We start from the raw sequence: 42,304 nt of genomic DNA, 5'->3' as shown, positions 1-42,304 counted from the left end.
AACACAAACCAGCAATCGCCAATCCGCTTGAGTTTCTTTAGAACGAAAGACTTCGTCGCCAGCAGCGCCGCCGCCCTCGTTCAGTGAGTGGGCTTATAGAACCTTCCCCTTTTCTAAGTCAACTGCCCTTTTCGAAAAAAATCATTTTTCTTTCAAGTCATTGTTTTTTCAGGCGAAGTTTCTGTTGAGCCTGTCAGTGCGATCATTTCCCGGGTTCTGAGCCGCCTCCACCGAGCCGGAGAAGTAAACATTCGTCGACTTTTCGTGGAAAGAGCGCTCTTTCGTCTCTCGCGCCCCGACATGATCACAATCTGCTGGTCTTTACGGACACATGATTCACACAGGCAAACGCCGGTAGGCTGCCTTTCCAGTGCACGATTTGACTTCAGTGCCCAAAATATGCACATCTTTTGCCCCAGCCAGGATGGCCGAGACATGCTCCCAGAGACGTCAAATGTAAGGACGCGGACCCAACTGCCATGATGACGGAGAAAATGATGATCCGCTCGTTGGGCAACGAGCCTCCGCTTCTGGCCGACGGCAGGCGTGCGCCGGACAAGCGCGAAGTTTCCCTGCGCTGGCTCTCGGGCACGTTCCTCACCGGTATCACGTCGTCTGTTCTGATGGGCGTCGCGCTATTTGCCGCACTTGATGGCCGTCAGCAGCTGGCGATCCCTGCAGAGGCCTATGCGAGTGCTGCCGCAGAGGCCCATGTAGACACGACCGTGGTCCGCGGCGGCCGGCTGATCGCTCCTGCGATCGCCGCGAAACCTTCGGATCGGGCGATCATGGAAGTATCGACCGTCGTCCATGACGGCGAGAAGGAAGTCGTGCGCCGCCAGCCCTTCGCCCATGTGAAGATGACGCTGGCCGCCAACCATGTGACGACAGAGGACTACCCCGATTTCGATCCCCTGGCGATATTTTCCGCCGACGAACCGCAGCCCGCTCCGCAGAGCCGCACCGGCGCACTCTATGGCTCCGACGTTGAATCCGAAGTCAGCCTGAAGACCGTTCCCTTCCCGACCGCCAAGACCGGTATGAAAATGGCCTCTGGCCTGTCGCTCGAGGAGGTAGAGGAAAACGTCCGCTCCAACGGCTCCGTGCTGACCGACGGCAATACGCAGCTCGCGGCCCTCTACTACGTCGATCCACGTCGTTTCTCCAACGAGGAAACCGATGTCGATCTGACCGCGGGCCTGTCCGCCCGCGTGCTCGAGCAGAACATGACGGTCTCTGCGCCGGAATCAATCACGCCGCAGACCGAAGAATTCGCCGACGACGTCCTTCCGGTGCGCGCGGATACACCGATCGCCAAGGCGCTGACGGATTCAGGCTACCCACAGCAATATGCCGATGGCATTGCCAACTATATCTCGCAGCAACTCGGCGCCAGCGATCTCGAAAAGGGTGACGTGCTGCGCATCGGCATCATCCAGAAGGGCGAACAGGCAAAGATCATCCGGGCTAGCGTCTACCGCGGCACGCGCCATCTCGTCACCGTGGCTCTCGACGACAAGGGCAAGTATGTGCCCGGTAGCGAGCCGCCGATGCTGGATGCGATCGCCACGGCCTTCGATGACAATACCTTCGCTCCGCCGCCCGGACAGAACCTGCCGCGCGTCTATGACGGCATCTATCGTGCCGCCCTTTCCTATGGCATGACCAAGGACATGACCGCGCTGATCATCAAGCTGCTCGCAAGCAATGTCGATTTCCAGGCGCAGCTGAGACCGACCGATAAGCTGGAAGCCTTCTTCTCCGTCGCCGACAGCACCGGCCAGGCGACCGAGGATTCCGAACTGCTCTACGTCAACGCCCGTTTCGGCGATACGCAGACGCGCTTCTATCGTTTCCAGGATCCCGACGACGGTACGGTCGATTATTTCGACGAGAACGGCAAGAGCATCCGCCAGTTCCTGCTGCGCAATCCGGTTCCGAACGGCATTTTCAAATCGGGCTTCGGCATGCGCCGCCACCCGATCCTCGGTTTCGCCCGAATGCATACCGGCGTCGATTGGGCGGCACCGCGTGGCACAGCGATCATCGCCGCCGGCAACGGCACGGTCGAAAAAGCCGGCTGGGATTCCGGCGGCTACGGCAACCAGACGATCATCCGCCATGCCAACGGCTATGAATCCTCCTACAATCACCAGAGCGCCATCGCCAAAGGCGTCGTTCCCGGCGCGAAAATACGTCAGGGCCAGGTGATCGGCTGGGTCGGCACGACGGGTGAATCCACTGGCCCGCACCTGCATTACGAGCTGATCGTCAACGGCACCAAGGTAGATCCGCTGCGCATCCGCCTGCCGGGCGGCAAATCGCTGCAGGGCGAGCCGCTGGCGAAATTCGAAGACGAGCGAAAGCGTATCGATACGCTGCTGAACAACCAGACGCCGGATCAGGTGGCGAGCAAGTAATCTCAAGACGAAAATGGCGGCCAAAGCCGCCATTTTATTTCCCTGTAACCAATTTAAGCCGCTTGGCTTACCGTCTGCCGCGTTGTGAACTGCAACCGGTCCGAACCGTTCGTCACCTTGACAGTCGATCCGTCCGGCACCTGACCCGACAGGATCTGCTCGGCCAGCGGGTCCTGCACGAACTTCTGGATCACCCGCTTCAGCGGCCTTGCGCCGTAAATCGGGTCGTAACCCTTGTTCGCCAGCCAGTGCCGGGCTTCCTCGTCGAGATCGATGACGATCTTGCGTTCGGAGAGCAAGGCCACCAGCCGCTTCAACTGAATGTCGACGATCGCACCCATCTCTTCACGCTTCAAACGATGGAAGAGGATGATCTCATCGATGCGGTTCAGGAATTCCGGCCGGAAATGCCCACGCACGACGTCCATCACCTGCTCGCGAACCGTATCGCTATCGTCGCCGTCCCTGAGCTGGGTCAGATATTCGGCCCCGAGGTTCGAGGTCATGATGATCATCGTGTTGCGGAAGTCGACCGTCCGCCCCTGACCGTCCGTCAGCCGCCCATCGTCAAGCACCTGCAGCAGGATGTTGAAGACGTCGGGATGCGCCTTTTCGATCTCGTCGAACAGCACGACCTGATAGGGCCTACGACGCACGGCTTCCGTCAACGCCCCGCCTTCGTCATAGCCGACATAGCCGGGAGGTGCACCGATCAGCCGGGCGACGGAGTGTTTTTCCATATATTCCGACATGTCCATGCGCACCATCGCCGTTTCGTCATCAAAGAGGAAGCGGGCGAGCGCCTTGGTAAGCTCCGTCTTGCCGACGCCGGTCGGGCCGAGGAAGATGAACGAGCCGATCGGCCGGTTCGGATCTTGCAGGCCGGCGCGGGCGCGGCGGACGGCGCGCGACACGGCCTGAACCGCATCGCCCTGGCCGATCACCGATCTCGCCAGCTCGTCTTCCATCCGAAGCAGCTTGTCGCGTTCCCCCTCCAGCATCTTGTCGACCGGAATGCCGGTCCAGCGGGAAACGACATGGGCGATATTGTCGGGGCTGACCACCTCCTGCACCATCGCGCCGCGCTCGCCGTCCTGCTTCTCGGCTTCGACCAGCTGCTTTTCGAGATCGGGAATGACGCCGTAGGTGAGCTCGCCGGCGCGCTGGAATTCACCCTTGCGCTGGGCAATCGCCAGTTCGTTGCGGGCGTCGTCGAGCTGCTTCTTGAGATCGGCGGCAAGGCCGAGCTTCTGCTTTTCCGCCTGCCAGCGGGCCGTCAGCGCATCGGCCTCCTCTTCAAGCGCGGTGAGTTCAGTCTCCAGCCGCTTCAGCCGGTCGGCGGAAGCAACGTCGGTTTCCTTCTTCAGCGCCTCGCGCTCGATCTTCATCTGAATGATCCGGCGGTCGAGTTCATCGAGCTCTTCCGGCTTGGAATCCACCTGCATGCGCAGTCGCGCGGCGGCCTCATCCATCAGATCGATCGCCTTGTCGGGCAGGAAGCGATCCGTGATATAGCGGTTGGACAGCGTCGCGGCCGCAACCAGCGCCGCATCGGCGATGCGAACCTTGTGATGCTGCTCGTATTTTTCCTTGAGTCCGCGCAGGATCGAGATCGTATCTTCGACCGTCGGTTCGTCGACGACAACGGGCTGGAAGCGGCGGGCAAGCGCCGGATCCTTCTCGACATGTTTGCGATATTCGTCGAGCGTGGTTGCGCCGACGCAATGCAGTTCGCCACGGGCAAGGGCAGGCTTTAAAAGATTGGAGGCATCCATCGCTCCGTCCGCCTTGCCGGCGCCGACCAGCGTGTGCATCTCGTCAATGAACAGGATGATCTCGCCGTTTTCCGCCTGGACCTCATTGAGGACCGCTTTCAGCCGCTCTTCGAATTCGCCGCGGTATTTCGCGCCGGCAATCAGGGCGCCCATGTCGAGCGCCATCAGCTTCTTGTCCTTGAGCGATTCCGGCACGTCGCCATTGACAATGCGCAGCGCCAGACCTTCGACGATCGCCGTCTTGCCGACGCCCGGCTCGCCGATCAGCACCGGATTATTCTTGGTGCGGCGCGACAGGACCTGGATGGTGCGGCGGATCTCGTCGTCGCGGCCGATCACCGGATCGAGCTTGCCCTCGCGGGCTTCGCCAGTGAGGTCGCGGGCGAATTTCTTCAGTGAATCGAAGCCCTGCTCGGCACTGGCGGAATCCGCCGTCCGGCCCTTGCGGATATCGTTGATGACCTGGTTTAGGCCTTGGGCTGTCACGCCCGCATTCTTCAGCGTCGAATAGGTCGAAGCCGAGGATTCGATCGCCAGCGCCTGCAGCAGACGTTCGACCGTGACAAAACTATCGCCGGCTTTCTTGGCCACCTCCTCGGCGGTCGAAAGCACCTTGGCGAGCGGCTGCGCCAGATAGATGTTGCCGTTGCCGCCTGATATCTTCGGCAACTTGGCAAGAACCGCGTCATTGGCAAGGCGAGCAGCCTTGGCATCGCCGCCGGCACGCTCGATCAGCGAGGCCGCCATGCCCTGATCGTCATCGAGCAGAACTTTGAGCACATGTTCGGGTGAAAATTGCTGATGACCCTGCGCCAGCGCATAGGTCTGGGCCGACTGGATGAAACCGCGCACCCGCTCGGAATATTTCTCGATATTCATATTCTACCTCCATTGATCGCCCTGCCCTTACGAGGCGCAGACCGATGATTGAGATCGACCCCCTGAAAAGGCAGGCCGCGCTTGGCCCGTCTGGGATTTGGGCGAAGCAGTCGAGGAGAATATGGTACGCTGTTCCGGGAGTTTAAAGACCCCGTAAGACGAAAATCCCCGGCACGAAGGCCGGGGATTTCCAAGGAAATCCGAACAGATGGCAGAGCACCCGGCTCTCTCCGAAGGGAGCGGCCAGATCCTTATTCCGATGCGGCGTCCGCCAGAACCGGCGCCTCGGCGGAAGCCCCCTCGCCTTCGGAGGCTGCATCGCCGTCTGCGCCCCGACGCGGGCGACGGGGACGATTGCCGGGGCTGCGACGACGGGGCTGGCGTTCGCGTGACTGGCCGGCAGAGCCTTCCTCGTCCATGGCGACCTCGGCGGGAATGCCTTCGATCTCCGGCTGCGGGCCGGTTCCGTCGATGATTTCGGGCTGGGGTGCCGGGGCAGGCGCCGCAACGGGTGCCGGCGCTGGCTTTGGCTGTGCCTGCGGTTGATGCTGCCTGCTCTGCGGCGGCTGGACGACGACGACATCGTCGCCATCATTGTCGCTGGTATCGATGTCGTCGCTGTCGCGATCCGCCGCGTCGCGGTCATTGTAGTCGCTGCGATCGTCGCGCTGGAACCGCTCCTGCATCTGCGCCTGAGCGCTGGCGATGATCCGATTGTAATGTTCGGCGTGCTGAAGATAATTCTCGGCTATCACACGGTCGCCGGAGCTCTGGGCATCACGGGCAAGCTGCGCATATTTCTCGGCGATATGCTGTGCAGTACCGCGAATCTTCACATCGGGGCCGGAGCTGTCATAGGTCCGGGTCAGCGGGTTGCCGCCCTTGCGGTTGAAATTGTTGTTATTGTTATTTCCGCCGCCGCCGCCATTGTTATTGTTGTTACCACGCCCTCGACCGCGCTTGTTTTGCTGTCCTGGCCTCATAGATCGTTCACCTGAATTCTCTGTTTGTGATGGATACATGGCACCAACCGCCATGACCGGAAAACCGGGTCAGGACCTTTGTGCCGCGAGCATACTGCGCCTTTGCGCCAACCTGCCGCTTGGTTCTCAAGTCAGTTTGACTGATTCACGCGTTGGGTCGTGTTTAACCGTTGAAACTCTCGTTTAAAAGAGCGGACCCCCGAGGCAAACCAAGTACCGAACGAATCTCGTTCATTCCTATCTGCCCAACACGTGCCCGCAACCTATATTGCTTCCCTCGGAAATCCAAGCCTTTTCTTCGCAATAGCAATAATGTCCGCCCCGGTGCCGCAATTATCGCTTTTACGCGAGCGCGAAAACGAGCGCCCTGTCGTTCTGACCATAATCCTTCACAGATTTGAGGCACCTGAAACCTTTCGCTTCGAAGAGCGCCGTCACATCGTTTCGCTGATCGTAGCCGATTTCCAGTCCGAGAACCCCGTCGGGCCTCATGAACCTTGCCGCATCCTTGGCTATGGCTTTGTAAGCGTCAAGCCCATCCGGGCCGCCATCCAGCGCTGCAACCGGATCAAATTTCGTCACTTCGGGAGCGAGATCGTGAATGACACTGGAGGCAATATAGGGCGGATTTGAGACAATCGCGTGAAATGAGCCCTGGATGTTCTCGAACCATTTCGACTGCACGGCCTGAAAACGATCCTGCAACCCGTTTCTTTCTGCATTTGACTTCGCCGTCCTAAGTGCATCAGCCGATATGTCGCTGCCGATACCTGACGCCTCGGGACATTCGCTCAAGAGCGCGAGGCATATCGCTCCACTCCCGGTTCCGATATCAAGAATATGGAGATGGCGTTGCGGCTTTGCAAGATCCTTCAGATAAGGAAGCACCGTATCGACCAGGATTTCCGTATCCGGACGCGGCTCCAAAGTTTCCGCCGACAAGCCAAGCGGCAGGCCATAAAATTCCCGCGCGCCTAGAATACGATGCACCGGCTCATGGCCGAGCCGGCGTTCCATGGCCCTCGAAATTGTCTCCGCCTGATCGGAAGAAAGCCTCTCAGTCGACCGCGTCAAAAGCTCCGTCGACGACAGTTTCAAAAGGCCAGCGACAAGCAGCCGCGCATCAGTCACCGGATCGACAATGCCCGCCTTTGTGAAACGACGGCGCGCTTCGGCAAGCATATCGGCGACCGTAGCACTCATAGTTGTTCGCCGAGCTGCGCCAGCTGGCTTGCCTGATAATCGGCCATCAGCGCGTCGACGACCTCTTCGATCTCGCCTTCCATCATCCGGTCGAGCTTGTAAAGCGTCAGATTGATGCGATGGTCCGTGACGCGCCCCTGGGGGAAATTGTAGGTACGGATGCGTTCCGATCGATCGCCGGAGCCAACTTGGCTCTTGCGATCGGCCGAGCGCTCGCTATCGGCCCGCTGCCGCTCGGCATCGTAAAGCCTGGAGCGCAAGACCTGCATCGCCTTGGCGCGGTTCTGATGCTGTGATTTTTCCGAGCTGGTGACGACGATGCCGGTCGGCAGATGGGTGATGCGCACCGCCGAATCCGTCGTATTGACGTGTTGGCCGCCTGCGCCCGAAGAGCGCATCGTATCGATGCGGATGTCTTCCGGCCGGATGTCGATATCGATCTCCTCGGCTTCCGGCAGCACCGCCACCGTCGCGGCCGAAGTATGGATGCGCCCGCCTGCTTCGGTCTCCGGTACGCGCTGCACCCGGTGCACGCCGGATTCGAACTTCAACTTGGCGAAGACCCCTCGGCCTGTGATCGTCGCGATGATTTCCTTGTAGCCGCCGGCTTCACCCTCGCTTGCCGAGAGCACCTCTACCTTCCAGCCCTTTTCCGACGCGAAACGCTCGTACATCCGGAAAAGATCACCGGCAAAAAGGGCAGCTTCCGAGCCGCCGGTGCCCGCGCGGATTTCCAGGATCGCGCTTTTTTCGTCGGCTGCGTCCTTCGGCAGAAGCAGGATCTGCATTTCCTGCTCCAGCGCCTCGATCCGCGCTTTCACTTCGGGCAATTCGAGTTCGGCAAGATCGCGCATCTCGCGATCGACCGATTTATCCTCGAGCAGCGTTTCGAGATCGGCAAGCTCGGCGCCAGCCTTCTCATAGGCGCGGATCTTCGTCACGACCGGCTGCAGCTCGGAATATTCGGATGCGAGCTTCACATAGACATCGGCGGCCGGCCCGGCCGACATGCGCGCCTCGATCTCGCCGAAACGGCGTTCAAGCTCGCGCATTTTTTCAACGGGAAGCTTCGCCACCCTGCACTCCGATTCTTCTTGTATTTCTCTAAAGGGGAATATTGTGGCTCTCGGCGAAGCGGGCAAGCACCTCGCGCATCGGCACCGTGCTGCGATGATCGTCCAGCACTTCGTCCATCACCTTTGCCAGGGCCCCGACATCAAGCCCGAGCAGCATCGCCTTCACCGGGCCGATCGAGGCCGGCGACATCGAGATCGACCGAAAGCCGATGCCGAGAAGCGCCATTGCCGAAAGCGGCTTGCCGGCAAGTTCGCCGCAAAGCGTCACCGGCGTCTTGTTCCGATCCGCCCCGCGCACGACATCGCGCAGGATCCGCAAAAACGGCTTGCCGAGTGGGTCGAAGCGATCAGACACCCGCGCATTGCCACGATCGACCGCCATGGCAAACTGGAAAAGGTCGTTGGAACCGACCGACACGAAATCGACCGCCTCCATCAGCTCGTCGAGCTGCCAGAGCAGCGCGGGCACCTCCAGCATCGCTCCGAATTGCAGCTTGCGCGGCAACCCGTGCCCGAAGCGCGACAGATGCTGTACTTCCTTCTGCAGGAGTTCGCGCACCATCTTCAGCTCGGAAACCTCGGTCACCATCGGCACCATCAGCTTCAGCTCGGTGCCGGCCGATGCCTTCAGCATGGCGCGCAGCTGGGTGCGCAACAATCCCGGCCGGTCGAGCGACAGCCGGATGGCGCGCCAGCCGAGTGCGGGATTTTCCTCCTCGTGGCCTCGGAAATAAGGCACCACCTTGTCGCCGCCGATATCGAGCGTGCGGAAGGTGACGACGCGGCCCGCCGCCTGTTTGATCACATTGCGGTAGAACTGCTCCTGCTCTTCCGCCTTCGGCATGGTCGAGGCGATCATGAACTGCAGCTCGGTGCGGAAGAGACCGATGCCCTCCGCACCCGATTCCGAGAGCTGCGGCAAGTCGACCAACAGGCCGGCATTCATCATCAGCGAAATCCGCTGGCCATCCTTGGTGACCGGCTCGATGGCGCGCAGCGCCCGGAACTGCTCCTGCCGCCGCGCCCGAAAACGCACCTTTTCCTCGTAGGAGCGCCGGTGATCGGCCATCGGCCGGAGGTGCACATGCCCTTCGTCGGCGTCGATGATCACGGCATCGCCATTCTCGGCGAGCGCGACAACACCCGCTGCCTGGCCGATGACGGGAATGCCCATGGCGCGGGCGACGATCACCACATGGCTCGTCACCGCCCCTTCTTCCAGCACCAGTCCACGGACATTGGCGCGAGGGTAATCGAGCAGCTCGGCCGCCCCCATGGCGCGCGCCAGGATGACCGCATCATTGGGGAAACCTTCGGCGGTCGTGCGCCCGGTATAACCCGTCAACTGCCTGAGCAGCCGGTTCGCCAGATCTTCGAAATCATGCATGCGTTCGCGCAGATAAGGGTCGGTCAGCCGCATCATTCGCGCCTTGGTGTCGCTCTGCACCTTTTCGACCGCCGCTTCCGCCGTCAGGCCGTTGCGGATCGCTTCCTCGAGCTTGCGCACCCAGCCCTGGTCGTGCGCGAACATGCGATAGGTTTCGAGCACCTCGCGATGCTCGCCTTCCATCGACACGTCGCGGCGAGACAGCATGTCGTCGATCGAGATCCGCAGCGACCCCATGGCCTCCGCCAGCCGGCGGATTTCCTTCTCCGCATCCTCGTTCAGCAGGTTGGTGACGACGATACGCGGCTCGTGCAAGACGACATAGCCGAGGCCGATGCCGTCATTATAGGTGTCGCCGTCAATCGTCACCGAACGCGTCAGGTCGAGTTCAAGGCCCGGTTTGGTGATCTTCTTGAGCTCGCCGGTGGCGATCATCTCGGCAAGCACCATCGCCGTCGTTTCGAGTGCTTCCACTTCCTCGTCGCGATAGTTGCGGCTCGCCTTGTTCTGGACGACGAGAACACCGAGCGAGCGCCCGGTTCTCAGGATCGGCACACCGAGGAAGGAATGGTAGATTTCTTCGCCCGTCTCCGGCAGGTAGCGGAAAGCCGGATGCGACTGCGCGTCGGAAAGGTTCAGCGGCTGCGCCGAGGCCGCGATCGTGCCGACGAGGCCCTGCCCCATCTTCAGCTGCGCCAGGTGCACCGCCTCGCGGTTGAGGCCTTCGGTCGCGTAGAGTTCGAGCACGCCGTCGGCGCGCAGCACATAGACGGAGCAGACTTCCGCCACCATGTTGCTGGCAATCTGGCGGACGATCCGGTCGAGGCGATCCTGCGGCTCCAGCGGCTCTGCCATCAACTCGCGCAGCCGCCTGAGCAGCACGCGCGGACCGCCGGAAAGGTCTCTCATGGCGTCTCAAGCTCCCGAAACAACGCACTCAGTCCCGGCAGGCTGGCCCTCGTCTCCTCAACCTGAAGGGGCAGGCCGCCCACTGGGAATCAATTCTTATCCAGACCGTAGCAGGAATGCAAAGTCCTGACAGCGAGTTCTGCATAGGGACCGTCTATCAGGATGGAAATCTTGATCTCGGAGGTGGTGATCGCCTTAATGTTGATGCCTTTTTCGGCAAGAGCGCGAAACGCGGTGGCAGCGACGCCCGCATGGCTGCGCATGCCGATGCCGATGACCGAGACTTTCACCAGCCCCGATTCGTTCTGCACGACATCGTAGCCGATCTTCTCCTTGTGGTCGCCGAGCACCTTGATCGCCTTCTCGACGTCACCTGACGGCACGGTGAAGGTCATGTCGGTCTTCGATCCGTCCTCGGAAATATTCTGGACGATCATGTCGACATTGATATGAGATTCGGCAAGCGGCCCGAAGATCGCGGCGGAGACGCCCGGCCGGTCGGCAAGACGGCGAAGCGAGATCTGAGCCTCATCCTTGGCATAGGCGATGCCGGTGACTACTTCCTGTTCCACGATTTCATCCTCGTCACAAATCAGCGTTCCGGGCGGGTTCAACAGATCGCCCATGCCCGGAGCATCGGGATCTTCGAAAGACGAGCGCACGAAGGTACGCACCTTGTGCACCATGGCAAGCTCGACCGAACGCACCTGCAGCACCTTGGCGCCGAGCGAGGCCATCTCAAGCATTTCCTCGAAGGCGATCTTCTTTAGCCTGCGCGCCTGCGGCACGATACGCGGATCGGTCGTGTAGACCCCGTCGACATCGGTATAGATATCGCAGCGATCCGCTTTGACAGCCGCGGCAATGGCGACGGCTGACGTGTCCGACCCGCCGCGCCCGAGAGTGGCGAGGCGGTTGTCAGGCCCCAATCCCTGGAAGCCGGCGATGACGGCGACCTGTCCCTCGCCCATCCGCTTGATGATGTCGGAGCCGTCGATTTCCAGAATCCGGGCCGCGCCATGCGCATTATCGGTTCGGATCGGGATCTGCCACCCCTGCCAGGAGCGCGCATTGATATCCATCGCCTGCAATGCGATCGCAAGCAGCCCAGACGTTACCTGCTCGCCGGAAGCGACCACCGCGTCGTATTCGCGCGCATCGTAAAAGGGAGAATTGGCGCCGATCACCTTCGGCATGCCCTGCACCCAGCCGACCAGCTCATTGGTCTTGCCGGACATGGCCGAGACCACCACTGCGACCTCGTGGCCGGCATCGACTTCGCGTTTCACGTGGCGGGCAACGTTCTTGATGCGATCCAGGTCAGCGACGGACGTGCCGCCGAATTTCATTACGATGCGTGCCATATGCCTCTACCACGTCTGGCGCCGGGAAGCGGAAAATCGGACCCGGCATAACGAGACCCAGGGGTGACCGGTTAGCGAGAGAGCCAGATCCCAGATTCTGGAACCGCTCCAAAAGCCAGGCCCCCAGAGGCCTCAAGTTGCGGCGTCTCTTAGCGAGTTTGGCGGGGTGAGGCAAGCGCGCGCGATAAAAGCAATTGCCGTGCGGTCCCGCGCCTGTCTGCCTCCTGATCTCCGCCCCTTGACTTATGCCCCCGATCGTCCGACTTCACATTTCACGAACGAAGGAGAGGACGATGACGGAAGGCGCCAGGAGCACGATCGACCAGGGCGAAGTGGACCGCTTCTCGGCGATGGCGACGGAATGGTGGAGCCCGACCGGCAAGTTCAAGCCGCTGCACAAATTCAACCCCGTCCGCCTCGCCTACATAAGAGACAAGGCCTGCGAGAATTTCGGCCGTGATCCGAAAAGCGCCCGCCCGCTCGAAGGCCTGCGTGCGCTCGATATCGGCTGCGGCGGCGGTCTACTGTCCGAACCGGTCGCCCGCATGGGTGCCTCCGTCGTCGGCGCCGATCCTTCCGAGAAGAATATCGGCATCGCCTCGACCCACGCGAAGGCTTCCGGGGTTTCGGTCGACTATCGCGCCATCACCGCCGAGGAACTTGCCGACGCCGGCGAGACTTTCGATATCGTCTTGAACATGGAAGTGGTCGAACACGTCGCCGACGTCGAACTCTTCATGACGACCTGCGCAAAGATGGTCCGCCCCGGCGGCCTGATCTTCGTCGCCACCATCAACCGCACGATGAAGGCAGCAGCACTTGCCATCTTCGCCGCCGAAAACATCCTGCGCTGGCTGCCGCGTGGCACCCATCAATATGAGAAGCTCGTGCGCCCGGAAGAGCTGGAAAAGCCGCTCACGGCAAGCGGCCTTGAGATTACCGACCGCACCGGCGTCTTCTTCAATCCGCTGTCCAACCAGTGGAACCTGTCCAAAGATATGGATGTGAACTATATGTTGCTGGCGAAGCGGCCCGCATAGTTCCCGCAGGCAATACGCCGTTTACATGTCAGCGGCCGCTCCCGCCAACATTCAAGAAGACCAGGTGTCCTGACTTTGTTTCAATTTACGTCCTCAGGCAGCACCGGAATGGCGGCGATCTCGATGCCCTCCTCCACAAGTGCCTGTGCCTCGTCGACCGTCGCCTGACCGATGATGCCGCGAGCATCCGCCTCGCCATAGTGGATCTTGCGGGCTTCCTCGGGGAACTTCGCGCCGACATCTTCGGAATTGGCCTTGACAGCCGCGACCGCCTCTTTCAGCTTTTCCAAGGCCTCCCGGCGCATGGCGTCCATCGCCAGCGTCTGCCTCTCATCCTTCTTGCGCGCGGTCGACACCGAAGGCGCCATCAGGAGCTTGGAAACGGCGGCAGAATGGCAGACTGGGCAGGTCAGGAACCCGCTCGCGACCTGACGGTCGAAATCGGCGCTTTCTGAAAACCAGCCTTCGAATTCATGGGCATTGTCACAGGTAAGGGAATAACGGATCAAGCGGCGACGCCTCCTGCGACTGCCCCCGCGATCTTCTCGACAGAGAATTCCCGGCCATTCCTCAAGTTCGGGATCTTGTCATGGGCGGCCTTGACCGCGCCTGGATCGATCTCGGCGACGATGACCGCCTCGCCGGTTGCGCCGCCCGAGGCCAGCACCGTCCCCCAGGGATCAATGATCATCGAGTGGCCGAAGGTCTCCCGGCCGTCCTCGTGCCGCCCATCCTCGTGCCGGCCGGCCTGCGCCGCAGCAACGACGAAAACGCCATTCTCGATCGCCCGCGCTCTCAGCAGGATTTCCCAATGCGCCTCGCCGGTCTGCTTGGTGAACACGGCAGGAACCGTCATTACCTCGGCGCCGGCAACGGCCTGAGCGCGGAAAAGTGCGGGGAAGCGGACGTCGTAGCAGATAGCAAAACCCATTTCCGCAAAGGGCAGCGACAGAACGCGGGCTTCCGAGCCGGCGGTATAGAACGCGCTTTCGCGCCAGCTCTCACCATTGTCGAGATCGACGTCGAACATATGGATCTTGTCGTAGCGATTGAGAATCCGCCCGTCAGGACCGAAGAGGAAGCCGCGATTGGCGATCTTGCCATCGGTAAGCGCGATTGCGGTGGAGCCGACATGCATGTAGATGCCGAGTTCGCTGGCAAGCTCGGAGCCCGTTTTGACGATAATATCGCGCGTCTCGTCGGCAAGCACGGCGCGTGCCGCCGCGCGGTCACGCTGCAGCATGCCGGTCATTTCCGGCGTCTGCACATAGGTGGCGCCTCGGGCCGCAGCCTCGCGCACCAGCCGCGCCATCGCTGCAGCGTTCCTCACCGGATCGACCCCGGAGCACATCTGAACGGCGGCGGCCTTGAAGCTCATCGGTTCTTCCTCAAGCCGCCAGCATCGGATCGAGCTTGCCGGCCCGGTCAAGTGCGAAGAGGTCGTCGCAGCCACCGACATGTTCGGCGCCGATGAAGATCTGCGGGAACGTCGTGCGCCCGTTCGCCTTGCCGATCATCTCCTGGCGAAGATCCGGCGAATAGGTCGCGTCGTGCTCGACATAGTCGACACCCTTATGTTCGAGAAGGGACTTGGCGCGGCTGCAATAGCCGCAGAACTGCCGTGTATAGATCGTGACGGGTACCATGATATCTCCAGACGGATGCCGGGTATTTTCTGTCATATAGGCTCGGAGAGAGCCCTTGCAAAGGTCAAAACCGTTATCTCGGCCGCACCCGCCTTCCGCAGCGTCCGGCAGGCGGCGGCGACTGTCGCGCCTGTCGTGTAGACATCATCGACAAGCACAATACGCTTGCCGAAGACGTCGTTCTCGCAGCCTTTGGCAATCGCGAAAGCACCTCTGACATTGTCCTCGCGCGCCTTGGCGCCGAGGCCGACCTGCTGACTGGTGCGCTTGACGCGGATGAGCGTTGCGGCAAGCAGCGGTTTGCCCGATAGGCTCGCCACATGGCGGGCAAGTTCGGCAGCCTGGTTGAACTTACGGGCCAGCATACGGGTGCGGTGCAACGGCACCGGGATCAGCGCATCGCAGCTTTCTACCGCGCCGTCGGAGGCACGCAGCATCCAGCCGGCCATCATCGGCGCCAGATCGGTGCGATCGCGATATTTCAATCCGTGAACGAGATCTCGGACGGCGTGGTCATGTGTCGCCGCTGACCGCAACCGGTCGAAAGGCGGCGGATTGGCGATCGCCTCGGCGCTGAGGATGCCGGCGCCGAGATCATGCGAGAAGGGAATGCCGAGCACTTCGCAATAGGGCCGCTCGATAAAGCGGATGCCGGACCAACATTTCGCACACAGTCCGCGATGGCCGCCGGTCGAAATGCCGCAGACGGAACATGCGGGCGGATAGAGAAAATCGGCAAGCGCCGAAAACGGTCGCAGGAGATGCGCCCGGAGCAAATCTGTCGGCCATTCGGAATGGATCCGTTTCATAGGGTCGAGACTAGCCTGTTCTCTTCGAAAGGAAAATCGCCTTGCCGCTGCAGCGAGCCGGGACTATGGACATCCCCATGGAAACGATCTTCGACAGAGCCCTGATCGCCGCACATCGCCATCGCGCGCTTGTTAACAACGACCTGAAAGCCGCTTTCCTGCTCGACATCGCGGCGGAGGAAATGGCGGAGAGACTTGATGTCGTCGAGCGGCGCTTCGAAACCGCCGTTGAATTGCATGGCACGACCGGTGCACCCGCCCGCGCGGCAATGGCGACGGGCAAGATCGGCACGATGATCCGCGTCGAGAGCGAGAAGGCCTATGCGGGCCCGGGCGAAACTTTTGTCGAGGCGACGCTCGAGGAGGTGCCGCTTGCGCCGCAATCGGTCAATCTCATCCTCGCGCCGCTCAACCTTCATCTGACCAACGATACGCCCGGCGTTTTCGTCCAGATTCGTCGTGCCCTGAAGCCGGACGGCCTGTTCCTGGCGGCCATTCCCGGCGCCGGCACGCTGCAGGAACTGCGCGACGTATTCTTGGCAGCGGAGGTCGAGATGACGGGCGGCGCAAGCCCGCGCGTCATCCCTTTCGCCGATGTGCGCGATATCGGCAGTCTGATGCAGCGCGCCGGCTTCACCCTTCCGGTGATCGACGCTGAGAACTATACGGTCCGATATGACTCGCTCTTCCCGCTGATGCGCGATCTCAGGGCGATGGGCATGAACAATCCGCTTGCAGCCCGCAGTCGCATGCCGCTGACGCGCGCCTTCTTCCTGCGCGCCGCCGAGATCTACGCCGAGCGCTATTCCGATCCCGACGGACGCATTCGCGCGACATTCTCGATCATCTATGTCTCCGGATGGGCTCCGCACGAGAGCCAGCAGAAACCGCTCCAGCCGGGCTCGGCCAAAGCACGTCTTGCCGACGCTCTGAAAGTGGACGAACACAAGCTCAGGCAGTGATCGTCGACAGCTTCGTCAATTGACGGTGATATTGTTGGTGACCACGTTGAAGACGTTCTGCAGGCTGCCGGTGAAGATGCCGAGACCCGAGACAAGTGCTGTGCAAATGATGGCGGCGATCAGGCCGTATTCGACCGCCGTCGCGCCTGTGTCATCTGCAAGAAATGCTTTCCAAAGACGCATTACCCAACCTTCTGCGTGAACCGCCTGCAACCATCAACTCCACGACCACCGGGCGATGACCGCCATTCCAAGCAACCGGCTTCAGCAACCGGCGCCGACGCCGTAGCCTTGGACGACGCAGACCGAGCCGGGCGTATCCTGAAGGACGCTACGACGAATCGTATAGTGCTTGCCGCTTTCGTTCTTCGGAATCGATCCGGTCGTGATTGTGTCGAAATCGACCGGTGCGCTGGCAAAGACGCTTTTCTTCGAGGAATCCGCAAGCATGGGTGTCAGAATCAGCGTCAGCGCGACCACAGCCGTGCCGAACAGAAGGGCGATATTGAGCGCCCCCGTCCTGCGCGAGGCAGACGAAGCCCGTTCCTTTTCCCGGACAGCTTTCCAGAAATCATCGTCCATGACGTCAAGCCTTTTAATACACGCACGCCAGATGCTTGATTGAGGCCGATCTTTGGCAGAAGGTGTTAAACGATCCATTAATATCCACAGCCGAAAACGCCGCGGCGCAATAATAATCAGCTAATGCTAATGCATGTTGCTTGGAAGCGTGCAGCGGTTCCAGGATGACGATATGCAATGGATAAAATCCAAAGCGCATCGCACCGATCAAATTCAACGGGACTCGCTTTAAAGAAAATCCTGCAGCATCGGGATAAGCGGCTCGTCGGCGGGCGGCATGGGGTAGTCGCGCAGCGCCTGCGCACGCACCCATTTCAAAGCCTGCCCCTCACGGCCCTCAGCAATCCCCTCATAGCGCCGGCAGATATAGAGCGGCATCAACAGGTGGAACGTCTCGTAGGAATGGCTGGCAAAGGTGAGCGGCGCCAGGCAGGCGATCTTAGTCTTGATACCAAGCTCTTCCTCGAGCTCGCGCACCAGCGTCTCCTCCGGAGTCTCGCCGGGCTCGACTTTCCCTCCGGGAAACTCCCAGAGCCCCGCCAATGACTTTCCCTCCGGACGCTGTGCCAATAGGATACGCCCGTCGGCATCGATCAGCGCACAGGCGGCGACCAGCAATATTTTTCGGCCAGCCTCGCTCATCGCGACTCTCGCTGCCAATAGCAATAATGATAGGCGTCGCGAAAACCGAGGCGCTCGTAGAGCGCGATGGCCGGGCGATTGGAAAGCCTGACCTGCAGCCAGGCCGAGCGGGCGCTGCGCATCCGCGCCCAGCGCAATGCCGAGGTCAAGATTTCAGTGCCGAGTCCCTCGCGCCGCCTGGTTTCGCAAACTGAAAGCGACATGATGCCGGCAAGATCGTTGTCCTGGACGCAGAGCACGGTCGCGAGCGGTCCCTCCACGGCGTTCTCGATCATGAACAGACCCGACGGCGGCTTGATCGCCGAAATGATTTCGGCAAGCGCCGGCTTCAGGCTCAGCGGCGCCCTGTCGACCGCCAGGTTGGCATCGACGAAACGGCCGACATCATGGGTCGGCAGATGATCGAGCGTATCCGGCAACTCGGCCCCGGCGAGATCGCAGGTCATCACCACGGTCTCGTCGAACCGTGTCCACTTCTGGGCGCTGAGAAGCTCGATCAGCACCGGCGAGGCGAGCGGCGTCTGGCGGACCACGGCGGCGCGACCATAGGCCTCGAACTTCCGGCTCGCCTTTTCCAGACGGATCTCGACATCGCGATGGTCCGAGGGGTCGAGCGGCACGATGGAATTCAGCCGGTTAGACGGGTGGCCCGCCGTCAGCCGCACCTGCCAGCTGCCGTCATATTGCACGGACGCCGCCGGCCAGGCGCGAAAGCCGACGGCCTCCAGCCTGCGGACCAACGGCAGATTCTTTGAAGATATGGATGCCTGGACCAATGGACGATCAGCTCCGATAGTCGCCATTGATTGCAACATATTCTTTGGTGAGGTCGCAGGTCCAGACGGTTGCCGACCCCGTGCCGAGGCCGATATCGACTTTAACGGGGATATCCTGCGCTTTCATCACGTTTGAGGCGGCTGCCTCGGAATAATCCGGGTCCCGCTCGCCGTTGACGGCGACCCTGATATCCCCGAACCAGATGGCGAGCCGGTCGCGATCCGCCATCTCCCCGGATTTGCCGACAGCCATGACGATACGGCCCCAATTGGCGTCTTCGCCGGCGGCCGCCGTCTTGACCAGCGGCGAATTGGCGATCGACAGTGCGATGCGCTTGGCGGCGGCATCGCTCTCGGCGCCCGTTACGGTGATTTCGAGCATCTTGGTGGCGCCTTCGCCGTCGCGCACCACCTGCAGCGACAAGTCCTTCAGCACTTCGTTGAGGGCGGCCCGGAAAGCGGCAAGGCGCGGATCGTCGGCGCGTTCGATGCGGGGCTGGCCGTCCGCAGCCGCAGCCCCCGTCGCAAACAGCATCAGCGTATCGGAGGTGGACGTGTCGCTGTCGACGGTCATGGAATTGAAGGTCGGTCCGACGCCGTCGGACAGAAGCGCCTGCAGCGCTTCGGACGCGATATCGGCATCAGTGACGACGAAGGAGAGCATGGTCGCCATGTCGGGCGCAATCATGCCGGCGCCTTTGGCAATGCCGTTGATCGTCACGGCCACGCCGCCGATCTCGGCGCTGCGGGTCGAAACCTTGGGATAGGTATCGGTCGTCATGATCGCCTTGGCGGCTTCGAACCAGAAATCGCCGGTCGCCTCGGCCTGCATCCTGTCAAGGACGCCGGCGAATTTGGTGGCATCGAGCGGCTCGCCGATGACGCCGGTCGATGCCAGATAGATCTCGTTTTCGCGGCAGCCGACGGCCGCCGCAGCCGACTTCGCCGTCAGCGCGGTCGCCTGGCGGCCTTTCATGCCGGTAAAGGCATTGGCGTTGCCTGAATTGACGACGACGGCGCGCGCAGTGCCGTGCGGCAGGTTCGCGCGGCAGAAATCGACTGGCGCGGAGGGGCATTTGGAACGGGTGAAGACGCCCGCGACCGATGCCGGTTTATCGAAGACCATCATCAGCACGTCGGTGCGGTTCTTGTACTTGATGCCGGCCGACGCCGTCGCCATGCGCACGCCGCGCAGCGAAGGCATCGGAACGAAGGATTTCGGGGCGAGCGGCGAAACGGAACCGGACATGATGAAACCTGCCAATGGGCATTCCCCGGCGACTGAACGAACCGGCTCGCCGTCCGGAAATGCGACAACAACGATAAGGAAGGGCCCGGAAGAACCGGGCCCTGATGCGAATATTACTGCTTCGGCGCCGGCTGGGCGGGCTCGCTGCCCGGCTCCGGCTGCTTGTTGGCCTCGTCGTAACCCTTGCGCAGCGTCTCGTCCGAAATTTCGATCTTGGCAGACGACTTGGCCTCATTGAGGAGGGCAAGATACTTGTCGCGCATGACGAGCTGACGAACCTGGTCCTGCACCTGGTCGAAAGGCGGCGGCGGAGCGTCACGTTTGTCCTCGACCTTGATGACATGATAGCCGAAATCGGTCTTGACGGGCGTTTTCGAATAGGCGCCCTTCTCGAGCGCGAAGGCCGCGTCCTCGAATTCCTTCACCATACGGCCGCGCGAGAAATAGCCGAGATCGCCGCCTTCCGACTTGTTCGGATCAGTGGATTTTTCCTTGGCGAGTTCGGCGAAATCCTTGCCGGCGTCGAGCTGCTTGATGATGTCCTTGGCTTCGTCCTCGGTCTTGACCAGGATGTGGCGGGCGTGGACTTCCTCCTGCTTCGGCAGGGCTGCGACTTCCTTGTCGTAACGAGCCTTGATTTCGTCAGGGGTTACGGTGTCGACGACGTGCTTCTTGAAATAGGCATTGTGAAGCTCGCGATCAGCGAGGTACTGCATGCGCTTCTTGAATTCGTCGGTCTGGTCGAGCTTCTCCGTCGTCGCGCCGGCCGCAAGCAGCTTCACATCGATGGCGGCGGACAGGGCTGCGACCTTCTTCTGGTCGTCCGGAAGCTGCGCCAGCTGCGGATCGAGGTTGGCGACGGCGAGATCGAGCTCAGACTGGTGGATCTCCAGATTGCCGACCTTGGCGACAACAGCGTCCTCTGCATGGGCCGGAGCCTGGAATGCAACAAAAGTTGCAAACGCCAGCACGGCGAATTTATTGGTGCTCAACATCAAATAACCCTTCACAGTTACATCGCCGGCTTCAGCATCGCCTGTTCCAGCTCAAAATAGCCATCAACACCGGATTGTGGCCTTTCTGTATCCGCCAAATCCGTTGACATCATTCGACCCCCCTCTTATCTGTCACGCAACCTCGCGTCCAGAACAGTTTCCGGGCGTTTCAAGGCGTGCGCCTGATTTTCGGCTGGGCCGCGGACAAGAAACGTCGCGGATGAATATTGAGAAAGGACCAGTCACATGGTCAGCTTTGGCGGTATAGCCCGCAAGTTATTTGGGTCGTCCAATGATCGCCGCGTGCGGTCCTACCAGCCGAACGTCGCCGCGATCAACTCCATCGAAGAGAAGACGAAGGCGCTGACGGACGAGCAGCTCGCGGCAAAGACCGTCGAATTCCGCGCTCTTCTCGCCGAGGGCAAGACGCTCGACGACATTCTGATTCCCGCCTTTGCCGTCGTGCGCGAGGCGTCACGCCGCGTTCTCGGCCTGCGACCTTTTGACGTACAGCTGATCGGCGGCATGATCCTGCATTCGAATGCGATCGCCGAGATGAAGACCGGCGAAGGCAAGACCCTCGTCGCCACCCTGCCGGTCTATCTGAACGCGCTTTCCGGCAAGGGCGTGCACGTTGTCACCGTCAACGATTATCTCGCCCAGCGCGATGCCGCGACCATGGGCCGTGTCTACGGCTTCCTCGGCATGACCACAGGCGTCATCGTTCATGGCCTTTCCGACGAGGAGCGCCGCGCGGCTTATGCCTGCGACATCACCTATGCCACCAACAACGAGCTCGGCTTCGATTATCTGCGCGATAACATGAAGTACGAGAAGAACCAGATGGTCCAGCGCGGCCACAATTTCGCGATCGTCGACGAAGTCGACTCAATCCTCGTCGACGAAGCGCGCACGCCGCTGATCATCTCCGGTCCGCTCGACGACCGCTCGGAACTCTACAATACGATCGACGCCTTCATTCCGCTGCTCGCGCCCAGCGATTACGAGATCGACGAGAAGCAGCGTTCCGCCAACTTCTCCGAAGAGGGCACCGAGAAGCTGGAAAACCTGCTGCGTCAGGCCGGCCTCTTGAAGGGTAACGCGCTCTACGACATCGAGAACGTCGCAATCGTCCACCACATCAACAATGCGCTGAAGGCCCACAAGCTCTTCCAGCGCGACAAGGACTATATCGTCCGCAACGACGAAGTCGTCATCATCGATGAATTCACCGGCCGCATGATGCCGGGCCGGCGTTATTCGGAAGGCCAGCACCAGGCACTCGAAGCCAAGGAAAAGGTGCAGATCCAGCCGGAAAACCAGACGTTGGCATCGATCACTTTCCAGAACTACTTCCGCATGTACGACAAGCTCGCCGGCATGACCGGCACGGCGCAGACGGAAGCGGAGGAATTCGGCAATATCTACAATCTTGACGTTATCGAAGTCCCGACCAACCTGCCGATCAAGCGTATCGATGAGGACGACGAGGTCTATCGGACCTTCGACGAGAAGTTCAAGGCGATCATCGACGAAATCCTCGATGCCCACAAGCGCGGCCAGCCGGTGCTCGTCGGTACGACCTCGATCGAGAAGTCGGAGCTGCTCGCCGAGCGCATGCGCAAGCAGGGCTTCGACAATTTCCAGGTGCTGAACGCCCGCTATCACGAGCAGGAAGCCTATATCGTCGCCCAGGCCGGCGTGCCGGGCGCCGTTACGATCGCCACCAACATGGCCGGCCGCGGCACCGACATTCAGCTCGGCGGCAACCTGGATATGCGCATCGAGCGCGAGCTCGGCGAACTCGAAGCCGGTCCGGAGCGCGACGCCAGGATCCAGGCGATCGTCGAGGAGATCAAGGAGCTCAAGCAGAAGGCGCTCGCCGCCGGCGGTCTCTACGTCATCGCCACCGAACGCCACGAGAGCCGTCGCATCGACAACCAGCTGCGCGGCCGCTCTGGCCGTCAGGGCGACCCCGGCCGCTCGAAATTCTACCTTTCGCTCCAGGACGATCTGATGCGCATCTTCGGCTCCGATCGCATGGACAGCATGCTGACCAAGCTCGGCCTCAAGGAAGGCGAGGCGATCGTCCACCCGTGGATCAACAAGGCGCTCGAGCGCGCGCAGAAGAAGGTCGAAGCCCGCAACTTCGATATCCGCAAGAATTTGCTGAAGTATGACGACGTTCTCAACGATCAGCGCAAGGTGATCTTCGAGCAGCGCCTCGAACTGATGGAATCGACCAATATTTCCGAGACCGTCTCCGACATGCGCCGCGAAGTGATAGAGGATCTGGTTGAGAAGCATATCCCCGAGCGCGCCTATGCCGAACAGTGGGATGCCGTCGGCCTGAAGGCCGGCGTTGCCAATATCCTGAACCTCGATCTGCCGATCGAGGAGTGGTTCAAGGAAGAAGGCATCGGCGAGGACGACATTCGCGAGCGCCTGACGCAAGCCGCCAATGCCGCCTTTACCGAAAAGGCCGAGCGCTTCGGCGACGACATCATGCATTATGTCGAACGCTCGATCGTCATGCAGACGCTCGATCATCTCTGGCGCGAGCACATCGTCAACCTCGACCATCTACGCTCCGTCATCGGTTTCCGCGGCTATGCCCAGCGCGATCCGCTGCAGGAATACAAGTCCGAAGCCTTCGAACTCTTCACCGGCCTCCTCAATAATCTGCGCGAGGCGGTCACCGCCCAGCTGATGCGCGTCGAGCTGGTGCAGCAGGCGCCCGCTGAGCCGGAACCGCCGCTGATGCAGGCCCATCATCTCGATCCGACGACCGGAGAGGACGATTTCGCCCCGATCTACCAGGCCTCTGAAGTCATCGTCTCACCCGAGAACCGCAATCCGGACGACCCCGCCACCTGGGGCAAGGTCGGGCGCAACGAGGCCTGCCCTTGCGGTTCCGGCAAGAAATACAAGCATTGCCACGGTGCCTTCGAGCAGGTCTGAGGCAAATCGCGAAAAGCTGGAATGCCGCCTTCGGGCGGCATTTTTCTTTTCTGCGGCAGCGCCGAGAACCCGATCTTCATAGCTTGATGGCAGCCCGATCCGGAACCGTTTCTTAACCCTGTTCTGTCAAGACTTCGGGGGCGATTTGCCTGACCTTTAGAGTTTTGCGTGTTCATCATGGCGGTCATAGAAACAGCGGAGAAACTGCTGCCCGCGGGCCTGCGCCCGATCGGCGGCCGCACGCTGCGCATGTTTGCCGCCATGCTCACCGAAGGCGGCGAAAAAGCGGCCGCCCGGCGGATGGCGCTGACGGCCTTCTCGATCCGTATCCTCAGCGCCGCGCTCGCCTTTATCTCCCAGATCGTGCTCGCACGGCTGATGGGCGAATATGAATATGGCATCTTCGTTTTCGTCTGGGTGCTGATCGTCGTCTTCGGCGATCTCTCCTGCCTTGGCTTCCACACCGCGATCGTCCGCTTTCTGCCGCAGTACAAGGCGGCGGGCGCCTTCGACGAAATCCGCGGCCTGACCGGCACGGCACGCATCTTTGCGATGCTTTCCGGCACAGTGATGCTCGCCGCCGGCATGATCGGGCTGCATTTCTTCGGCGATAGGATCGAAGCCTATTACGTCATCCCGATCTTCCTCGGCCTGCTTGCCATGCCGATGATCGCGCTTGGCGATATTCTGGAAGGCACGTCGCGGGCGAACCATTGGCCGGTGATGGCGCTGAGCCCGGTCTATATCGTCCGGCCGGTCCTCATCATCGCCTTCATGCTGATCGCGATTGCGATGGGCGCAGAGCATACGGCCGTCACGGCCATGCAGGCGGCGCTTGCCGCCACCTTCGTCACCGCGCTTGGCCAATATGGCGCGACACTCTATCGTCTTCGCCGGCACTATGACGAAGGTCCGCGCAAGATCGATTTCCTCGCCTGGCTCAGTGTAGCCTTCCCGATCTTCCTGATCGAAGGCGTGAGTTTCCTGCTCACCAATTCAGATGTCGTCGTCGTCGGCATTTTCCTTGAACCGCACGACGTCGCTATCTATTTCGCCGCCGCCAAGACCATGGCGCTGGTGCATTTCATCAATTTCTCCGTCAAGGCCGCTTCCGGCCCGCGCTTTTCCTCGATTATTGCCGAAGGCGACCACGCTCAACTGGCGGCGGCCGCCGCCGACGCCGCCCGCTGGACCTTCTGGCCGGCGTTCGGAGTCGGCCTCGTCGTGCTCGCGGCCGGCCACCTGCTGCTGTCGCTGTTCGGCGGCGCCTTCACGTCAGGTTATCTTGTCATGGCGATCCTGCTCGCCGGCATCCTTGCCAAGTCACTGGTCGGCCCGGCCGAAACGCTGCTGATGATGGCGGGCAAGCAGAACCTCTGTGTGGCTCTCTATGCCGGCGCATTGGCCGCCAATGTCAGCCTCAACCTTGCTTTGATCCCGCACTACGGCATCGAAGGCACCGCCGTCGCCACCGCCTCGGCCATGGCAGTCGAGGCTATCCTCCTGCATGTCGCCGTGCGCCGCACGCTCGGCATCGTCCTCTTCGCCTTCGCCAGCCCCTCCGCCGCAACGCCAGAAATGAGAGTTCGATAGATGGTGCGCCTACCACCCGTCACCGAAAGCACCGACAGCATCAGCAACCGCATGATCCATGAGCTCGCGGCGCTGCATTTTGAAGCGCCGCAGGCCGAGGCCCGCGCCGAGATCGGCCGGCCGGGGCGCGAGCTCTGCCTCTATCCCGGCAAGCTCGGCTACGAACTTCAGGACGAGCTCGACTTCCTTTCCAACCGAGCGATGGAACCGAACGTCTTTTTCTCCGGCCGCTTCCTTGCGCCCGCCATGCCGCGGATCGAAGACCGGCAAGTAAATTTCGCCCTGATCCGCGATTACAGCGCCGGCCGCAGCCGCATGCGCTTCCTCCTGCCGTTTTCGGTCGACAGACCGGGCTTTGCCGTCGGCCCCTCGATCATCCGCGGCTGGTCGAACAGCTTCGGTCCGCTCGGCACACCGCTCGTCGACAGCGAAGATGCGGCCGAAACCCTCGACAATTTCTTCGAAGGGCTGATCGCTCCCGATCTCAACCTGCCGAGCACACTGGTCTTGCCGGACCTGAGATTGAACGGCATTTTCGTGCGCATGCTCAAGGCCGTGGCGCTCGGCCGCAACCTTCCGCTCACCGTGACCAATCCCTATCAGCGCCCGATGCTGCAGAGTGAGGAAGAGGCGCCCGCCTATCTCGGCAAAACCATCTCCTCGTCGCACATGCGTGAGATGCGCCGCCAGTGGCGCCTGCTGGAGGAACAGGGAACGGCGGTCTATGCCGTCGCCCGCCAGCCGCGCGACGTCCACGTCCGTTTCGAGGAATTCTTGGCGATGGAGGCTGGCGGCTGGAAGGGCAAACGGCGAAGCGCTCTCGTCACCGATCGCTACCATACCGCATTCGCGCGCGAGGCCGTGTCGAACCTTGCCGCCGTCGACGCCGTGCGTATCCACACGATCGATCTCAACGGCAAAGCGATCGCTGCCATCGTGGTGTTGATGATGGGCGGCGAGGCCTATACCTGGAAGACCGCCTATGATGAGAACTATGCCCGCTATTCGCCGGGCAAGCTCTTGATGAGCGAACTCACGGAATGGCATCTCGATGACGCCAATATCGTGCGCTCCGATTCCTGTGCCGTCTCCGACCATCCGATCATGAGTCGCTTGTGGCAGGAGCGCGAGGAGATGGGAACTTTGGTCATCGGCCTGACCCAGAACGGCGACCGCGACATGCGCCAGGCCGCCGCCCAGCTCCACATGTACCGCAGCACGCGCAACATGGCGAAGATGCTGCGCGAGAAGATCATGTCGCTCACCGGCCGAGGCTAAAGCATCTCCGGGCGGCGCTCAGCCCTCAGCCGCAGCTTTCTCTCGCAGCAGCCGGCGGATGACCTTGCCGGTTGTCGTCAGCGGCAATGACTCGACGAATTCCACCTCGCGCGGATATTCGTGCATCGAAAGCCGCATCTTCACCCATTCCCTGATTTCGGCGGCCAGCGACTCGCTCGGCGAATGACCGGGTGATAGCACGATGTAGGCCTTGACGATCTCGGTGCGCACCGCATCGGGTTTGCCGACGGCCGCGGCAAGCTGCACGGCGGGATGGCCGATCAGGCAATCCTCGATCTCGGCCGGGCCGATGCGATACCCGGACGAGGTGATGACGTCGTCGTCACGGCCTTCAAAGGTGACGTAGCCGTCTTCGTCCTGCCGGCCGATGTCACCGGTAAGCAGCCAGCCGTGAAGAAATTTTCGCGCGGTCGCCGCCGCATCGTTCCAATAGCCGAGGAACATCACGGGATCGGGACTCGCGATGGCGATCTGACCGGATTCGCCCGCCGGCAGTTCGTCACCGGCCTCGCTGACGATCGCGACGCGATGGCCGGGCACCGCGCGTCCGATGGCGCCCGCCTTGGTGACGCCAAAGGCAGCACTCGACGACAGCACGAAATTGCATTCCGTCTGGCCGTAGAATTCGTTGACGGTGATGTCGAGCGTGCGCCGCGCCCAGTCATAGGTCTCGCGGCCGAGCGCTTCTCCCGCCGAGCCGATGGTGCGCAACACCAGATCATATTTCGACCGCGGATCGGAAACCGACCGCATCAGCCGCAGCGCCGTCGGCGGGATGAAGGCATTGCGCACCTTCATCTCCGCCATGATCCGATAGGCCGTGTTGGCATCGAATTTCTGCGCCGGCGACGAGACGACGGGAACGCCGAGCAGAAGGCTCGGCAGCAACGCGTTGAGAAGACCGCCGGCCCAGGCCCAGTCGGACGGGGTCCAGACCTTGTCGCCCGCCTTGGGAAACCCTTCATGGGCGAACTGCATGCCGGGAATATGCCCGGGCAGAACACGGTGGCCATGCAATGCGCCCTTGGGCGGCCCTGTCGTGCCCGAGGTGAAGATCATCAGCGCCGGATCGTCGGGTGTTGTCTTCTCTCCCTCGAAGACCGGCGCATGCGAGGCGGTCAGATCGGCAAAGGAGAGGGCGTCGCGAGCGCCGCTGACACTGATCACATGTCGCAGTTCCGGCAGGCGATCGCGGATTTGCCGGACCCGATCAAGGCCGAAATCATTGGTGATAATTGCCGCCGCGCCTGAGATTCTGAGCCGATATTCAAGCGCCTCGACGCCGAACAGCAGCGCCAGCGGCAGGGCGATCGCGCCCATCTTATAGATTGCGACGTGCGCAATCACGGTCTCGAAGGACTGGGGCACCAGCAGAGCGACGCGATCGCCACGCTTGATGCCGAGCGATGCCAGCGCATTGGCGAACATCGAAGAGGCCGCGGAAAGTTCACCATAGGTCAGCGAAAGATCGTCGCCGTCCGGGCTGAAATGCTCCAGACAGACGCGTCCCGGATCTCGCACCGCCCATTCGTCGCTGACGGCGCGGCCGATATTGAAATCCTCCGGAATCCGCCAGGAAAAATCACGGCAGAGATCGTCATAACGATCAAGGGACGGCAGTCGCATAGTCGAGTTCCGGTGAATGCTGCGGCAGCTAACACCGTGCGGCGCGGATACGCAAGCTGCAGAGAAAAACGAGCCGATCACACACCATTGTATGCGTAGTCCGCAGATTGTTCATTCAGCCCCTGCGACTTTCGCAGTTGCGCACTAGATCATGAAACGCCGCGCGGGGTTATCTCAAGTCTTGGAGCGTTTCATGGAATACGTCAAATTCGGAAAGACCGGGCTCGAAGTTTCGAAAGTCTGCCTCGGCTGCATGACCTTCGGTGATCCCGGCCGCGGCAATCATGCCTGGAGCCTGCGGGAAGAGGAAAGCCGGACGATAATCAAGCAGGCGATCGACCTCGGAATCAATTTCCTCGACACCGCCAACACCTATTCCAACGGCTCTTCGGAGGAGATCGTCGGCCGTGCCATCAAAGACTTCGCCAAGCGCGAAGACATCGTGCTTGCGACCAAGGTGTTCAACCGCATGCGGCCGGGCCCGAACGGTGCCGGTCTGTCGCGCAAAGCGATCTTCGACGAGATCGACAATAGCCTGCGGCGCCTCGGCACCGACTATGTCGATCTCTACCAGATTCATCGTTTCGACTATACGACGCCGATCGAGGAAACGCTGGAAGCGCTGCATGACGTCGTCAAATCGGGCAAGGCACGTTATATCGGCGCCTCATCCATGTATGCCTGGCAATTCACCAAGGCGCTCTACGTCTCCCGGCTGAACGGCTGGACCGAGTTCGTCAGCATGCAGGACCACCTGAACCTGCTCTACCGCGAGGAAGAGCGCGAAATGCTGCCCTTCTGCGCAGACCAGAAGATCGCCGTCATTCCCTGGAGCCCGCTGGCCCGCGGCCGTCTGACCCGCGACTGGGACGAGACGACGGCGCGTAGCGAAACCGACGAATTCGGCAAGACGCTCTACACGCAGTCCATCGATGCCGACCGCAAGATCGTCGATGCCGTCGCCGAAATCGCCAGAGCCCGCAGCATCTCCCGCGCCCAGGTCGCCACCGCCTGGATCCTGCAGAAGAGCGTGGTGACCGCGCCGATCATCGGCGCATCCAAACCGAACCACCTGACCGATGCCGTTGCCTCGCTCTCGGTCAAACTCACCGCCGAGGAAATCGCGGCCCTGGAAGCCCCCTATGTCCCGCACGCCGTCGCCGGCTTCAAGTAACCGCCGGCGGGATCGAGCTGCCGACGCATCGTCACCAGAAACTGCTCGGCAAGCGCCCTGTCCTCGACGGCGCGGGCGAGAATAACGGCCCCCATCATCGATGAGAGCGTCGTCGCTGCATTGGCGCGGCGCTCGTCGTCGGTCTTTCCGGGAACGATATCGGCAAGTGTGTCGACCAATACGGACAGCCCGTCGCTGAAGACGGCGCGCATCGCGCCGTGGCTGCGGCTCACCTCCTGAATCAAAGTCGCGAAAACACAGCTGCCGCCCGGATCGTCAACCGTGCGCCAGTGAATATAATGGTCGAGAAGTGCCTGCAGCGGCCGGTGGGGAGACTCGGCAATATGTTCCTTCCAGCGCCTCTCGACCTTGTCGATCAGCTTGCGGCTGACCTCAAGCGCCAACTCGTCCTTCGAACTGAAGTGGCCGTAGAAGCCGCCATGCGTCAGCCCCGCCGCCTTCATGATATCGACGACACCGACGCCGTCGAAACCGTTCTCGCGAAAGAGCACGCCGGCAACACTGAGTATCTTCTCGCGGTTCTCGGCAAATTTTTCGCGGCTGACCCGCATCTTCATCTCCAGAAATCGTCGCTTGACAAAATATATGATGTCCATCATCAATAAGCAAGAAATATGATGATCATCATGTAAATCGGCTCTGTATCTTCTCCACCTGAATTCGAATGGAATCCCCTCATGGTTTCAGCAGTTCTTGCCTCCTCCCTTGCGCGGCGCAACATTCACTACGGTTGGGTCGTCGTTGCCGCGACCTTCCTGACCATGCTGGTGACGGCAGGCGCCATGGGCGCCCCCGGCGTCCTCATCAAGCCGCTCCAGGATGAGTTCGGCTGGGAAACGTCGCAGATTTCCTCCGCTCTGGCGATCCGCTTGATCCTTTTCGGTTTCATGGGTCCGTTCGCCGCCGCCTTCATGAATTATTTCGGCGTGCGAAAGGTCATCGTCTTTGCACTGGCGCTGATTGGCGCGGGCTTCATCGGTTCGCTGTTCATGACCAGGCTTTGGCATCTGCTGGCGCTGTGGGGCATCGTCGTCGGCTTCGGCACCGGCCTGACGGCCATGGTGCTGGCGGCAACGGTTTCGACGCGCTGGTTTGTCAAGCACCGCGGCCTTGTCGTCGGCATGCTCTCGGCGAGTTCGGCAACCGGCCAGCTCGTCTTCCTGCCGCTGATGGCGGAACTCACCGAACGCTACGGCTGGCGTGCCACCGTGTTCTTCGTCTGCGCCATGATCATGGTTGCCGCGCTTCTCGTCCTTCTCTTCATGCGTGACCGCCCGTCGGACGTGAACCTGCCGTCGCTGGGAGAAGCCCATGTCGCGCCAGCGCCGGCCCGCACGACGCTCGGCGCTGCGCTGATGACGCCGATCACCACGCTCCGCGAAATATCGACGACCTCGACCTTCTGGATCCTGTTTGCGACCTTCTTCATCTGCGGCCTCAGCACCAACGGCCTGATCCAGACCCATTTCGTCACCCTCTGCGGCGATTTCGGCATCGTGCCGGTGGCAGCCGCCAGCGTGCTTGCCGTCATGGGCATCTTCGATTTCTTCGGCACCATCGGCTCCGGCTGGCTCTCCGACCGCTTCGATAATCGTTGGCTGCTGTTCTGGTATTACGGCCTACGCGGTCTCTCGCTGCTCTACCTGCCCTTCAGCGATTTCAGCTTCTATGGCCTCTCGATCTTCGCGATCTTCTACGGTCTCGACTGGATCGCCACCGTGCCGCCGACCGTCAAGATTGCCGCCGACCGCTTCGGCCGCGAAAAGGCCGGCCTCGTCTTCGGCTGGGTCTTTGCCGGCCATCAGCTGGGCGCCGCCACCGCCGCCTATGGCGCCGGCCTGTCGCGCACGGAGCTGTCGAGCTACCTGCCCGCCTTCTTCGTCGCCGGCGCCTTCTGCCTCTTGGCTTCGATCCTGGCGATCACACTGAAGAAGTCCGGCCTGACCAACCCGGCCCCTGCCGCCGCCCACTGATATGAAACAGGATCCGGCCTCGAGACCAGGCCGGATCTTCCAACGCTTCATTGCGATAACTTCGCCGGCCCGTCTTGCGCGCGCGGGCGCTCGCATGTTAGACAGCCGCCCGTCCGTATCCGTTGCCCCATTGGCGGAATTGGTAGACGCGCTCGACTCAAAATCGAGTTTCGAAAGAAGTGCTGGTTCGACCCCGGCATGGGGCACCAGCCTCCGCTCTGTGAGCTTCGGTCGGCGAGCCGAAGAGAGCATTGAGGCGGATGCAGCCGCGCCGCAGTTCCGTCAGGAACGAAGGCGGACTGGTTCGATTATGCTCCGCTTAGCGGCACCATTATCCCGAATACAATCGTGTCACGCCTCCGCATCATCAAGCTGACGCGGAAGCACGGAACGAATTCACATCTGCCCGAAACTACTTGTTCTTCAGCAGCCACATCTTGCCGGCCATCGTGATGCCGTAGACATCTTTTGATGCGTCATCGTCGAGATGCCGCCGCTCGAGGAAGCCCGGCTCTCTCAACTCGCCCAGCGTCTTAGCCGTGACCGATTTCACCTTCTGCGGCCGCTCTTTCCAGCGGTCGGTCTTTGCGTAGGTCACCGTCGCGTTCTGATGCGTCCATTTATTTGCCGGCTGAGGATAGAGATCTCCGGCCTTGGCGAGTTTAAGTGCGACGATCTGGGATGGGGTAAGCTCAATCATACTGAAAAATTCCTGTGCGGGGTTCTGTGCGCCGAAAATGCGCTTCGAACGAAAGGGTGCCCATAACACCGCCTGATCACTTCCACCACCGTATTGCGCGTGCGTGCCATTCGAAACGCGAAAACCCGGCTTGCGGGAGCCGGGCTTCGTCTTTGTCGCGAATCTTCGTCAATAGCAGCGCCTAACCGTCCGGGTTACTTCGCCTTCATCGGTCTGACGGGTGACGCTCCTGGTTTCGCAGCCATCATGTCGGTAGCGGCGGTGCTCACGTTCGCGCACAGCGCCGAGAGTGACGCCGCGCTCACTGATGGTGATGCCGGGCCGCTCCCGCTCGTAACGATAGTCATCGTCATACGAACGCTCCCTGACATAGACGCTGTCGGCGAGAACAGGCGCTGCAAACGAGCAGGCGGCAAGGGCCGTCACGGCACAGTTCAGAATGATCTTTCGCATGTCGTTTCTCCTTGTCTAAAGGGCCAACGAAGCAAAAGGGAAGTGGTTCCGACATAGGCGGCAAACCTGTCATTCTGGAGTGGACGCGGAATTTATTGTTCGTGACCAAGCCGACGCTTCCGAGAGCAGCCGCAAAACGCAAATCAACTATTTAATTTTGCTTGCGCTTCGTCCAAGGTGGCGCCGTTACCATCAGGCGAGGGCAGACGTGCATCAGGAAGTGGGACTCATCGCGACGGTCGCCGTCAGTTTTGTTTTCGCGGCGGTCCTCGGTTATGGCGCCGACCGGCTGCGACTGCCGCCGCTCGTTGGCTATCTGATGGCCGGCATCCTGATCGGGCCACTCACACCAGGTTTCGTCGCCGATACCGCCCTTGCCGGCCAGCTTGCCGAAATGGGTGTCATCCTGCTGATGTTCGGCGTCGGCCTGCATTTTTCCGCTTCCGACCTGCTTGCCGTACGCGGGATCGCCGTGCCGGGCGCGATCGGCCGAATTATTCTGGCCACTCTGCTGGGTATCGGCCTCTGCACGCTCTGGGGCTGGAGCCTCGGCGCCGGCGTCGTGTTCGGGCTCAGCCTCTCGGTAGCGAGTACGGTCGTACTCCTGAAGGCGCTGGAGGAGCGCAATCTCGTCAATGCGCCGAGCGGGCGCGTGGCCGTCGGCTGGCTGATTGTCGAGGATCTGGTGATGGTGCTGGCGCTGGTGCTGCTGCCGGCGCTGGCAGAGCTTCTCGGCGGCCACGCCGTTGATACGAATCACGGCCTCGGTGAGCTGCCGCTGGTGTTGACGATCGGACTGACCTTGTTCAAGGTGCTGGCCTTCGCCGCGATGGCAATCTTCCTCGGCCCCCGTATCGTGCCCTGGCTGCTGACGATGATCGCCCGCACCGGCTCGCGCGAACTCTTCACGCTGACGGTGCTGGCAATCGCGCTCGGCATCGCTTTCGGCTCGGCGGCGATTTTCGGTGTCTCCTTTGCACTCGGCGCCTTTTTCGCCGGCGTCGTCATGAGCGAATCCCAGCTCAGCCACAGAGCAGCGGCCGATTCACTGCCCTTGCAGAACGCCTTCTCCGTGCTGTTCTTCGTCTCGGTCGGCATGCTCTTCGACCCCTCGATCCTGGTTCGCCAACCGTTGGCCGTGATCGGCGCCCTGGCGCTCGTCATTCTCGGCAAGGCCGTCATCACCTTCGCCATCGTCATGATGCTGCGATATCCGATCGGCATGGGGCTGACCTTGGCCGGCGGCCTTGCCCAGATCGGCGAATTTTCCTTCATCCTTGCCGGCCTCGGCGTCTCGCTCGGGCTTCTGCCGCATGAAGGCCAGGATCTGATCCTTGCCGCAGCGATCCTGTCGATCACACTCAACCCGATCGTGATCATCGCAACCGAGGGCCTGAAGAAACATATCCATGCGCAATGGCCCTCGCTCTTCGAAAATTTCGGCAGAAAGAGGCAGAAGACGCTCGGCAAAGAACTGGAAAAAATCAGGGCGCTCGGCGAGGAACGAGAACGCCAGCATCAGTTGAAGATGCAGCAGCTGATCGAAACCTTTCCGCTGTTCTCTCAGGTCGGGGAAGATGCGCAGGAAGAGCTGCTGCTGCTCTTCAAGGCGAAGTCGGCTCCACCAGGCGAACGCGTCATCCGTCGCGGCGATCGCGGCGACAGCATGTATTTCATCTCCTCAGGCGCGGTCGAAGTACGTCTCGCCAGCGGTGCGATCCGCCTGGAACCGGGCGCCTTCTTCGGGGAAATGGCGTTGCTGAGCGGCGGAAGGCGCACGGCAGACGTCATCGCCGTCGACTTCTGTCAGTTCGAGGTGCTCGAGCGGCGCGATTTCAATATGTTCATGTCGCATCATCCCAACTTGCGCGCCGTCGTCAGCGAAATGGCGCAAAAACGCACCGAAATGAACGTCCTGCGTCAGCAATGGGAAAAGTCGATGGATCTATCCTGACGCGGCGATCGTCTCAGCCCGCCGGCCAATAGCCGTCAGAGCGGAAATCGTCCGGGATCGGGTCGAGCCGCGACAAGGTCTCGGCCGCGAAATCGATCTGCATCGACAGGTATCTCAGGGAGGCCAGCATCGGCACGCCGGTGGCAAATTCCCGAATGCGGGACGGGTGATAACCACTTTCCTTGAGCCGCCGGTTCGCTTCCCGGCGCACATCTTCCCGGCTCGGTCCCGAACCCGCTTCGGCCCGGTCATTCATCTGCACGGCCCGCCCAAGGCCGCCTTCAATCACTTTGAACATTCTCATGCCACCCTGCACGTCGACCACGTAAACCTTGCCCTAGAATGGCCGATTCGCAATCCCATGAAATCTTGGGAGAGGCGGCGACGCCTCCGCATCACAAAATTTTTAGACGACGGTGGCACGAAGGACACGGGCGAGCATTTACAGCGCCGCATACGACCCCTAAAGCTTTTTGCACCGCAATAGGAAAGGAATGGAATGCTTCGCAGACTTTACGACTGGACCATGTCTCTGGCCTCGCGCAAATCGGCCGAAGTCTGGCTCGCCGTCATCGCCTTCGTCGAAAGCTCCGTCTTTCTCGTCCCCGCCGATGTGCTGTTTCTGCCGATGGCGCTTGCCAAGCCGGAACGCTCCTATCGCTATGCGCTGATCGCGACCGTCGCCTCCGTGCTCGGCGGCATCGCCGGTTGGGCGCTCGGCTTTTACGCCTACGAGACGGTGGCGCGGCCGGTTCTCGCATTCTACGGCAAGCTCGATGCCTTTGAGCAGATGAAGGCCTATGTCACCTACGAGTGGATCCTGTTGCTGCTCGTCACATCAGGTCTCGCACATCTGCCGCCGATCAAGATCGTGACCATCCTGTCCGGCGTCATCCACGTCAATCTCGGTCTTTTCATCGTTTCGGCGATCGTTGCGCGCGGCGCGCGTTTCCTGTTCCTCGCCTGGCTGCTGCGCCGCTACGGCGAGCCGATCCGGCATTTCATCGAAAAGCGCCTCGGCCAGATCGTCGGCATCGGTGCCGGGGCCGTGATCGTGCTATATGTCGGCTACCGCTCTTTCGCTCACTAGGCCCATCTTGCGGAGTTCCGCCATGACTGCCATCTCTTCGCCGCTCGTCCGCCCCGGCTTTACCTATTCGATATTGCTCGCTATCGGCATGGCGGCGGTGGTCGGCGCCGCGCTCGGCTTCCAATATATCGGCGGCTATATTCCCTGCGCACTCTGCCTCTTGCAGCGCCAGCCCTATTATTATGCCATCCCGATCGCCATTCTCGCCGCCATATGCGAGCTTGCCGGTCTGCCGAACTGGATTTCCCGGGCAATGCTGCTTGCGGCCGGCATCCTGATGCTGGTGACGGCCGGCATGGGCGTCTATCACGCCGGCGTGGAATGGCATTTCTGGCCGGGGCCGGCGACCTGCTCGACGACCGCAAACAGCATGACGAGCAATGCCGGCGATCTGCTGACCGAGCTCAATACGATCAAAGGTCCATCCTGCACCGATGCAGCGCTGCGGGTGCTTGGCCTGTCTTTTGCAGGTTGGAACGTGATAGCCGGTATTCTGCTGGCAGCTTTCGCCTTCGTCGGCGTCCGCAAATCTGCGTGAGGCGAGCCGATCAGGGCTGCAGTTCGGTATCCCAGTAGAGATAGTCGAGCCAGCTTTCATGCAGATAGTTGGGCGGAAACAGCCGGCCGTTATTGTGCAGATCCTGCACCGTCGGCTGGTAGGGCTTTTGCGCCGGGAACATGCCCGCCTGCTTCGGAAGCTTGCTGCCCTTGCGCAGATTGCAGGGCGAGCAGGCTGCCACGACATTCTCCCAGGTCGTCTCGCCGCCATGGGCACGCGGGATGACGTGGTCGAACGTCAGATCGTCATGAGAGCCGCAATACTGGCACTCGAACCGGTCGCGCAGGAAGACGTTGAACCGGGTGAAAGCCGGATTGCGCGATGGCTGAACGTAAGTCTTCAGGCACACGACACTCGGAAGCCGCATCGAAAAGCTCGGTGAGGAAACCGAATGTTCATATTCCGCGATGATGTTCACACGGTCGAGAAAGACCGCCTTGATCGCGTCCTGCCAGGACCAGAGCGACAAGGGATAATAACTCAGCGGCCGGTAGTCAGCGTTCAGGACGAGCGCCGGCAGGGCCTGCGGGGAGACTGCAATCGTCAAGGGACTCTCCTGATCGATTCGGCATCTGCATCTGTATATTAGGCCGGTTGTTACAGGATTGTGAAGTCCAATAAATTCAGAGGATAAAGGCAATTTGAAGAGTGTTGCCGATCAGCCGATCGGCAGCATGTCGCGCCGCATTTTCGTGGCGTAATAGGCCCAGAAAAGCCGCGCCGCCACCGAGCGCCATGGCGACCAGACTTGCGAGAGCCTGGCAAGCGCCTTGGCTTGCGGCCGCGCCGCAAGTCCAAGCGCGGTACCGACGGCATTCTGCAGCGCCACATCGCCGGCTGGAAAGACATCGGCATGGCCGCCGCAGAACATCAGATAGACCTCCGCCGTCCACGGACCGACGCCCTTTAAGGCGGTGAGTTCACCAAGCGCTTCGTCCGGCGGTTTCAGGCAGAGGCCGGAAAGATCGAGGCGGTCGGAGACAACCGCTTCAGCAATCCGCGACAGCGTGTCGGCCTTGGCGCGCGACAGGCCGAATTCCCGCCATGCTTCCGGCGCAAGCAGCACGTAGCCTTCGGCCGTCAACGGCCCGTCCGCCGGCAGCATCCGCCGCCAGATCGCCTCGGCGCTGGCGCGCGAGACCATTTGCGAGACGATGATATGGGCAAGGCCGGCAAAGCCGGGTTCACGCAACCGCAATGGGACAGGCCCTGCATCCGCCGCGATTGGTGCAAGGCGAGGGTCGAGGCGCAGCAATGCTTCGAGCCCCAGCCTGACGTCATCGTCGTTACGGATGATCTGCACGCGTCCTCCCAGTGGTTCGAAACCAAAATCCGTGGCAGAAGAAAGCATGACCACGAGCGAGCGTCAAAAGCCTGTCTTTCGTTTTGCGCCGAGTCCGAACGGACCGCTGCATCTCGGCCATGCGCTGTCGGCCTTTTTGAACCGCGACATGGCCGAAGCCGAAAATGGCCGCCTGCTGCTGCGCATTGAGGATATCGACCAGGCGCGCTGCACCCCCGAATTTGAGGCCGGCATCCTGAGGGACCTCGACTGGCTTGCTATCGATTGGGAAAGCCCGGTGCGGCGGCAGTCGGAACATTTCCCGGAATATCAGGCGGCGCTCCACGCATTGATCGAGCGCGGCCTGGTCTACCCCGCCTTCCTGACGCGCGGCGAGGTGAAGGCACGTGTCTCCGCCTACGAGGCAACGGGCCAATCCTGGCCGCGCGACCCCGATGGCACGCCACATTACCCGCCGATTGATCGCGAGCGGCTCGAGGCCGAATGGCGGGATATTCTTGCCTCCGGGAAAAAACATGCCTGGCGGCTCGATATGCGCAAGGCGCTCGACCTGATCGGCGAACTGCTGTTCTGGACCGAAACCGGCGACGGCAGGACGGGCGAGATCGCCGCCGAACCCGAGGTCTGGGGAGACGTCATCCTGTCTCGCTCGGATGCACCCTCGAGCTATCATCTTTCGGTGGTCGTCGACGATGCGCTGCAGGGCGTCACCCATGTCGTGCGTGGGCTCGACCTCTTCCACGCCACGTCGGTCCACCGGCTGCTGCAGGTGCTGCTCGGCCTGCCCCAGCCTCTCTATCACCATCATCGTCTCATCCTCGACGCCGATGGCCGCAAGCTTTCGAAAAGCGAAGGTGACAGCGGCCTTGCCGAATTGCGTGCCCAGGGCATGTCAGGGGCCGATATTCGCCGCCTTGTCGGGCTCTGACCGCCGTTCGGCACGCTCTCTGCCGACGATCGAAAGCGTGTGCGAGAACATCCGGAAGACGCGGAACTTGATCAGCGCCGCGTTGATCTCTGCGCCGATGATGAAGATGACGCCGACCATGTAGAGGAAGATCAGCACGATCATCACCGAGGCGAGACCGGCATAGGTCGCCGTATAATTGGCGAAGGTCGCAAGATAATAGGCAAAGACCAGCGCGCCGGCGAGCCACAGAAGCAGCGTCAGCAGCACGCCGGGAATGACGTCGAACACCCGCCGCTTACCGGCCGGCAGCCACAGATGCATGACGAGCAGCCCGACGGTGAGCACGACAAGCGTGCCGTAGATGCGCCAGCTGAAGACGATGTCGAGCGTATCGGCAAACAGCGGAAGCCATTTCCTGGCATAGTCGAGAGCCAATGGCACGGCCACCAGCAGAATGCTGATCGCCGCGAAGATGATGACGGCAATCAGCACATAGCCGAGGCTGGCGAGGCGGGTGAAATACCACGGCCGCGTTTCCTGCACCCGATAGGCACGGTTGAGCGAGATGCGCAGCGCTTCGACGCCGTTCGAGGCGAAATAGGCAGCCGCCAGCACCGAGACCGTCAGCAGCCCGCCGCGCTGAATGGTCAGGACCTGCAGCACCTGGTCGGCGAGCGGCTTGGCGATCGCTTCCGGCCAGGTGTCGAAGATCAGATGGATGGCGGTGGAGGAAAACTGATCGGCGCCGAGGAAGCTTGCAAGCGCCGTGCCGAAGATCAGGAAGGGAAAAACCGCAAGCAGGCTCGACAGCGCCACGTGGCTCGCCATTGCAAATCCGTCATCCTCGACCATGTGACAGATCGCGTCGTAGACCACGTCGTAGATCGTGCGCAGCACCTTCCGCATTCCGTCCCCGGCTTCCAGATTGTATCCTCTGGCCGAATATGGGAAACGAGTCTCATTTTGTACAGGAATCATTCCATGGCGGAACAGCGCACAATCGTCGTCACCGGCTGTTCCTCCGGCATCGGCGCTTACTGCGCCCGGGCGCTGAAGGCCGATGGCTGGCGTGTCTTTGCGACGGTGCGCAATGCGGATGATCTGCCGGCACTGGAAGCCGACGGCATCGAGGCCTTCGTGATGGATTATGCCAGGGCCGAGACGATTTCCGACTTCGTCGGCGCGGCCCTCGGCCGCAGCGGCGGCCGCATCGACGCGCTCTTCAACAATGGTGCCTACGGCCAGCCTGGCGCCGTCGAGGATCTGTCGACGGCGGCGCTGCGCGCACAGTTCGAAGCGAACTTCTTCGGCTGGCACGAATTGACGCGGCAGCTCATCCCCTCGATGCGCAAACATGGTCACGGACGGATCGTGCAATGCTCCTCCATTCTCGGCCTGGTCCCCTATCGCTATCGCGGTGCCTATACCGCCTCGAAATTTGCGCTCGAGGGGCTCAGCATCACCCTGCGTATGGAGCTTTACGGCAGCGGCATCCATGTGAGCCTGATCGAGCCTGGGCCGATCGCCACGCGTTTCACCGCCAACGCGCTCGCAAAGATCAGGGAAAACATCGATCTCGAGAATTCGCCGCACGCAGCAGATTATGCCAGACAGTTGGCGAGGCTCGACGGATCGGGGCCGGTCAACCGCCACAAACTTGGCCCCGACGCGGTCTACTCCGTATTGAAACAAGCATTGAACTCGAAAAGACCAAAGCCACATTATCCTGTAACGACTCCGGCTAAACAGGGCATGCTCCTGAAGCGACTGCTTCCGGCAGACCTCTTCTACAATCTGATGCGCTGGACCGATTGACCGAGAAAGCTGAATACCATGTCCACGGCCACCTATATCCTTGCGATCATCGTCATGGGCATCGTCGCCCTCGTGCTGATCCGCGGCCTCTTCAACATGATGAAGGGCGGTGATGCCAACCTTTCCAACAAGCTGATGCAGCTTCGCGTCCTGCTGCAGGCAATCGCCGTCGTCCTGATTATGATCACGCTCTGGCTGACCGGCGGCGGCCGTCCGAGCTGACGGAAACTATGGAGTGGTTGGTGTGATGAGGAGTAGGAATGACCAAGGAGACGTGATCCCGGATGGGGTGTCTCTTCACGCAGCATCAAGTTTGGCGAAAGGGCCAACTCCATTCTCCGTCATCCTCGGCATTGAGCCGAGGATCTATGCCACGGCCTCTGATCGATGCGATCTGGATGCTCGGGTCAAGCCCGAGCATGACGGAGGTCGGGGTGGAACGACAATCCTCCCGCTAGGCGGTGCGACATGGTAAAACTCAACAAGATCTACACCAAAACCGGCGATGACGGCACGACCGGGTTGGTGTCCGGCCCGCGTCGGACAAAGGACGATCTGCGGGTCGAAGCCTATGGCACGATCGACGAGGCCAATTCCGCGATCGGCCTGGCGCGGCTGCACACATCAGGCTTGCCCGAACTCGACGCCATGCTGATGTCGATCCAGAACGATCTCTTCGATCTCGGCGCGGATCTCGCCACACCGGATATCGGTGAGACGCCGGCCTACGAACCACTGCGGATCATCGAGACTCAGGTCGCCCGCGTCGAGAGCGATATCGATCAGTTGAACGCCGGTCTCGAGCCGCTGAAATCCTTCATCCTGCCGGGCGGCAGCCCCGCTGCCGCATATCTGCACCTTGCCCGTACGATTGCCCGGCGCGCCGAACGTCTGATGGTGGCGCTTGCCCACACCGACGGCGAAATCGTCAGCGAGTCGGCGAGGAAATACGTCAACCGGCTCTCGGATTTCCTCTTCGTCGCTGCGCGCCATGCAAATGACCGGGGCCAAGCAGATGTGCTTTGGGTTCCCGGAAAAAACAGATAGGTTCGCCGCGACGACGATCGCCGGGGGGCCTTTATGTTCATACCACTTCACGACGCCAATACGCTGAAATATATCAAGGTCCAGTGGGTGACCCTCTCGCTGATCGCGCTGAATGTCGCAATCTGGCTATTCACCAGCCTGGAGAGCGAGCAGGCAGCCCAGGCGACAACAGTCGGGCTCGGTTACATCCCGGCCATCGTCTTCGGCGATGCGGTGCTGGCGCCGGGGCTCGAAATCGTGCCGGAACCGCTGACTTATCTCACCTATGCCTTCGTCCACGCCGGCTTCTGGCATCTCGCCGGTAACATGATCTTCCTCTGGGTCTTCGGCGACAATGTCGAGGATGCGATGGGGCATCTGCGCTTCCTGATGTTCTACCTCGCCTGCGCAGCCGCCGGCGCGCTCTGCCACGGCCTGTTCAGCATGACGTCGCAAGCGCCGCTGGTCGGCGCATCGGGAGCGATCTCCGGCGTGGTTGCCGCCTATGTCATGCTGCATCCGCGCGTCAGGGTTTGGGTGCTGGTCTTCTTCCGTGTGCCGTTGCCCCTGCCGGCTTTCGTGCCGCTGCTTTTGTGGATCGGGCAGCAGTTCGTCATGCTGGCGATCACACCCGAAAGCGATGTTTCCTGGGGCGCGCATGTCGGCGGCATCATTGCCGGAGGTATTTTAATCCTCGTCTTGCGCCGGTCCGGCGTGCCGCTCTTCGACCGGGAGATCGTCACACCTCGGGCCGTGAGAAACAGTCCCGGCGCCGTTCCGAGCATCGCCGCCGGAACGGGGGGCGGGATAGGGCAGCGCTTCCCCTGGGGTCGGCGCTCATAGCGATATTGACGTGAACGTAAACGTCCATATATTGCCCGTCAAATCGCCTGCCTGCGTCATGCGAGCGTTGAAATTGGAGGAAAAACGCGTATCCATGTCGCCATTCGACAATCGGAGCAGCGCCTGAGCGCGCATTTTCTAGAAAAGTCTCTGAAGCCAGTTTTCCCTGAAGGAAGGACCCCATGAAGATTCTCGTGCCCGTCAAACGGGTTGTCGACTACAACGTGAAGATCCGGGTGAAGCCGGATGGCACGGGTGTCGAGCTTGCCAATGTGAAGATGTCGATGAACCCGTTCGACGAGATCTC

General features: G+C 61.3%; 40 protein-coding genes, 1 tRNA gene and 1 pseudogene. 18 read left to right on the top strand and 24 right to left on the bottom strand.

Features of this window, described 5'->3' with window-relative positions:
* The first annotated feature begins 479 nt into the window (after nucleotides 1–479).
* The gene (locus HJC04_RS30790; RefSeq protein WP_210632841.1) at nucleotides 480–2,420 is read left to right on the top strand and encodes a M23 family metallopeptidase; all 1,941 of its coding nucleotides are present in this window, start codon (nucleotides 480–482) and stop codon (nucleotides 2,418–2,420) included.
* Nucleotides 2,421–2,473: 53 nt separating this feature from the next.
* Here the strand turns inward: HJC04_RS30790 and clpB are convergent, their stop codons facing one another.
* The 6 genes from clpB to HJC04_RS30760 all read right to left on the bottom strand — a co-directional run bounded on the left by clpB (nucleotide 2,474) and on the right by HJC04_RS30760 (nucleotide 11,996).
* The gene (gene clpB, locus HJC04_RS30785; RefSeq protein ID WP_210632842.1) at nucleotides 2,474–5,074 is read right to left on the bottom strand and encodes an ATP-dependent chaperone ClpB; all 2,601 of its coding nucleotides are present in this window, start codon (nucleotides 5,072–5,074) and stop codon (nucleotides 2,474–2,476) included.
* 251 nt (nucleotides 5,075–5,325) lie between these two features.
* Nucleotides 5,326–6,057 (bottom strand): DUF4167 domain-containing protein, encoded by a 732-nt coding sequence (locus HJC04_RS30780; protein WP_210632843.1) that lies wholly within the window; start codon nucleotides 6,055–6,057, stop codon nucleotides 5,326–5,328.
* A gap of 342 nt (nucleotides 6,058–6,399) precedes the next feature.
* Nucleotides 6,400–7,260: a peptide chain release factor N(5)-glutamine methyltransferase gene (gene prmC / locus HJC04_RS30775; protein ID WP_221147784.1), complete on the bottom strand. Its 861-nt coding sequence runs from the start codon at nucleotides 7,258–7,260 to the stop codon at nucleotides 6,400–6,402.
* Nucleotides 7,257–8,336, bottom strand: coding sequence for a peptide chain release factor 1 (gene prfA, locus HJC04_RS30770; RefSeq protein WP_210632845.1), 1,080 nt, complete (start codon nucleotides 8,334–8,336; stop codon nucleotides 7,257–7,259). The genes prmC and prfA overlap by 4 nt, the downstream gene beginning before the upstream one ends.
* Before the next feature lie 28 nt (nucleotides 8,337–8,364).
* Nucleotides 8,365–10,632 (bottom strand): phosphoenolpyruvate--protein phosphotransferase, encoded by a 2,268-nt coding sequence (gene ptsP, locus HJC04_RS30765; RefSeq protein ID WP_210632846.1) that lies wholly within the window; start codon nucleotides 10,630–10,632, stop codon nucleotides 8,365–8,367.
* Nucleotides 10,633–10,721: 89 nt separating this feature from the next.
* Nucleotides 10,722–11,996, bottom strand: a complete 1,275-nt coding sequence (locus tag HJC04_RS30760) for an aspartate kinase (RefSeq protein ID WP_064686444.1) — start codon at nucleotides 11,994–11,996, stop codon at nucleotides 10,722–10,724.
* Nucleotides 11,997–12,289: 293 nt separating this feature from the next.
* Here HJC04_RS30760 and ubiG point away from each other — a divergent pair, with 293 nt between their 5' ends.
* Nucleotides 12,290–13,036: a bifunctional 2-polyprenyl-6-hydroxyphenol methylase/3-demethylubiquinol 3-O-methyltransferase UbiG gene (gene ubiG / locus HJC04_RS30755; RefSeq protein ID WP_221123592.1), complete on the top strand. Its 747-nt coding sequence runs from the start codon at nucleotides 12,290–12,292 to the stop codon at nucleotides 13,034–13,036.
* Between the two features lie 80 nt (nucleotides 13,037–13,116).
* Here the strand turns inward: ubiG and HJC04_RS30750 are convergent, their stop codons facing one another.
* From HJC04_RS30750 to HJC04_RS30735, 4 genes are read right to left on the bottom strand one after another with little or no spacing between them, the layout of a single operon-like run.
* The gene (locus tag HJC04_RS30750) at nucleotides 13,117–13,545 is read right to left on the bottom strand and encodes a DUF1178 family protein (protein WP_085779603.1); all 429 of its coding nucleotides are present in this window, start codon (nucleotides 13,543–13,545) and stop codon (nucleotides 13,117–13,119) included.
* Nucleotides 13,542–14,414 carry a carbon-nitrogen hydrolase family protein gene (locus HJC04_RS30745; protein ID WP_210632848.1) on the bottom strand — a complete coding sequence of 291 codons (873 nt, stop codon included), beginning with the start codon at nucleotides 14,412–14,414 and terminating at the stop codon, nucleotides 13,542–13,544. The genes HJC04_RS30750 and HJC04_RS30745 overlap by 4 nt, the downstream gene beginning before the upstream one ends.
* 10 nt (nucleotides 14,415–14,424) lie before the next feature.
* On the bottom strand, nucleotides 14,425–14,682 hold the full coding sequence (gene grxC, locus HJC04_RS30740; protein WP_221147783.1) for a glutaredoxin 3: 258 nt from the start codon (nucleotides 14,680–14,682) through the stop codon (nucleotides 14,425–14,427).
* A gap of 32 nt (nucleotides 14,683–14,714) precedes the next feature.
* Entirely contained in the window at nucleotides 14,715–15,491 is a 777-nt protein-coding gene (locus HJC04_RS30735) for a ComF family protein (RefSeq protein ID WP_221147782.1), read from the bottom strand.
* A 77-nt stretch (nucleotides 15,492–15,568) separates the two neighbouring features.
* Between HJC04_RS30735 and HJC04_RS30730 the strand changes: the two genes are divergently transcribed.
* Nucleotides 15,569–16,453, top strand: a complete 885-nt coding sequence (locus tag HJC04_RS30730; RefSeq protein WP_221147781.1) for a methyltransferase domain-containing protein — start codon at nucleotides 15,569–15,571, stop codon at nucleotides 16,451–16,453.
* Between the two features lie 15 nt (nucleotides 16,454–16,468).
* Here HJC04_RS30730 and HJC04_RS30725 read toward each other — a convergent pair whose 3' ends face one another.
* The 6 genes from HJC04_RS30725 to HJC04_RS30700 all read right to left on the bottom strand — a co-directional run bounded on the left by HJC04_RS30725 (nucleotide 16,469) and on the right by HJC04_RS30700 (nucleotide 20,697).
* Entirely contained in the window at nucleotides 16,469–16,636 is a 168-nt protein-coding gene (locus HJC04_RS30725) for a Flp family type IVb pilin (protein WP_020922387.1), read from the bottom strand.
* Nucleotides 16,637–16,717: 81 nt separating this feature from the next.
* Nucleotides 16,718–17,035, bottom strand: coding sequence for a hypothetical protein (locus HJC04_RS30720; protein WP_064697586.1), 318 nt, complete (start codon nucleotides 17,033–17,035; stop codon nucleotides 16,718–16,720).
* A 228-nt stretch (nucleotides 17,036–17,263) separates the two neighbouring features.
* Nucleotides 17,264–17,677, bottom strand: a complete 414-nt coding sequence (mutT, locus tag HJC04_RS30715) for an 8-oxo-dGTP diphosphatase MutT (protein WP_210632852.1) — start codon at nucleotides 17,675–17,677, stop codon at nucleotides 17,264–17,266.
* A complete protein-coding gene (locus HJC04_RS30710) occupies nucleotides 17,674–18,480 on the bottom strand; it encodes an N-acetyltransferase (RefSeq protein ID WP_210632853.1) in 807 nt (268 codons plus the stop codon). Before HJC04_RS30710 ends, mutT begins: the two co-directional genes overlap by 4 nt.
* Entirely contained in the window at nucleotides 18,461–19,702 is a 1,242-nt protein-coding gene (gene argJ, locus HJC04_RS30705) for a bifunctional glutamate N-acetyltransferase/amino-acid acetyltransferase ArgJ (RefSeq protein WP_221147780.1), read from the bottom strand. The genes HJC04_RS30710 and argJ overlap by 20 nt, the downstream gene beginning before the upstream one ends.
* Nucleotides 19,703–19,815: 113 nt before the next feature.
* Nucleotides 19,816–20,697 carry a peptidylprolyl isomerase gene (locus HJC04_RS30700; protein ID WP_210632854.1) on the bottom strand — a complete coding sequence of 294 codons (882 nt, stop codon included), beginning with the start codon at nucleotides 20,695–20,697 and terminating at the stop codon, nucleotides 19,816–19,818.
* Between the two features lie 246 nt (nucleotides 20,698–20,943).
* On the opposite strand from HJC04_RS30700, the gene secA reads away from it, so the two are divergent.
* From secA to HJC04_RS30685, 3 genes are all read left to right on the top strand, one after another.
* Nucleotides 20,944–23,658 (top strand): preprotein translocase subunit SecA, encoded by a 2,715-nt coding sequence (secA, locus tag HJC04_RS30695; RefSeq protein ID WP_221103912.1) that lies wholly within the window; start codon nucleotides 20,944–20,946, stop codon nucleotides 23,656–23,658.
* Nucleotides 23,659–23,835: 177 nt separating this feature from the next.
* Entirely contained in the window at nucleotides 23,836–25,251 is a 1,416-nt protein-coding gene (locus tag HJC04_RS30690; protein WP_221147779.1) for a lipopolysaccharide biosynthesis protein, read from the top strand.
* Complete coding sequence (locus HJC04_RS30685) at nucleotides 25,252–26,529, top strand: GNAT family N-acetyltransferase (RefSeq protein WP_210632857.1); 1,278 nt, start codon at nucleotides 25,252–25,254, stop codon at nucleotides 26,527–26,529.
* A gap of 18 nt (nucleotides 26,530–26,547) precedes the next feature.
* Here the strand turns inward: HJC04_RS30685 and HJC04_RS30680 are convergent, their stop codons facing one another.
* On the bottom strand, nucleotides 26,548–28,176 hold the full coding sequence (locus HJC04_RS30680) for an AMP-binding protein (protein ID WP_210632858.1): 1,629 nt from the start codon (nucleotides 28,174–28,176) through the stop codon (nucleotides 26,548–26,550).
* Nucleotides 28,177–28,369: 193 nt separating this feature from the next.
* Between HJC04_RS30680 and HJC04_RS30675 the strand changes: the two genes are divergently transcribed.
* Complete coding sequence (locus tag HJC04_RS30675) at nucleotides 28,370–29,350, top strand: aldo/keto reductase (RefSeq protein WP_210632859.1); 981 nt, start codon at nucleotides 28,370–28,372, stop codon at nucleotides 29,348–29,350.
* Here the strand turns inward: HJC04_RS30675 and HJC04_RS30670 are convergent.
* Entirely contained in the window at nucleotides 29,317–29,922 is a 606-nt protein-coding gene (locus tag HJC04_RS30670; protein WP_221147778.1) for a TetR/AcrR family transcriptional regulator, read from the bottom strand. The two genes, HJC04_RS30675 and HJC04_RS30670, sit on opposite strands and share 34 nt — an antisense overlap.
* Before the next feature lie 126 nt (nucleotides 29,923–30,048).
* Here HJC04_RS30670 and HJC04_RS30665 point away from each other — a divergent pair, with 126 nt between their 5' ends.
* Both HJC04_RS30665 and HJC04_RS30660 read left to right on the top strand, forming a co-directional pair.
* Entirely contained in the window at nucleotides 30,049–31,344 is a 1,296-nt protein-coding gene (locus HJC04_RS30665) for an MFS transporter (RefSeq protein ID WP_210632861.1), read from the top strand.
* A 124-nt stretch (nucleotides 31,345–31,468) separates the two neighbouring features.
* Nucleotides 31,469–31,553: transfer RNA gene (locus HJC04_RS30660), tRNA-Leu, on the top strand.
* 203 nt (nucleotides 31,554–31,756) lie between these two features.
* On the opposite strand, the gene HJC04_RS30655 is transcribed toward HJC04_RS30660, so the two are convergent.
* The gene (locus HJC04_RS30655) at nucleotides 31,757–32,044 is read right to left on the bottom strand and encodes a hypothetical protein (protein ID WP_210632862.1); all 288 of its coding nucleotides are present in this window, start codon (nucleotides 32,042–32,044) and stop codon (nucleotides 31,757–31,759) included.
* A gap of 168 nt (nucleotides 32,045–32,212) precedes the next feature.
* Entirely contained in the window at nucleotides 32,213–32,497 is a 285-nt protein-coding gene (locus HJC04_RS30650) for a hypothetical protein (RefSeq protein WP_210632863.1), read from the bottom strand.
* A 208-nt stretch (nucleotides 32,498–32,705) separates the two neighbouring features.
* Here HJC04_RS30650 and HJC04_RS30645 point away from each other — a divergent pair, with 208 nt between their 5' ends.
* Nucleotides 32,706–34,451 carry a cation:proton antiporter gene (locus HJC04_RS30645; protein WP_210632864.1) on the top strand — a complete coding sequence of 582 codons (1,746 nt, stop codon included), beginning with the start codon at nucleotides 32,706–32,708 and terminating at the stop codon, nucleotides 34,449–34,451.
* 13 nt (nucleotides 34,452–34,464) lie between these two features.
* Here the strand turns inward: HJC04_RS30645 and HJC04_RS30640 are convergent, their stop codons facing one another.
* A complete protein-coding gene (locus HJC04_RS30640; protein WP_210633038.1) occupies nucleotides 34,465–34,755 on the bottom strand; it encodes a hypothetical protein in 291 nt (96 codons plus the stop codon).
* Nucleotides 34,756–34,950: 195 nt separating this feature from the next.
* Between HJC04_RS30640 and HJC04_RS30635 the strand changes: the two genes are divergently transcribed.
* Together HJC04_RS30635 and HJC04_RS30630 are read left to right on the top strand one after the other, a co-directional pair.
* A complete protein-coding gene (locus tag HJC04_RS30635; RefSeq protein WP_210632865.1) occupies nucleotides 34,951–35,541 on the top strand; it encodes a YqaA family protein in 591 nt (196 codons plus the stop codon).
* Nucleotides 35,542–35,563: 22 nt separating this feature from the next.
* Complete coding sequence (locus HJC04_RS30630) at nucleotides 35,564–36,079, top strand: disulfide bond formation protein B (RefSeq protein WP_210632866.1); 516 nt, start codon at nucleotides 35,564–35,566, stop codon at nucleotides 36,077–36,079.
* A 10-nt stretch (nucleotides 36,080–36,089) separates the two neighbouring features.
* Here the strand turns inward: HJC04_RS30630 and HJC04_RS30625 are convergent, their stop codons facing one another.
* Together HJC04_RS30625 and HJC04_RS30620 are read right to left on the bottom strand one after the other, a co-directional pair.
* On the bottom strand, nucleotides 36,090–36,647 hold the full coding sequence (locus HJC04_RS30625; RefSeq protein WP_064710619.1) for an HNH endonuclease: 558 nt from the start codon (nucleotides 36,645–36,647) through the stop codon (nucleotides 36,090–36,092).
* A gap of 111 nt (nucleotides 36,648–36,758) precedes the next feature.
* A complete protein-coding gene (locus HJC04_RS30620) occupies nucleotides 36,759–37,451 on the bottom strand; it encodes a DNA-3-methyladenine glycosylase (protein ID WP_210632867.1) in 693 nt (230 codons plus the stop codon).
* On the opposite strand from HJC04_RS30620, the gene gluQRS reads away from it, so the two are divergent.
* A complete protein-coding gene (gene gluQRS, locus HJC04_RS30615) occupies nucleotides 37,450–38,331 on the top strand; it encodes a tRNA glutamyl-Q(34) synthetase GluQRS (RefSeq protein WP_210632868.1) in 882 nt (293 codons plus the stop codon). The genes HJC04_RS30620 and gluQRS overlap by 2 nt on opposite strands.
* Here the strand turns inward: gluQRS and HJC04_RS30610 are convergent.
* Nucleotides 38,296–39,219 carry a YihY/virulence factor BrkB family protein gene (locus HJC04_RS30610; protein WP_210632869.1) on the bottom strand — a complete coding sequence of 308 codons (924 nt, stop codon included), beginning with the start codon at nucleotides 39,217–39,219 and terminating at the stop codon, nucleotides 38,296–38,298. The genes gluQRS and HJC04_RS30610 overlap by 36 nt on opposite strands.
* Nucleotides 39,220–39,294: 75 nt before the next feature.
* Here HJC04_RS30610 and HJC04_RS30605 point away from each other — a divergent pair, with 75 nt between their 5' ends.
* From HJC04_RS30605 to HJC04_RS30585, 5 genes and pseudogenes are all read left to right on the top strand, one after another.
* Nucleotides 39,295–40,128: an SDR family oxidoreductase gene (locus HJC04_RS30605; protein ID WP_221147777.1), complete on the top strand. Its 834-nt coding sequence runs from the start codon at nucleotides 39,295–39,297 to the stop codon at nucleotides 40,126–40,128.
* An 18-nt stretch (nucleotides 40,129–40,146) separates the two neighbouring features.
* Nucleotides 40,147–40,350: a twin transmembrane helix small protein gene (locus HJC04_RS30600; protein ID WP_210632871.1), complete on the top strand. Its 204-nt coding sequence runs from the start codon at nucleotides 40,147–40,149 to the stop codon at nucleotides 40,348–40,350.
* 246 nt (nucleotides 40,351–40,596) lie between these two features.
* Nucleotides 40,597–41,175 (top strand): cob(I)yrinic acid a,c-diamide adenosyltransferase, encoded by a 579-nt coding sequence (locus HJC04_RS30595; RefSeq protein WP_210632872.1) that lies wholly within the window; start codon nucleotides 40,597–40,599, stop codon nucleotides 41,173–41,175.
* Nucleotides 41,176–41,208: 33 nt separating this feature from the next.
* Complete coding sequence (locus tag HJC04_RS30590; RefSeq protein ID WP_210632873.1) at nucleotides 41,209–41,997, top strand: rhomboid family intramembrane serine protease; 789 nt, start codon at nucleotides 41,209–41,211, stop codon at nucleotides 41,995–41,997.
* Nucleotides 41,998–42,179: 182 nt separating this feature from the next.
* Nucleotides 42,180–42,304, top strand: a pseudogene (locus HJC04_RS30585) (electron transfer flavoprotein subunit beta/FixA family protein); the annotation flags it as partial.

The sequence above is a fragment of the Rhizobium sp. NLR8a genome (genome assembly GCF_019685235.1).
Classification (GTDB): Bacteria; Pseudomonadota; Alphaproteobacteria; order Rhizobiales; family Rhizobiaceae; genus Rhizobium.
Note: the sequence above shows the minus strand (reverse complement) of the source record. Positions and strands in the feature narration are given on the sequence as shown.

Coding starts and splice junctions, on each gene's coding strand:
- HJC04_RS30790 (WP_210632841.1), top strand. CDS start 480: ATGATGACGGAGAAAATGATGATCCGCTCGTTGGGCAACGAGCCTCCG.
- ubiG (WP_221123592.1), top strand. CDS start 12,290: ATGACGGAAGGCGCCAGGAGCACGATCGACCAGGGCGAAGTGGACCGC.
- HJC04_RS30760 (WP_064686444.1), bottom strand. CDS start 11,996: ATGGCACGCATCGTAATGAAATTCGGCGGCACGTCCGTCGCTGACCTG.
- HJC04_RS30730 (WP_221147781.1), top strand. CDS start 15,569: ATGGAAACGATCTTCGACAGAGCCCTGATCGCCGCACATCGCCATCGC.
- prmC (WP_221147784.1), bottom strand. CDS start 7,260: ATGAGTGCTACGGTCGCCGATATGCTTGCCGAAGCGCGCCGTCGTTTC.
- secA (WP_221103912.1), top strand. CDS start 20,944: ATGGTCAGCTTTGGCGGTATAGCCCGCAAGTTATTTGGGTCGTCCAAT.
- HJC04_RS30655 (WP_210632862.1), bottom strand. CDS start 32,044: ATGATTGAGCTTACCCCATCCCAGATCGTCGCACTTAAACTCGCCAAG.
- HJC04_RS30735 (WP_221147782.1), bottom strand. CDS start 15,491: ATGAAACGGATCCATTCCGAATGGCCGACAGATTTGCTCCGGGCGCAT.
- HJC04_RS30725 (WP_020922387.1), bottom strand. CDS start 16,636: ATGCGTCTTTGGAAAGCATTTCTTGCAGATGACACAGGCGCGACGGCG.
- HJC04_RS30700 (WP_210632854.1), bottom strand. CDS start 20,697: ATGTTGAGCACCAATAAATTCGCCGTGCTGGCGTTTGCAACTTTTGTT.
- HJC04_RS30605 (WP_221147777.1), top strand. CDS start 39,295: ATGGCGGAACAGCGCACAATCGTCGTCACCGGCTGTTCCTCCGGCATC.
- grxC (WP_221147783.1), bottom strand. CDS start 14,682: ATGGTACCCGTCACGATCTATACACGGCAGTTCTGCGGCTATTGCAGC.
- HJC04_RS30610 (WP_210632869.1), bottom strand. CDS start 39,219: ATGCGGAAGGTGCTGCGCACGATCTACGACGTGGTCTACGACGCGATC.
- HJC04_RS30710 (WP_210632853.1), bottom strand. CDS start 18,480: ATGGCGACTATCGGAGCTGATCGTCCATTGGTCCAGGCATCCATATCT.
- HJC04_RS30685 (WP_210632857.1), top strand. CDS start 25,252: ATGGTGCGCCTACCACCCGTCACCGAAAGCACCGACAGCATCAGCAAC.
- HJC04_RS30630 (WP_210632866.1), top strand. CDS start 35,564: ATGACTGCCATCTCTTCGCCGCTCGTCCGCCCCGGCTTTACCTATTCG.
- HJC04_RS30675 (WP_210632859.1), top strand. CDS start 28,370: ATGGAATACGTCAAATTCGGAAAGACCGGGCTCGAAGTTTCGAAAGTC.
- HJC04_RS30635 (WP_210632865.1), top strand. CDS start 34,951: ATGCTTCGCAGACTTTACGACTGGACCATGTCTCTGGCCTCGCGCAAA.
- argJ (WP_221147780.1), bottom strand. CDS start 19,702: ATGTCCGGTTCCGTTTCGCCGCTCGCCCCGAAATCCTTCGTTCCGATG.
- ptsP (WP_210632846.1), bottom strand. CDS start 10,632: ATGAGAGACCTTTCCGGCGGTCCGCGCGTGCTGCTCAGGCGGCTGCGC.
- mutT (WP_210632852.1), bottom strand. CDS start 17,677: ATGAGCGAGGCTGGCCGAAAAATATTGCTGGTCGCCGCCTGTGCGCTG.
- HJC04_RS30650 (WP_210632863.1), bottom strand. CDS start 32,497: ATGCGAAAGATCATTCTGAACTGTGCCGTGACGGCCCTTGCCGCCTGC.
- HJC04_RS30670 (WP_221147778.1), bottom strand. CDS start 29,922: ATGCGGGTCAGCCGCGAAAAATTTGCCGAGAACCGCGAGAAGATACTC.
- HJC04_RS30690 (WP_221147779.1), top strand. CDS start 23,836: ATGGCGGTCATAGAAACAGCGGAGAAACTGCTGCCCGCGGGCCTGCGC.
- HJC04_RS30780 (WP_210632843.1), bottom strand. CDS start 6,057: ATGAGGCCAGGACAGCAAAACAAGCGCGGTCGAGGGCGTGGTAACAAC.
- HJC04_RS30665 (WP_210632861.1), top strand. CDS start 30,049: ATGGTTTCAGCAGTTCTTGCCTCCTCCCTTGCGCGGCGCAACATTCAC.
- HJC04_RS30720 (WP_064697586.1), bottom strand. CDS start 17,035: ATGGACGATGATTTCTGGAAAGCTGTCCGGGAAAAGGAACGGGCTTCG.
- HJC04_RS30680 (WP_210632858.1), bottom strand. CDS start 28,176: ATGCGACTGCCGTCCCTTGATCGTTATGACGATCTCTGCCGTGATTTT.
- HJC04_RS30600 (WP_210632871.1), top strand. CDS start 40,147: ATGTCCACGGCCACCTATATCCTTGCGATCATCGTCATGGGCATCGTC.
- HJC04_RS30640 (WP_210633038.1), bottom strand. CDS start 34,755: ATGAGAATGTTCAAAGTGATTGAAGGCGGCCTTGGGCGGGCCGTGCAG.
- gluQRS (WP_210632868.1), top strand. CDS start 37,450: ATGACCACGAGCGAGCGTCAAAAGCCTGTCTTTCGTTTTGCGCCGAGT.
- HJC04_RS30620 (WP_210632867.1), bottom strand. CDS start 37,451: ATGCTTTCTTCTGCCACGGATTTTGGTTTCGAACCACTGGGAGGACGC.
- clpB (WP_210632842.1), bottom strand. CDS start 5,074: ATGAATATCGAGAAATATTCCGAGCGGGTGCGCGGTTTCATCCAGTCG.
- HJC04_RS30595 (WP_210632872.1), top strand. CDS start 40,597: ATGGTAAAACTCAACAAGATCTACACCAAAACCGGCGATGACGGCACG.
- HJC04_RS30590 (WP_210632873.1), top strand. CDS start 41,209: ATGTTCATACCACTTCACGACGCCAATACGCTGAAATATATCAAGGTC.
- HJC04_RS30745 (WP_210632848.1), bottom strand. CDS start 14,414: ATGAGCTTCAAGGCCGCCGCCGTTCAGATGTGCTCCGGGGTCGATCCG.